Origin of the sequence: Myxococcus sp. AB025B, assembly GCF_006518215.1 — a bacterium.
GTDB classification, from domain to species: domain Bacteria; phylum Myxococcota; class Myxococcia; order Myxococcales; family Myxococcaceae; genus Myxococcus; species Myxococcus fulvus.
Genome location: NZ_SRLW01000031.1, coordinates 1 through 49,480 on the forward strand (window position 1 = coordinate 1; position 49,480 = coordinate 49,480).

The 49,480-nt window shown below is 70.6% G+C and carries 38 protein-coding genes and 2 pseudogenes; 24 read left to right on the forward strand and 16 right to left on the reverse strand.

Annotated features, from left to right (window positions below):
- On the forward strand, window positions 1–741 hold a 741-nt coding region (locus FL311_RS43970; RefSeq protein WP_194869100.1), incomplete at its 5' end, for a hypothetical protein.
- A gap of 97 nt (window positions 742–838) precedes the next feature.
- On the opposite strand, the gene FL311_RS07540 is transcribed toward FL311_RS43970, so the two are convergent.
- Window positions 839–1,537 carry an NTP transferase domain-containing protein gene (locus FL311_RS07540; RefSeq protein WP_141324256.1) on the reverse strand — a complete coding sequence of 233 codons (699 nt, stop codon included), beginning with the start codon at window positions 1,535–1,537 and terminating at the stop codon, window positions 839–841.
- A 257-nt stretch (window positions 1,538–1,794) separates the two neighbouring features.
- Complete coding sequence (locus tag FL311_RS07545; RefSeq protein WP_141324287.1) at window positions 1,795–2,106, reverse strand: hypothetical protein; 312 nt, start codon at window positions 2,104–2,106, stop codon at window positions 1,795–1,797.
- Window positions 2,107–2,283: 177 nt separating this feature from the next.
- On the opposite strand from FL311_RS07545, the gene FL311_RS07550 reads away from it, so the two are divergent.
- On the forward strand, window positions 2,284–4,278 hold the full coding sequence (locus FL311_RS07550; RefSeq protein WP_141324257.1) for a patatin-like phospholipase family protein: 1,995 nt from the start codon (window positions 2,284–2,286) through the stop codon (window positions 4,276–4,278).
- A gap of 131 nt (window positions 4,279–4,409) precedes the next feature.
- Window positions 4,410–5,225, forward strand: a complete 816-nt coding sequence (locus FL311_RS46075; RefSeq protein WP_141324258.1) for a flagellar motor protein MotB — start codon at window positions 4,410–4,412, stop codon at window positions 5,223–5,225.
- A 68-nt stretch (window positions 5,226–5,293) separates the two neighbouring features.
- Here FL311_RS46075 and FL311_RS07560 read toward each other — a convergent pair whose 3' ends face one another.
- Complete coding sequence (locus tag FL311_RS07560) at window positions 5,294–5,818, reverse strand: hypothetical protein (RefSeq protein ID WP_194869101.1); 525 nt, start codon at window positions 5,816–5,818, stop codon at window positions 5,294–5,296.
- A gap of 192 nt (window positions 5,819–6,010) precedes the next feature.
- Here FL311_RS07560 and FL311_RS07565 point away from each other — a divergent pair, with 192 nt between their 5' ends.
- Both FL311_RS07565 and FL311_RS07570 read left to right on the forward strand, forming a co-directional pair.
- Window positions 6,011–8,902, forward strand: coding sequence for a hypothetical protein (locus tag FL311_RS07565; protein ID WP_141324259.1), 2,892 nt, complete (start codon window positions 6,011–6,013; stop codon window positions 8,900–8,902).
- Between the two features lie 33 nt (window positions 8,903–8,935).
- A complete protein-coding gene (locus FL311_RS07570; RefSeq protein WP_141324260.1) occupies window positions 8,936–10,129 on the forward strand; it encodes an OmpP1/FadL family transporter in 1,194 nt (397 codons plus the stop codon).
- Window positions 10,130–10,234: 105 nt separating this feature from the next.
- On the opposite strand, the gene FL311_RS07575 is transcribed toward FL311_RS07570, so the two are convergent.
- Both FL311_RS07575 and FL311_RS07580 read right to left on the reverse strand, forming a co-directional pair.
- Window positions 10,235–11,413 (reverse strand): cyclic nucleotide-binding domain-containing protein, encoded by a 1,179-nt coding sequence (locus tag FL311_RS07575; protein ID WP_141324261.1) that lies wholly within the window; start codon window positions 11,411–11,413, stop codon window positions 10,235–10,237.
- A 27-nt stretch (window positions 11,414–11,440) separates the two neighbouring features.
- Window positions 11,441–12,592 (reverse strand): cyclic nucleotide-binding domain-containing protein, encoded by a 1,152-nt coding sequence (locus FL311_RS07580; RefSeq protein ID WP_228556731.1) that lies wholly within the window; start codon window positions 12,590–12,592, stop codon window positions 11,441–11,443.
- Between the two features lie 306 nt (window positions 12,593–12,898).
- Between FL311_RS07580 and FL311_RS07585 the strand changes: the two genes are divergently transcribed.
- The 10 genes from FL311_RS07585 to FL311_RS07630 all read left to right on the forward strand — a co-directional run bounded on the left by FL311_RS07585 (window position 12,899) and on the right by FL311_RS07630 (window position 23,663).
- Window positions 12,899–14,263 (forward strand): hypothetical protein, encoded by a 1,365-nt coding sequence (locus FL311_RS07585; RefSeq protein ID WP_141324263.1) that lies wholly within the window; start codon window positions 12,899–12,901, stop codon window positions 14,261–14,263.
- Complete coding sequence (locus FL311_RS07590) at window positions 14,260–14,886, forward strand: hypothetical protein (protein ID WP_141324264.1); 627 nt, start codon at window positions 14,260–14,262, stop codon at window positions 14,884–14,886. The genes FL311_RS07585 and FL311_RS07590 overlap by 4 nt, the downstream gene beginning before the upstream one ends.
- Window positions 14,883–16,136: a YncE family protein gene (locus FL311_RS07595; RefSeq protein ID WP_141324265.1), complete on the forward strand. Its 1,254-nt coding sequence runs from the start codon at window positions 14,883–14,885 to the stop codon at window positions 16,134–16,136. The genes FL311_RS07590 and FL311_RS07595 overlap by 4 nt, the downstream gene beginning before the upstream one ends.
- Window positions 16,133–16,858: a c-type cytochrome gene (locus tag FL311_RS07600; RefSeq protein WP_141324266.1), complete on the forward strand. Its 726-nt coding sequence runs from the start codon at window positions 16,133–16,135 to the stop codon at window positions 16,856–16,858. The genes FL311_RS07595 and FL311_RS07600 overlap by 4 nt, the downstream gene beginning before the upstream one ends.
- A gap of 12 nt (window positions 16,859–16,870) precedes the next feature.
- Entirely contained in the window at window positions 16,871–18,154 is a 1,284-nt protein-coding gene (locus tag FL311_RS07605) for a DUF1444 family protein (protein WP_141324267.1), read from the forward strand.
- 71 nt (window positions 18,155–18,225) lie between these two features.
- Window positions 18,226–18,720 carry an endonuclease V gene (locus FL311_RS07610; protein WP_141324268.1) on the forward strand — a complete coding sequence of 165 codons (495 nt, stop codon included), beginning with the start codon at window positions 18,226–18,228 and terminating at the stop codon, window positions 18,718–18,720.
- Window positions 18,721–18,836: 116 nt separating this feature from the next.
- A complete protein-coding gene (locus FL311_RS07615) occupies window positions 18,837–20,753 on the forward strand; it encodes a beta-propeller domain-containing protein (RefSeq protein ID WP_194869102.1) in 1,917 nt (638 codons plus the stop codon).
- 116 nt (window positions 20,754–20,869) lie between these two features.
- A complete protein-coding gene (locus FL311_RS07620) occupies window positions 20,870–22,048 on the forward strand; it encodes an alkaline phosphatase PhoX (RefSeq protein ID WP_228556732.1) in 1,179 nt (392 codons plus the stop codon).
- Between the two features lie 498 nt (window positions 22,049–22,546).
- Window positions 22,547–23,179: a hypothetical protein gene (locus tag FL311_RS44955; RefSeq protein WP_228556733.1), complete on the forward strand. Its 633-nt coding sequence runs from the start codon at window positions 22,547–22,549 to the stop codon at window positions 23,177–23,179.
- 10 nt (window positions 23,180–23,189) lie between these two features.
- On the forward strand, window positions 23,190–23,663 hold the full coding sequence (locus tag FL311_RS07630) for a DUF2203 domain-containing protein (protein WP_228556734.1): 474 nt from the start codon (window positions 23,190–23,192) through the stop codon (window positions 23,661–23,663).
- A 7-nt stretch (window positions 23,664–23,670) separates the two neighbouring features.
- Here FL311_RS07630 and FL311_RS07635 read toward each other — a convergent pair whose 3' ends face one another.
- Window positions 23,671–24,273 (reverse strand): hypothetical protein, encoded by a 603-nt coding sequence (locus FL311_RS07635; protein ID WP_141324271.1) that lies wholly within the window; start codon window positions 24,271–24,273, stop codon window positions 23,671–23,673.
- Between the two features lie 195 nt (window positions 24,274–24,468).
- On the opposite strand from FL311_RS07635, the pseudogene FL311_RS07640 reads away from it, so the two are divergent.
- Window positions 24,469–25,352 (forward strand): annotated as a pseudogene (locus FL311_RS07640) (NmrA/HSCARG family protein).
- Window positions 25,353–25,449: 97 nt separating this feature from the next.
- Window positions 25,450–26,145, forward strand: a complete 696-nt coding sequence (locus FL311_RS07645) for a hypothetical protein (protein WP_141324272.1) — start codon at window positions 25,450–25,452, stop codon at window positions 26,143–26,145.
- A 3-nt stretch (window positions 26,146–26,148) separates the two neighbouring features.
- Here FL311_RS07645 and FL311_RS07650 read toward each other — a convergent pair whose 3' ends face one another.
- Window positions 26,149–26,394 (reverse strand): hypothetical protein, encoded by a 246-nt coding sequence (locus FL311_RS07650; protein ID WP_228556735.1) that lies wholly within the window; start codon window positions 26,392–26,394, stop codon window positions 26,149–26,151.
- Between the two features lie 259 nt (window positions 26,395–26,653).
- Between FL311_RS07650 and FL311_RS07655 the strand changes: the two genes are divergently transcribed.
- The gene (locus FL311_RS07655) at window positions 26,654–26,896 is read left to right on the forward strand and encodes a hypothetical protein (protein ID WP_141324274.1); all 243 of its coding nucleotides are present in this window, start codon (window positions 26,654–26,656) and stop codon (window positions 26,894–26,896) included.
- A 54-nt stretch (window positions 26,897–26,950) separates the two neighbouring features.
- On the opposite strand, the gene FL311_RS07660 is transcribed toward FL311_RS07655, so the two are convergent.
- The 5 genes from FL311_RS07660 to FL311_RS07680 all read right to left on the reverse strand — a co-directional run bounded on the left by FL311_RS07660 (window position 26,951) and on the right by FL311_RS07680 (window position 33,130).
- The gene (locus FL311_RS07660) at window positions 26,951–27,709 is read right to left on the reverse strand and encodes an immunity 52 family protein (protein WP_141324275.1); all 759 of its coding nucleotides are present in this window, start codon (window positions 27,707–27,709) and stop codon (window positions 26,951–26,953) included.
- A gap of 10 nt (window positions 27,710–27,719) precedes the next feature.
- Window positions 27,720–29,018: a Tox-REase-5 domain-containing protein gene (locus FL311_RS07665; RefSeq protein ID WP_228556736.1), complete on the reverse strand. Its 1,299-nt coding sequence runs from the start codon at window positions 29,016–29,018 to the stop codon at window positions 27,720–27,722.
- A 256-nt stretch (window positions 29,019–29,274) separates the two neighbouring features.
- Window positions 29,275–30,606: a hypothetical protein gene (locus tag FL311_RS07670; RefSeq protein WP_194869103.1), complete on the reverse strand. Its 1,332-nt coding sequence runs from the start codon at window positions 30,604–30,606 to the stop codon at window positions 29,275–29,277.
- Between the two features lie 197 nt (window positions 30,607–30,803).
- Window positions 30,804–32,171, reverse strand: a complete 1,368-nt coding sequence (locus FL311_RS07675; protein WP_141324277.1) for an MFS transporter — start codon at window positions 32,169–32,171, stop codon at window positions 30,804–30,806.
- Entirely contained in the window at window positions 32,168–33,130 is a 963-nt protein-coding gene (locus FL311_RS07680) for an ornithine cyclodeaminase family protein (protein ID WP_141324278.1), read from the reverse strand. Before FL311_RS07680 ends, FL311_RS07675 begins: the two co-directional genes overlap by 4 nt.
- A gap of 243 nt (window positions 33,131–33,373) precedes the next feature.
- Here FL311_RS07680 and FL311_RS07685 point away from each other — a divergent pair, with 243 nt between their 5' ends.
- Window positions 33,374–34,981 (forward strand): ATP-binding protein, encoded by a 1,608-nt coding sequence (locus FL311_RS07685; RefSeq protein ID WP_228556737.1) that lies wholly within the window; start codon window positions 33,374–33,376, stop codon window positions 34,979–34,981.
- Between the two features lie 6 nt (window positions 34,982–34,987).
- On the opposite strand, the gene FL311_RS07690 is transcribed toward FL311_RS07685, so the two are convergent.
- Window positions 34,988–36,613: a Sapep family Mn(2+)-dependent dipeptidase gene (locus FL311_RS07690; protein WP_141324279.1), complete on the reverse strand. Its 1,626-nt coding sequence runs from the start codon at window positions 36,611–36,613 to the stop codon at window positions 34,988–34,990.
- 136 nt (window positions 36,614–36,749) lie between these two features.
- On the opposite strand from FL311_RS07690, the gene msrA reads away from it, so the two are divergent.
- A complete protein-coding gene (gene msrA, locus FL311_RS07695; RefSeq protein ID WP_141324280.1) occupies window positions 36,750–37,406 on the forward strand; it encodes a peptide-methionine (S)-S-oxide reductase MsrA in 657 nt (218 codons plus the stop codon).
- Between the two features lie 50 nt (window positions 37,407–37,456).
- Here the strand turns inward: msrA and FL311_RS07700 are convergent, their stop codons facing one another.
- On the reverse strand, window positions 37,457–37,939 hold the full coding sequence (locus tag FL311_RS07700; protein WP_141324281.1) for a hypothetical protein: 483 nt from the start codon (window positions 37,937–37,939) through the stop codon (window positions 37,457–37,459).
- Between the two features lie 299 nt (window positions 37,940–38,238).
- Here FL311_RS07700 and FL311_RS07705 point away from each other — a divergent pair, with 299 nt between their 5' ends.
- From FL311_RS07705 to FL311_RS07715, 3 genes are all read left to right on the forward strand, one after another.
- Window positions 38,239–41,619, forward strand: coding sequence for a peptidoglycan-binding protein (locus FL311_RS07705; RefSeq protein ID WP_228556738.1), 3,381 nt, complete (start codon window positions 38,239–38,241; stop codon window positions 41,617–41,619).
- 409 nt (window positions 41,620–42,028) lie between these two features.
- Window positions 42,029–46,495: a discoidin domain-containing protein gene (locus FL311_RS07710; RefSeq protein WP_141324283.1), complete on the forward strand. Its 4,467-nt coding sequence runs from the start codon at window positions 42,029–42,031 to the stop codon at window positions 46,493–46,495.
- A gap of 438 nt (window positions 46,496–46,933) precedes the next feature.
- A complete protein-coding gene (locus FL311_RS07715) occupies window positions 46,934–47,425 on the forward strand; it encodes a hypothetical protein (protein ID WP_141324284.1) in 492 nt (163 codons plus the stop codon).
- 72 nt (window positions 47,426–47,497) lie between these two features.
- Here FL311_RS07715 and FL311_RS07720 read toward each other — a convergent pair whose 3' ends face one another.
- Together FL311_RS07720 and FL311_RS07725 are read right to left on the reverse strand one after the other, a co-directional pair.
- Window positions 47,498–48,220, reverse strand: a complete 723-nt coding sequence (locus FL311_RS07720; RefSeq protein ID WP_141324285.1) for a YebC/PmpR family DNA-binding transcriptional regulator — start codon at window positions 48,218–48,220, stop codon at window positions 47,498–47,500.
- 244 nt (window positions 48,221–48,464) lie between these two features.
- Entirely contained in the window at window positions 48,465–48,875 is a 411-nt protein-coding gene (locus tag FL311_RS07725) for a DUF962 domain-containing protein (RefSeq protein WP_141324286.1), read from the reverse strand.
- 246 nt (window positions 48,876–49,121) lie between these two features.
- Here FL311_RS07725 and FL311_RS44960 point away from each other — a divergent pair.
- Window positions 49,122–49,316: pseudogene (locus tag FL311_RS44960) on the forward strand (hypothetical protein); the annotation flags it as partial.
- Window positions 49,317–49,480: the final 164 nt, after the last annotated feature.

A 49,480-nucleotide genomic window follows, 5' to 3' on the forward strand; every position in this document is an offset into this window, starting at 1 on the left:
CCCGCGGGACAGCCTCGCGACGGCGCGCCACAGGCCCACCCCGCGACGGCCATCGACACGAAGCCCCCGCGCGCGGACGACGACGATGACGCGCCCCGGAGGCGACGCCGGCGCGTGAGGGCCCCGGCGACGGGCGCGCTCGTGGGCGCGGGCGCCGCGGCGACGGGCACGTCCACGCTGCGCTCCAGCGCGAGCACCACGCGCCGGCGCGACGAGCCGGTGCCCCTGCTGGTGCGCATGGGCGCGCAGGCGGAGTGGCTCAAGGACGGCAGCGGCATGGGCGTGTTCATGGCCATGGAGGGGCGGCGGCTGGGCGTGGACACGCGCCTCACCGGCCTGTCGCTGAAGGCCGACGACGGCTCGGACACCCAGGACCGCATCACCCTGTTGAGCGCGCGGCTGACGGCGGCGCTGTGGGCCAGCGCCCGGGGCCGGATGCGCGTGGAGGCGGGCCTGTCGAGCGCGCACGCTCCCAGCATCATCTTCGTGGGGCCCAGCTTCGGCGCGTCCGTGGAGGCGTGCATCGGCGCGTCGCCCCTGGACGTGGAGGCACGACTCAACGCCACGCCCTTCCCGCATCGACAGGTGGACATCCAGGCGGGCCTGGCGGCGCACCTGGGCGGCTTCAACGTGCGCGGCGGCTGGCGCGCGCTGTACCTCAACGACGCCGGACACGTGGACGGCGTCGAGCATGAAGAGGGCTTCGGCGGACCCTACTTCGGCCTGGGCCTCACCTTCTGACCTCCCGCGCGCGATGGGCAAGCGCTCGCCGCCCAGCGCGCGACGACGACAGGCCGGAGCCACCTTCCACGAGGAAGGCTCCGACCCCCTGCTCCGACTACTCGTCCGACGCCGCGGCCATGGGCGCCGAAGCGCCCTCGCCGACGTCCGACACCGTGGTGAGCCCCGAGCCGCGCTTGCCGCTGCCCTTGCGCTTGGGCGGCGCCGGCGGGGGCGCGAGCGTCGGCGCCGAGCCGAACAGCCGCTCGTACGTCTCCGGCGCGTTGATGTTCACCAGCACCCCCGGGTCCTTCATGGGCACCCGGCGCACGCGCATGCCCTTGAGCACCGTCTCCAATTGCTCGCCGTCCGCCGCGCGCAGCCGCTCCGCCATCCCGCGCGACATCATCACCGGCCACCCCGGCGCGCCCTCGAACTCCGGACGCAGCATCTCGTCGGAGTCCCCCATCAGCTTGAGCATCGACTTCACCGTGTTGGTCCTGAGCGCCGGCATGTCCACCGGGTGCAGCACCACCACGTCCGCCCCCTCCGCCAGCGCCGCGTCCAGCCCGGTCTTCACCGAGGCCATCTGGCTGTCGCGCCACTGCTCGGACTCCCGGAGGTCCATCCCTGGATGCTGCTTGCGAATGGCCTCCGCGTCCTTCCCCACCACACCCAGCACCTGACAGCCCGCCTTGACGAAGGTCGACGCCAGCGACTGAAGGAAGCTCTTGTCGCCTTCGTGCAGGATGAGCGCCTTGGGGTGGGCCATCCGCCGGGCCTCGCCCGCTGCGAGGATGATCGCCACTGCCTTCATACCAAGCCTCCTCCGTCCCCCGGGGAATCGAGTGCCTCTTGGCCCGGGGCCACCGGGAACAGGCTGTGACCTCTCGGGGGGATTTTGAGCCCACCCCTCGGTGCGAGCCGTCAGCCGGCCCCCAGTCACTTCCCGCGCCGCGTCCGAGTGGCGGGAGCTGGAGCGTGCGCCCTCCGCGGACGCACGGCCCGCCTGCTCGTCCGCACCGCCCCGGAGGCTTGCTTCCCCTGCCCGGGGCCCGGAGGGCCTGGCGCGCTTCAATGCAGCCACCGGGGCGATGGCGCGTGGAGCAGCAGCGTCGTCGCGGGGGCCACCGTCTTTTCTTCCGTCCCCGCCAGCGCCTTGGCGGTCAGAATTTCAGCCAGCCGCGCCAGCGGCGCGAAGGCGGACAGCCGGCGCAGCTCGTCCTCGGACACCTCCCCCAGCCACGCTCCGTCACGGCCATCCACGACGGACAGCGCGTGCACCGCGTGGTGGTGCATCACCTGGAGCGCCGAGAGGACGGTGTCCTCCGGGAAGAGCGTCACGGCGCGGGAAACGAGCATCTCGAACTCAGGGCTGCGGCACATCGTCACGGAAGGCCTCCAGAAAGCAGGCGTCAGGCGCCTCTGATCCACCCCCGTAGCAAGTGGCTTGCCGGGCCTGGATGACGGTTCGCCAGTCGACACACAACCCGCGACGCCGGATGCGCGATAATCCCCCTTGCGACCGCAGCCACCCCTCGACGCGTCCGTGGAGTCACCGCGATGAGCATCAAGCCCCTTCCCTCCTCCACGTCGTCTGCCGCGGCGCGTCGTACTCCCGAGCCCGTGACCGCGCGCCCGGCGGAGGCGCCCAAGCCCAACCTGCTCGAGCGGATGGGCCAGGGGCTGCAGAACGTCGCGCGCGAGGCCAACCGGCTGGTGGACGGCTTCGAGGCGAAGCTGCCGGACCTGTCGCGCCTGGGTTTGCCGAAGCCGCCGGGCGCGGGGAACACGCCGTGGGCCGGCATCACCCTGACGGGCAAGCCGCTCCAGATTCCGCTCGACAAGCTGCTGCAGGTCGACCTGGGGGATTTGCGCAAGGTGCTCGAGCGCATCCTCCCGCCGAAGATCGACGACAAGCAGGGCAAGCAGCTCGTCGCGCAGACGAAGGACTTCCGCGACACGCTGGGCCAGGTGCGCTCGCTGGCGGCGCAGCTGGACATGCTGCCCTCCACGCACCCGCGCTATCCCCAAGTGAAGGCCGCGCTGGAGAAGGCGGAGGCGCAGCTCACGCAGACGACGGGCTACACGCGCGCCACCGCGCCGCGCCCCGGCTCGCTGTGGTTGGATCCGCAGTTCCTCGCCAAGGAGCTGCCCGGCGGGCAGGTCCACGCGAGCCGCTTCCCCACGGGCACGCCAGTGACGAAGCCGCCCTCCGCGCTGGACATCGTGGCCGGTGGCGACGCGAAGAAGGCCGCCGAGTACACGGCCTCCGTCGCGAAGAACCGCGCCGAGGCGGGGATGCCGGTGCAGGGCGGCGAGCCCATGGGCGTGCACCTGAGCCTGGAGGGCGGTGGAGGCAAGGGCAAGCGCTACGCGGCCATGTTCGCGGAGATGCGCGACCTGGGCGTGGTGCCGGTGAGCCTGACGGGCACGTCCGCGGGCTCCATCGCCGCCGCGTTCGCCGCCACGGGCGCCACGCCACAGCAGATTGAGGACGTGGCCAAGGACCCGCGCCTGGGCCAGCTGTATGACTTCGATTTCGACCTGAACGACGGGGGCCTCCTGGATGGCCAGGCCGCGTTCGACCTGTTCGACCAGAAGCTGCGCGAGCTGACCGGCATCACCGACCGGCCCGTCACCTTCGCGGACCTGAAGATTCCCCTGCAGCTGGTCGCCGCCAAGGCCTACGACAGCGCGGTGCCGGACGGCGGCTTCAAGAGCGCGCAGGACCGCATCTTCGTCTTCAGCCAGGAGACCACGCCGGACACGCCCGTGGCGCTCGCCATGCGCGCCTCCATGGCCATCCCCGGCGTGTTCGACCCGGTGCAGGTGGTGGACCCCGTCACCGGCCGCCAGATGCACCTGGTGGACGGCGGCACGCTGGACAACCTGCCCATGGGCTACGCGAAGAACGACTTGCCGCAGATTGGCGCGTCGCTGCAGACGCGCGGCGGCACGCACCCGTCCAACGGCACCGCGCAGCCCAAGCCGCTGCCCACCGGCCAGCTCGACACCGATGACGCCATCTGGAACGGCTTCAACGGCTACGCGATGCTCAAGGACAACGCCACCGAGGCCCAGGACTGGCGCGACAAGGCGAAGCCCGGCGCCAACCAGTTCATGCTCGCCGTGCCCACGTGGAACCTGGACGACCCCAAGCAGGGCAACAGCGTGCTCGGCTTCGGCTACGACGCCAAGGTGGACCCCAAGCTGGACACGCAGACGCGTCAGGTGACGCGCGACTTCCTGCGCGAGTTCATGGACGACATGAAGGTCCCCGGCGCGCGCGGCACCAACCTGGTCACCCAGGTCCCCAAGGACCTGAAGTTCAGCGAGGACGTTCAAATCTGGGGCGAGAAGTTCCAGGTGACATACAACGGCGGGGACACCGTCGTCGCCACCGCCGCCAATGGCAAACGTCACGAGGTCCGGCTCGGCCAGAAACAGATTGAGGCCCTCTGGTTGGATGGACAGACGTTCAAGGACTTCGACGCGCAGCTGTCCCACGTCCTCAGCGACGTGCGCAGCGTGCGGCCCTCCTGGCTCCCGTTCTGACGCGCGGTGCGGGGTTTGCGCCCCCGCTGCAACCTTGCACCTCCGGATACCTGGACCCACCCGGGGCGCCTTGCTGCGCACCCGGGTGTCGTCATTACGGTGTTTCAGGAACATCCCCTTGGAGGTCCTGAATGCAAGCGGAGCGAGGGCGGGCCTGGGTGCCCTGGCTGGTGACGGTGCTGGTGGTGCTGCTCGCGGGTGGCGTGCTGTACCTGGCGCACCGGGGCTCGGTGCAGGCCCAGGCGCAGGCGGAGCAGGCGCGCAAGGCGGCGGACGAGGCCACCGCGCGCGCGCGTGACGCGGACGCGGCCCGTCAACAGGCCGAGGAGAAGCTCGCGGCGCTGCAGACCGAGCACACGAAGCTGACGACGGAGAAGGAGCAGCTCAATACGGAGAAGGAGCAGCTCACCCAGACGGTGCAGGAGCAGGAGGCGGAGCTCGCCAAGCTCAAGGCCACCTACGACGACCTGCAGGACAAGATGAAGGCCGAAATCGCGGAGGGCGCCATCAAGCTGTCGCAGGCCCAGGGCCGCATCCAGGTGGACCTGGTGGACAAGGTGCTCTTCGACTCCGGCGACGCGAGCATCAGCAAGCGCGGCCAGGAGGTCCTCAAGCGGCTGGGCGGCGTCTTGGCCAAGGTGGATGACAAGGCCATCCAGGTGTCGGGCCACACGGACGACTCGCCGCCGTCGCAGAAGCTGCAGACGACCTTCCCCACCAACTGGGAGCTGTCCGTGGCGCGCGCCGTCAACGTGGTGCGCTTCCTCCAGGAGCACGGCAACGTGCCGGCGCGCCGGATGCTCGCCGCGGGCTATGGCGAGATGCGCCCCATCTCCGCCAACGCCACCCCGCAGGGTCGCGCGCGCAACCGCCGCATCGAGGTCCTGCTCATCCCCGACCTCGCGGCGAAGAAGGCCGGCGTGAGGACGGCGCGCGACACGCGCTGAAGCCCATACACGCGTGAGACATGTGACACGCCCTCGGGCCTGAAACATGTCTCACGCGAGCAGCCCCGCTACTTCTTCTTCACGGACTCGAGCAGCTTGCGGAAGGCCTTCTCAGACGCCGCCACGCTCTTCTCCGGCCCGGTGAGCTTGAAGAACAGCGCGCCCTCCGGCCCTTCCACGATGGCGCCCAACAGCCGGTAGCCGGGCTTGGGCGTGGACGGGCCCATCATCGGGCCGCCGCCCGCGTACGTGCCCTTCACGTCCACCGTCGTCACCTGCATGCCGTTGAGCTTCTCCGTCTTCGTCTTGGCCGCCTTGTCCACCGGCTTGCCGTCCGCCGTCTGGAACTGGCCCAGCCACCGCTTCACGTTGGCGTCCACCGCGCCGCCCTGGCCCTGGCCGAAGTAGAACACCGCCAGCTCACCCCCTTCCGCGTCGCCCTTCGCCGCCGGCAGCTTGTACGTCGCCGCTCGCATCGGCCGCTCACCCTGCGCCTCCCACTCCTTCGGCGCCGTCCACGTCAGCCCTCCGGCCTCCTGGGCCGACGCCACCATCGCCACGCACATCACCAGCACACTCAGCAGTCGGTTCATCCGCTGAGCGTACCGGTGTTCGAGCCCGGCGCAGTGTGTCAAAGACAGACGGTGCCACTCGGGCATACGGTCGTGCAGGACTGACACGACGCGTCAAGTCCCATCGCTTTCGGCCAACCCACTTACGTGGTACGCCACGCGACTGTCACCTAGTCCTGCAGTCCAATCCTGGACTCGGAGGGGGTTGTATCCATGAAAAAGGCGTTGTTCCTCGGGGCTCTGGCCCTGGGCACGGTAGCGTGTGATCCAGAGATCGCGCAGGACCCGGCGGTGAACCCGGCCGACGTCCAGGTCGCGGAGTTCGACCCCTCCGCGTCGCCGGCCGTCGTCCCCTCTCCGAATGACCTGGCCATGGGGGTGGATGCCAATGGCGACCCCATCGTCAACGCTCCCGTCAACCCGAACACGCCCGCCGCGGAGCAGGAGTTCACGCGGGACTACCTCAACACGCTCAACGGCTTCCCGACGACGGCCATCGCCACCACGGTGGTGAAGAACCTGAACCCGGAGACGGTGAACGCGTCGACGGTCAAGTTCATCAACCTGTCGGCGGCCGTGACCGGCCCGGTGACGCCGACCATCGGCTACCGCGAGGCGACGAATCAGATCACCGTCATCCCGCCGCAGCCCCAGGGCTGGCCCAAGGGCGGCAAGTACGCCGTCGTCATCGTGGGCGGCGACAAGGGCGTGAAGACCAAGGACGGCAAGTCCATCATCGGCACCGCCACCTGGTCGCTCGCCAGCTCCACGCTGCCGCTGGTCAACTGTCCCGACAACAACCTGGCCTCCGACCACTGCACGCTGGCCACGGAGCTCATCCCCTCCAGCAAGCGTGACCCGGCCGAGCGCCTGGCGGACCAGCTCAACAGCGCCAAGCGCCTGGAGCAGATGCGCCGCGGCTACGCGCCCCTGCTGGACCTGGTGTCCGCGCAGAACGGCCTGGACCGCAACGACCTGGTGCTGGCCTGGACGTTCAGCATCATGAACCAGCCGGAGATGACGTTCGACCCCACGAACAGCATCATCCCCTTCCCCAACGACCTCCTGCGCGTGCCGCGCACGGCCACCGCCCCCGCGCGCCTGAACCTGCCGGTCCCCCCGGGCACGGGCACGGTGCAGGACCTCATCAAGGGCCTGAACACCCTGGATGGCTGGTCCACCACGGCCCCCATCATCTCCGAGAACGGCCCCACCCGCGGCATCATTGAGGCGGACCTCAAGGTCGACCCGGCCACCGTCGCGCTGGGCAAGCAGGTGCTGTTCGTCAAGCTGACCCCGGGCGGCAGCCAGCCCAAGGTCAAGGTCTGCATCGACTGCGCGTCCAGCTCCAAGCGGGACGGCTCGGCCGCGGACCCCGCGCCCCAGCAGCTGCAGATCATCCCCGAGATTCCGCTCGACCCGGCCAGCCAGTACGCCGTGGTGGTGCTGCGCGGCGTGAAGGAGCAGGCCGCCGAGGGCGCCAAGGCCCGCGCCGTCGCGGTCCCCGCGGCCCAGGCCCTGATGAAGCTCTCCGCGCCGCTGTTCGTGGACGGCAAGAGCCAGGTTTCGGCCGTGCCGGACGCCACCGCCGCCGCGGTGGAGCCCGCGCGCGCCGCCATGAAGCCCCTGTTCGACGCGCTGGCCGCCAACGGCATCGCGCGCAAGGACATCCTGCTGGCGTGGGCCTTCACCACCCAGAGCACGCACACCGTGCTGGACTCGCTGCACAAGGTGCCCGCCTCGCCGCTGCCGGACTCCCCGGTGTCGCTGGTGGACCAGACGGCCAACATCATCGGCGCCATGGAGGCGCTCAGCCTGGAGCACCAGCACGTGGGCCGCGCGCTCGCGGGCACGTTCCTGTCGCCCTTCCTCCTGGATGACGTGAACGGCGCGCTCAACCCCGCGCGTCCCCAGCACCTGGACCACATCCCGTTCCTGCTCATCCTGCCGGCCACGCCCGCTCCCGCGGGCGGCTACAAGACGGTGGTCTTCGGCCACGGTCTGGGCGGCAACCGCACCGACGCGCTGGTCATCACCAACAAGCTCAACGAGGCCGGCTACGCGGTCGCCGCCATCGACACCGTGTTCCACGGCGAGCGCACCAGCTGCGCGGGCATCACCGCCGCCTCCGGCACGGGCCCCATCACCACGCCCGACATGGCCTGCTCCACCGGCACCTGCGACGTGACGCCCAACAGCGCCACCTTCGGCCGCTGCATCGCGCCGGACACGGCCATCGCCTGCAACCCGGTGGGTGGCGGCGACGCCACGTGCGCCGCGGCCGGCCAGGGCGTGTGCCTCAACACCGGCAAGTGCGAGGGTGGCGACTTCCGCCGCGCCTCCGCGGGCAGCCCCCCGGTCGTCTCCAGCTGGAACTTCCTCAACCTCACGAACCTGTTCGCCACGCGCGACAACTTCCGTCACCACGTGCTGGACATCTCCCAGTTCACGCGCGTGCTGGCGAGCGACGGCCTGCGCGGCATGCTCAACCAGATGTCCGAGGGCAACTACCTCAACGCCACCACGGTGGACTACGTGGGCCAGAGCCTGGGCGGCTTCCAGGGCACCCTGTCCGCGTCGGTCAACGAGCGCATGCGCCGCGTCGCCCTCAACGTCCCGGGCGGCGACCTGGTGGACACGCTGCTGACGTCCACCAACCCGACGTTCGCCGCGCGCCGCGAGGGCTTCCTGTCCTTCCTCGAGTCCGTGGGCCGCGTCTCCGGCACCCCCGGCTTCGACGAGTTCATCGTCCTGGCGCGCACCATCCTGGACCCGGCCGCGCCGCGCAACTACGGCTGGTACCTGGAGAACTTCGACAAGGCCCCGGCCGAGCGCGAGGCGTTCATCCAGTACATCCAGGGTGACGAGGTGATTCCGAACCCGGTGACGCAGGGCCTCATCGCCTCCGCCAACCGCGACCCGGAAGCCCCGCGCACGGTGCAGAGCTACATGGCGCAGGTCGACTTCCTGCCCACGTCCGCGCGCCACGCGTTCCTGCTCATCATCAACACACAGGACCCCGGCAACGCCATGCTCCGCGCCGTGCGCGACACGGCCCAGGCCCAGGTCATCCAGTTCCTCAACACGGGCACGGCGAACGAGTAGTCCTGACGGACAGGAAATAGGGGAATGACTCACATGAAGAAGACACTGTCCCTCGTCGCGCTCCTGGCCGCGGGTAGCTCCCAGGCGGCCGGCTTTCAGATCAACACCCAGAGCGCCCGCTCCTCGGGCATGGGCAACGCGGCGGCCGCGTGGCTGGACGACTCGTCGGCCATCTACTCGAACGCCGCGAACATCCTCGGTGTGAACAAGCTGGACGTGCAGATTGGTGACACCGGCATCCTGCCGGCCATCAAGTTCACGCCGGACAACGGCACCGAGCAGGGTCAGAAGACGACCCTGTCGCCTCCGCCGCACCTGTTCCTGGTCTACAAGCCGTTCGACCGGGCCGCGGTGGGTCTGGGCATCTACACGCCCTTCGGCGCGCGCAGCCGCTGGGAGGATGGGTTCGTGGGCCGCTTCCGCGCCCAGGAGTCCGCGCTGTCCGTCTACAACATCAACCCGACGGCGGCGTACCAGCTCCACGAGCGCTTCCGCGTGGGCGGCGGCATCAACATCTACCGCTCCACCCTGGAGCTCAAGCGCGCCCTGGGCTTCGTCGAGTCCGAGGGCCAGGTGCACCTGGGCGGCAGCGACTGGGGCTGGGGCTACAACATCGGCGTCCAGGCCGTGCTGTGGCCCAAGCTGGTGACGTTCGGCCTGCACTACCGCAGCGCCGCGGACCTGTCGTTCAAGGGCCAGGCGGACTTCCAGAACGTGCCGGTGGAGTTCCAGACGCGCCTGCCGGACACGCGCGTGCAGGGTGACGTCACGCTGCCGGCCACCATCGCCGCGGGCATCGCCGTCACGCCGCTGGACAACTTGAAGATCGCCTTCGACGCGAACTGGGTGGACTGGTCCTCGTTCCAGGAGCTCGCCATCGAGTTCCCGGACAACCCGGCCATCAACAACCCGCTGCCCAAGCAGTGGCGCGCGAAGTGGAACTACCACCTGGGCGCCGAGTACGGCGTGACGCAGGCCTTCCAGGTCCGCGCCGGCCTCATCTACGACCCGGCCCCCAGCCCGGGCAGCACGCTGACGCCGGACCTGCCGGACGCGAACCGCTTCGGCGTGTCCGGTGGCCTCGGCTACAACTGGAACGGGCTGCGCGCGGACTTCGCGTACCAGTTCGTCAGCCTCTCCGACAAGGAGAGCTCGGCCCCGGGCATGTCCGGCGTCTACAACGGCTCCGCGCACGTGTTCGGCCTGACGCTCGGCTACTCCATGTAGTCGGCTGACGCCGCGCCGGTCCGCTCCGTCGGGCCGGCCGCGTCGCGACACGCCCGGGTCTCCCTCATGGGGAGCCCGGGCGTCGTCGTTTCGGGGGCCCGCGCTTCAGACGCGCAGGTCACCGTCGTGCAGCACGCGGCCCGACGCCAGCACGCGCGCGGAGCGCTGCAGCCGCTCGGTGCCCATGCGCATGAGCTGTCCCTTCAGGCCCGGCTGGCTGAGCAGGTGCTTCTCGAACGCGGCGCGAGGCAGCCGCAGCACCACGCCCACGCCCTCCGCGCGCACCGTGGCGGACACCGGCTTGTCGAGCAGCAGGGAGATTTCGCCGAACACGTCCCCCTCGTGCAGCTCCGCCAGCGCCACGCGCCGGCCATCCGGATGCAGCAGCCACGGCGTGCACCGTCCGCGCAGGAGCACGTAGAAGGCGTCACCCGGCTGCCCCTGTGTCAGCAGCACCTCGCCCTCCGCGATGGGACGCAGGCTGAAGTCCAGGCTGAGCGCGGCCTTCTGCGCGGGCGTCAGCCGGCTGAGCAGCGGGTTGCTGCGCAAGAGGTTGTCCACCAGCCTGCGCCGGTAGAAGTCCTCCACCACCCGCGCCACGCGCGGCTGACGCGCGGACACGGACGTGAGCGCCTCGCGCGTCAGCTCCAGCAGCACCGCGCGCTCGGTGACGACGACGCTCGCCAGCCGCGGACCCTCGGACACCAGCGCCAGCTCGCCGAAGACGTCCCCGGGCGCCACCGTGCCCACCACGGCGCGCTCCCCGTTCTCCAGCGCGCGCGCGACGTCCGCGCGGCCCTCCACCAGCACGAACATGGACGCGCCCGCCTCGCCCTCTTGCACCACCGGCTGGCCGGGGAAGAAGGCGCGCGCCTGGAGCACGTCCACCAGCGCGACGAAGTCCTCGCGGCCCAGCCGGGAGAAGAGCCCCGAGACGCCGTCCCCGCACGCCTCCGAGCACAGCGCGAAGCGCTCGGCCAGCGCCGCCTGGGTGCGCGCCCTCACGGAGGCCGGCGCCCCCAGGCGCCCCAGGGCCACGCACGCGGCCACCGCGCGCAGGGGTTGCAACGCCTTGGCCCAGGCCAGCGCGGCGGCCTCGTGCGCGGCCGCGGCGTCGCTCGTACGGCCGAGCCACTCGAGCAGCTCCGCCACCTGCTGGCGCACCTCCGCGTCGTCGGGGGCGTGCTTCAGGAGCGCCTGGTACTCGGCGAGCGCCGCCTCCAGCTGGCCCTGCCGGGCGAGCTGGACCGCCCGCTCCCTCTCCTCGACACGCGTGTCCGCCATCCCGCCATCCTACCGTCCCCGCGCGTCCTACGTGCTGAGCACCCGCACCCGCTCCGCCAGGTTGTGGGTGAACAGCCGGTAGATGCGCAGGGCCGCCGCCTCATGGGTGGCCAGGTAGTGCTGGAAGTCCGCGCGCGTCACGCGCAGGGCCCTCACCGTGGAGCTGGAGCGCACGTGCGCGGACGTGGGCCCGTCCAGGATGAGGGAGATTTCCCCCAGCCACGCGCCGGGCCCCAGCGTGTTGAGCCGCCGGGCGTCCGGCCCCGGGCCGCTCGACACCTCCACCGTGCCCTCCAGCAGCACCAGCAGCCCCGTGCCCCGCGCGCCCTTCTCCAGCACCGTGGTGTCCTCGGGGATGACCACCTGCCGCGCCACGCGGTAGAGGTCCTTGAGGTCCTCCAGCGCCAGCTCCCCGAAGATGGGAATCGCCTTGAGGTACTCGTACCCGTCGGGCGTCGCGCCCGGCCGCTCGGCCACCGGCGACGAGGACTCCCCGGACGCGGGCGAGCCATCACTCAAGCCCAGGTGCCGGAGCAGCCGCAGGTGCTCGGCCTTGAGCACCTCGTCCTCGCGCGCGGCCGCGGACTCCTGCCGCGCATCCGCCAGCAGCACCAGCGCGCGCATGGACTCCCCCTGCTCGTCGAGCAGCGCGCACATGCGCAGCACCGCCTCGCGTCGGCGGGGGTGCTCGGACGGCACGCCGCGCAGCGCCTCCAGCTCCGCGTGCGCGTAGCCCAGCGCGTGGTACACCTCCGCGGCCTCCAGGGGACGCTGCAGCCGCGTCAGGCAGTGCGCCATGGACTCGCGCGCCTCCAGGGAGCGGTACAGCTCCAGCGCCCGCTCCAGCGCGCCGCCGCGCTCGAAGGCCGCCGCCGCTCTCGCGGGCTCTCCCGCGCGAAGCCACGCCTCCGCCGCCATCAGCAACGAGCCCGCCTGCTCATGCAGCGTCGCGGCCTCGGCGTCCGCGCCCTGGGCCTCCAGGAGCCGCGCCGCGCCCGCGAAGTCCCGGGCCCGCCGCAGCACGTCCACCAGCGCCGTGCGCGCCTGTGCGGGCACGTTCGCGGAGTCCACCAGCACGCGCTCGCGCTGCCCGGGGGACAGGTCCTCGTAGGCCCGCACCGCCACGTCCACCGCTCCCTGCATCACCGCCTCCCACACCGAACGTGCAGGGCCACCCATGGGCAGACGTCGCCCCCGGGCGCCCTCCTCGGGAATGAGGTCGGACCTCTCCGCGGCCCCCGCCATGTCGTGCTCCCCCCTGCCACAAGTCTGCGTCGTGCGTACCAGACCGGCCGCCACGAGGCGAGTCCCCCACGGGTCACCCGCACCCGTGAAGTGGTGGCTGCAAAACCTTCCACCCACACCATCGCCACGTGGGGTGGGGTGGCAAAGCGCCGCACCCGTCCGCACGAAACCCTCCGCTATATGTGGGAGGCCCAATCGTTAAGGTCCGGGATGGGCCGTCACCATCCCGGGAGCCCCGTCATGTCGCATCAGCACCCCCACCGTTGGAGCCAGGTCCTCTGCCTGCTGGCCGTGTGCGCCGGGACGACTGCGAGCGCCCACGCGGGCCTGCCCGAGACGTCCAACGTCACCCTCCGCCGAGGCCACCCGGAGGACTTCTTCCTGGGCGCGACGTTCGGCGCGGTGATTTCGCGCGACGCCGGCAAGACGTTCCGGTGGATATGCCCGGACGCGATGGGCTACGGCGGCTGGAACCCCACGGCCTACCTGTGGCGTGAGGCCGGCGACCTCATGGCGGCCACGGGCAGCGCCCTGCTGCGCTCCCCCGACGGCGGCTGCTCGTGGAACACGCACCCCTACTTCAAGGACACCTGGGTCTCCGGCCTCGCGGCGCACCCCACCGATGACCGCGTGCTGTACGTCGTCACCTCGCGGCACGGCAGGCCCAATGGCCTGTACCGCTCCCAGGACGGCGGCGAGACGTGGGCGCCCTCTCCCCTGCTGCGCCAGGGCCTGGTGCTCAACGCGGTGCGAGTGTCCCCGGCGAACCCCCAGCGCCTGTACGCGACGGGCAAGGAGGAGGGCCGGATGCTCTTCCTGCGCAGCGACGACGCGGGAGAGACGTGGCGCGAGGTGGTGCACACGCTGGCGCCGCTCTTGTTGCCGTACGACTTGATGGTGGAGGCGGCGGACCCGGTATCGGCGGACATCGTGTGGGCGCGCGTGTCATCGCAGGGCTCCACCTTCATGCTGCGCAGCGACGACGGCGGTGAGACGTTCGTCAACGTCTCCGAAATCCAGGACGTCTTCATCAACATGGAGCTGTCCGCCGACGGCAAGACGACGTGGGTCGGCACGCTCAACCACTTCTTCCGGGGCCCCTCCACGGGACCGCTGGACATGCTGACGCTGCCCACGGGCAACGCGTGTGTGCTGCGCCAGGGCGACACGCTCTACGGCTGCGGCTCCACGTGGCTGCACGACTGGGCGCTCGCGCGCAGCACGGACCAGGGCAGCACGTGGGAGCACCTGTTCGGCCTCTACGAAATCCAGGGCACGCACCACTGTCCGCGTGGCACGCCGGTGCGGGACCTCTGCCCCAGCCGCTGGCCCCAATTGGCCGAGCAACTCGGCGCGCCGCTGTATCCGGATGGCGGCGTCGAGGAGCCGACACCCGAGGACGCGGGCACACCCGACGCGGGAGCGCCCGACGCGGGAACCCCCGATGCAGGCTCCACTCCTGAACCCCCGCCTGGTCCCAAGGGGTCGGGAGGTTGCGGGGCGATGGGTGGGAACATGGCGCCGCTGTTGATGTTGCTGTCCCTCTTCACCCTGCTGCGCCGTGGTCGGCGGCGTGTGCACTCCACGACAGGTCCCCTCCCATGAAGCCCCTCTCGCGCAGCCTCCTCTGGACCACCTCCGCGGCCGCCCTGCTGGCCCTGACCTCCGCCTGCGGTGACGACGAGCCCACCGGCTCCCAGTGTGGCGAGCCGCTCTACGGAGGAGACGCCACGGACGAGGCCTGGCGAGCGCTCGTGGACGCACGGAACCTGGCGAAGGCGGACGCGGAGGCCACGGCGCTGTCCTCGCCCCAGAGCAACGCGCGCTACGCCTTCGACGCGGCGGCGCCGACGTGGACGTGGGACTCGTCGCTCGCCCAGGCACTGCCCCGCTCCAGGCCCGCGGGCCTCCTCGACACCGCGCGCACGATGCTGGCCACGGTGGGACAGTGGCTGCTGCCCACCGCGCACGCGCACCTGCCGCCGTTCACCGGGGACATCTACTGGGTGCAGGTGACGGTGCCCGGGCGCGAGTGCCCGGTGGAGATGCTCACCTCGAACCTGTCCTGGCAGCTCGACGCCGCGACGTGGGACACGCTCAAGGCCAACGCCGGCAAGGACCTGTCCGTGCAGGTGACGAGCGCGTACCTGCTCCAGAACCGCATCCAGGAGGGGCCGTACCTGTTGGCCCAGCCCGTCACCTTCCGCATCGAGCCGGAGGCGCCATGACGCGACGACTCGCGCGCGCGTGGGTGCCCGCGCTGGGACTGCTGCTCGGCGCCTGCTCCGAGGAGAAGAGCCCCTTCGACGGCGTGAAGCCCCCGGACGGCCTCCAGTACGAGCATGAAACGCCGTGGACCCAGGGCAGCACCGTGCCCCCTCCCGGTCCGGGCGGACGCGTCCTGGTGACCAACAGCCTGGATGACACCGTGAGTCTGTTGGAACTGGATGGCGCCACCGCGCCGGGCTGGAGGGAGCTGGCGCGCGTGCCGGTGGGGCTCAACCCGGTGGAGCTGGAGGGCCCCCACCACACGGCGGTGTCACCGGACGGCGCCTTCTATTACGTGGGCATCTCCAACTACGTGCCGGGCGGCGGCTCGGGTCCCCACGGCGCGCACGGCACGGGCTCGGATGACGGCTACTGCCTGAAGCTGGACGCGCGCGACAACCGGCGGGTCGGCGCGGTGCGCGTGGACCCCAACCCCGGCGACGTCATCGTCAGCAAGGACGGCAAGACGCTGTACCAGTCGCACTTCGACACGCTGAAGATTGTCGAGGTGGCGCGGCGCGGTGGCACCGAGGAGGAGATGCACGCGCGGCTGGCCATCATCGACGCGGAGACGATGACCCGGAAGGCCATGCTTGAGGTGTGCCCGGCGCCGCACGCCATCCGCCTGTCCCCGGACGAGCGCACCGCGTACATCGCCTGCTGGTCCGACGAGGTGGCCATCGTCGACCTCACCGCGCTCACCGAGAAGCCCCGGCGCGTGAAGGTGGCCCCCGGCGCGGGCACCGCCATCGCGCCCCGGCACCAGCCCTACGCGCTGACGATGTCACCCACCACGGGCGATGTCTGGGTCAGCTCCATGGCGAGCCGCGAGCTGCAGGTGCTGGAGTCCGCGACGAACACGATGAACGCCGCGCGCACGATTCGCCTCGCGGGCGCGCCCATGTTCGGGGACTTCAGCCAGGACGGGAAGACGCTCTACGTGCCGTACCAGGGCGTGGAGGCGCTGCTCGTCATCGACGCGGCCACAGGCAACATCCAACGCGAAATCGACCTGGCACCCGAGGGCTGTCTCAACGCGCATCAAGCGACGCTGACGCCGGATGGCAGCCACGCGCTCGTCGTCTGCGAGGGCGACCACGTGGGCCCCGGCACGTTGCACGCGGTGAACCTGGCCGACGGCGCGGTGGTGAATACCGTGCGCGTGGGCATCTTCCCGGACTCGGTGAGCATCCTCGGAGGTCGACGATGAGCGGCGCGTCCTGGAAGCTGTGGCCCTGCGTGGCGCTCGCGCTGTTCGCCTCCTCGTGTGGTGACGAGGCCGAGCCGCCCACCGCGGCGGAGTACGGCGAACTCTTGTTCCGCGACGCGCGCCTGTCGGAGAGCCAGTTCAACGCCTTCTCCTGCGCCACCTGTCACGCGACGACGCCCACGCCGCTCGATGGCCGCATGGACTCCGGCTACACGCTGCACAACGTGGTGTCGCGTCCGGACTGGTGGGGCGGCTACGAGACGAACCTGCTGGACGCGGTGAACTTCTGCTACGTCAGCTTCATGCGCGGCGTGCAGCCGCTGCCGGTGGACTCGCCCCAGAGCCGCGCGCTGTACGAGTACCTGGTGAGCATCAGCCCGGATGCCCAGGCGCCCGCCCTGCCCTACACCGTGGTGAAGGACATCGTGGAAGTGCCTCGCGGCAGCATGGAGCGCGGACAAACCGTGTATCGCGCGGCCTGCCAGGAATGCCACGGTGAACTCCACACAGGCGCGGGGCGCCTGACGGAGCTGGCCTCCATCCTGCCGGAGGTGACGCGGGATTACGACGAGCTCTTCCCGGGTATCCCCCACTCGCTCGTCGTCATCGAGAAGGTGAGACACGGCCAGTTCTTCCACATCGGCGGCAACATGCCCGCCTACAGCCTGGAGGCCCTCTCCGATGCGGACATGGGAGCGCTGCTGACGTACCTGGGGCTGTAGTAGGAAACCCGCATGGGTTTCTTCAAGAAGCTGTTCGGGTTCGGGAAGAAGGTCGAGGACACGCAGGCGGCGGTGGACCCTCGGGAGTACCTGCTGCGCGAGACGGAGTCGGTGTTGAACGCCGACCCCGCCGTGTCGCAGGTGACGCGACTGCCGGGCGAGTACGGGTTGAGCTTCCTGTACCACGGCAAGGAGATGCGCACGTACCTGGAGAACCTCTTCGCGGAGACGCGCGAGGTCTCCCCCGAGGAGCGCACGCGCATCATCGAGCGCTTCATCAGCGCCATCTCCAGCCCGAGCGGCAGCTCGCTCACCTGGGAGGAGGCTCGCGAGCGGCTGTTGCCCGTGCCGCGCGCGGCCTCGTTCGGCGGCCAGATGCCGACGGGCGCGCACGCCTCCAGCTTCATGGTGGAGCGGCGCACCATCCCCTTCCTGCGCGAGCTCTTGGTGGTCGACCTGCCGGAGACGAGCATGTACGTGCAGCCCGACCTGCTCGCGCAGTGGGGCGTCAGCGTGGACGAGGCCTTCCAGGCCGCGTACGCCCACCTGGACACCCTGCGCGACGTGGGCGTGGAGCTGCAGGAGGAGCGCCCCAGCCCGCTGTGGTCGGTGGACTCGAACGACACCTACGAGGCGTCACGGCTGCTCCTGCCGGGCTTCCTCGCGTCCTTCGCGGGCAAGGTGAAGGGGCGCCCCGTGGCCGCCATCCCCACGCGCTCCATGATGCTCATCACCGGGGACCAGGACCCGGTCATGCTGGAGCGCTTGTGCGACGTGGCAGAGCGGGAGCACGAGGCGAGCTCGCGCGGCATCTCCTTCGCGCTCTACACGGTGGATGACGCGGGCCGCGTGGTGCCGTACCGGCGCCCGGGCGACGACGCGCTCGCGCAGCGCATCCGCGGCAACCACGTGCGCTTCGCCATGGTCGAGTACGGCGAACAGAAGGCGCTGCTCGAGGCCCAGCACCAGTCGAGCGAGCTGGACGTGTTCGTCCCCAGCTTCAGCGTCATCGTGCGCGAGCGGGACAGCCGGCCCATCTCCTGGTGCAGCTGGGCCCGCGAGGTGGACTCGATGCTGCCGGAGACGGACGTGGTCATCGTCGAGGCGGCCCAGGAGGGCTCGGACGAGCTGTGCATGGTGCCCTTCGCCGACGTGCTCCGGTTGGCGGGCCACTGCCTGACGCCCGTGCCCGGGGCGTGGCCTCCGCGACACCGGACGCTGTCCTGGCCGGACGACGCCGTGCTCGAGAAGCTGCGCGCCGCGAAGGTCGACCCCGGCAGCATCGTCGACCCCTGAGTCGAGCGAGGTCAGCCGGCCTCCGGCCCGTGCGTCCGCGGCGGGCCGTTTCACACCAAGGAGATGACGAGATGCTCGCCTGCGTGGACGTGGACTACCGCGAAGACCTCACCGTGGCCGCGTGCGTCTTGTTTCGCGATTGGGTGGACGGTGTGGAGGCCGGGCACCACGTGGACCGCGGGCCTCGCGCGGCGGAGTACGAGCCCGGCCAGTTCTACCGCCGGGAGCTGCCCCACCTCTTGCGCGTGCTCGCCCTGGTGACCCAGCCGCTGGAGGCCATCGTCGTCGACGGCTACGTCTGGCTCGGCCAGGACAAGCCGGGGCTGGGAGCCCATCTGCATGAGGCGCTGGGGCGCGCCGTCCCCGTCATCGGCGTGGCCAAGACGTCCTTCCACTCCAGCGACGTCGCCCTGCCAGTGCTGCGCGGCCAGAGCCAGCGCCCGCTGTTCGTCAGCGCGGTGGGCCTGAGCACCACCGCCGCCGCCGAGTCCATCCAGCGCATGCACGGCGCCTCGCGCATGCCCACCCTGCTGGGCCGCGTGGACCGGCTGTGCCGCGAGTCGTGAGCACCCCTGACACGCGCGTCGCGCTCGTGCGCCCACGTCGTGTCCCCCACGTGTGACTGTCGCTCTGAGACCGAGGGCCCCACCCCTGGTATGGGCCTTGCTGGATGGGCGGACCCATGCGCCCATCGCGTCGTCCTCGGAGTCATCATCTGGTGACGGGGTTGCTGCTCGCCCTCGTCATCTCGGCGTGTCCCCCAGAGCGTCGCGCCCTCACGCGCGCGGAGGTGGAGTCCATCACCTTCACGCGGCTGGAGCGCTTCAGCTCGGAGGCGGAGCTCGATGCGCACCTGGCGCGGGTGGAGGCGATTCGCGCGAGTCTGGCCACGGGAGGTGGCCCCGTCCTCGGCTGCGGCGGTGAGCACGCGGACGGAGAGCCGTCACCGCAGACACCCGACGAGCCGGAGCCCTCCATCACCCACAACCAGGAGGCCGGCGTCGACGAGGGCGACATCGTCAAGGCGGTGGGGGACTGGTTCGTGGTGCTGCGGCGGGGACGGCTCTTCACGGTGCGCCAGGGGGAGGGCGCGCTGGAGCCGGTGACGCAGGTGGACGCGCACGCGCCGGGCTTCACCCGAGGCACCTGGTACGACGAGATGCTGGTGTACGGACGGCGCATCGTCGTCGTGGGCTACAGCGCTTCGGTGAACGCGACCGAGATTGGCCTGTTCCACCTGGACGACGCGGGCGGGTTGAGCCACCAGGCCACGCACTTCATCAGCTCGAGCGACTACTACTCCAGCCGCAACTACACGAGCCGGTTGGTGGGCGGCACGTTGGTGTTCTACCTGCCCTATCATCCCCTGTCGGGCGGCACGGTGTCCCTGCCGTCCACGCGCGCGTGGGTACGCGGCAACGAGACGACGGCCTGGCGCCCCATCCTCTCGCGACTGGAGGTGTTCAAGCCGGTGCAGACCACGTTGCAGCCGATGCTGCACACGGTGGTGCGGTGTGACCTGGACGCGGCGGAGTTCACGTGCACGGCCAGCGCGTTGATGGCGCCCGTCTCGCGGACCTTCTACGTGTCGCGGGACGCCGTGTACCTGTGGGTGTCTCCGGGCTTCGAGTGGTGGGCGGTGGAGGATGGGGCGCGGAGCACGGCTCGGGACTCGGTGGTGTATCGGCTGCCGTTGGATGGCGGCGAGCCTGGGGCGCTTCGTGCGCGGGGTGCGCCCATCGACCAGTTCTCGTTCCGGCAGAACGAGGATGGACATCTGGATGCGCTGCTCGTGGCCACGGGCCAGGGCGATTCGATGTGGGGGCCGGAGCTGACGCGGGGGGAGGGACGCTTCGCGCTCCTGCGTGCGCCGGTGGCGGCGTTCGACGCGGAGCTGCGCGGGCTGCGCGCGGAGCACTTCACGGTGCTGCCGGGACCGGTGACGGGCACGCTGCGCAATCGCTTCGTGGGGGACCAGGTGCTGTGGGGTTCGGGCGATGCGACGAATCAGGGTTCGAGTCGAGGTGAGCACGCGGTGTGGGTGACGGACGTGCGCGTGCCCTCGGACGTGCATCGGTTGGTGCTGGAGCACTCGGTGACTCGGCTGGAGCCGCTGGGGAGCACGGGCGCGCTCGTGGTGGGGCAGGACTTGTTCGGGTTGAGGTTGAGCACGCTGGCGCTCACGGAAGGTGGGCCCGTGAGGAGTGACTCGCTCTCACGCCCCGGGGCGACCCAGGGCGAGACGCGCAGTCACGGGTTCTTCTTCAAGCCGGATGGGACGGGGGGCGGCGTCATGGGCTTGCCCGTGCGGATGCAGGGGGGCTCGTGGAGTCACTTGAGATACGGCTCCGCGGAGGTGTCCTTCCTGCGGGTGGACGCGGGATTGCGATTGTCGAGCCTGGGCGCGCTGGAGGCGTCCACGGAGGCTCCTGATGACGGGTGCATCAAGTCGTGCACGGACTGGTACGGCAACGCGCGCCCCATCTTCTACCGGGACCGCGTCTTCGCGTTGATGGGCTATGAGTTCGTCGAGGCCCGCGTCACCGAGAGCGCCGTCGAGGAGTCGTCTCGCGTGAGCTACCTGCAGCCGGGGCGTTGAGACCACCCGGGAACGTGGGTCCGCACACGAAGGCAGCAGGCCGACGAGGTGCCTGCCTGCATGGCGGGAGCATCACCGACGTCCGCCACTCCGTGGCGCTTCCCCTCGCGGAGGACATGGGCGACAACAGGGGCATGCACCGTCGTCACTTCCTGCGATTCGGCGCCCTGGGGGGCGGCACGTTGGCCCTCGGCAGCCTGGGCTTCTGGCGCAACGTGTACGCCGCGCCGCCCACGCCGGGCATCGGCCCATATGGCGCCCTGGCGGACGTCGCGGACGCGAACGGGCTTCGCCTGCCACGTGGCTTCACCTCGCGAGTCATCGCGCGCAGCGGCGACGTGGTGCCGGGAACGAACTACGTGTGGCACCTGGCACCGGACGGAGGGGCCTGCTTCGCCCAGCCGGATGGCGGGTGGATCTACGCGAGCAACAGCGAGGTGTCCCCGGACGGTGGCGTGTCCTCGGTGCGCTTCGACGCGAAGGGGCAGGTCACGGGCGCGTGGCGCATCCTCTCGGGCACGCACCTCAACTGCGCGGGCGGCCCCACGCCCTGGGGGACGTGGCTGTCGTGCGAGGAGCACCGCCAGGGGCTCGTCTGGGAGTGCGACCCGACGAAGCCGGGACAGGGTGTGGCGAGGCCCATGCTGGGCGCCTTCGTGCACGAGGCCGCGGCCGTGGACGAGCTGGGCCGGCGCCTGTACCTCACGGAGGACACGCCCACCGGGCGCTTCTATCGCTTCACGTCGGCGAAGTGGCCGTCGCTCGAGGAGGGCACGCTGGAAGCCGCGCAGGTCATCAGCGATGCGCGCTCGGGCGCGCGGGTGCGCTGGGTGCCGGTCTCGCCGCTGACGTCCGCCGCGCAGCAGGCCAACGCGAAGGAGACGACGGTGTTCGCCGGCGGCGAGGGCTGCTGGAGTGAAGGCGGCATCGTGTACTTCACGACGAAGCACGACAACCGCGTCTGGGCGTACACGCCGCTGACCCACCGGCTCGAGGTGCTCTACGACGCGGCGACGTACCCGAGCGCGCCGCTGCGAGGCGTGGACAACCTCACCCTGTCCAAGGCCCGCGAGGTGTTCGTCTGCGAGGACGGCGATGACATGCAGCTGTGCCTGCTCACGCCGGACCGGAAGGTGACGCCATTCCTCCAAGTGGTGGGGCACCCCGGTTCGGAGCTGGCGGGCGCGGCCTTCAGCCCCGATGGCAAGCGGCTCTATCTCAGCTCGCAGCGCGGCACGGATGGGCGCGGCGTGACGTACGAGGTGTCGGGTCCGTTCAGGACGCGTCCCGCATAGCCTGTCGCATGGCGACCAGCCGGACGAGCATCCCGCTGGAAACCTCCCCCCTCTCGGGCATACCTTTTCGGAGCGATGGGAGCCCCGCCCCCCTCACAGCTCGGACTGTTCGACCCGGCCGGGCCCGCGCGCGAGGAGTCCCTTCCACGCGCCAGCACCCGCCCCGCCCGTGGGCCGCGAGCACCACGAACGGACAGCGAGCCGCTGACGCCAACCGCGTCATCCGACCGGGCCGCGCACCGTGCCGCCCGCGTGGTCGACGAACAGCAAAGCCCGCTGCCTCTGAAACGAGGTCATGAAGTCGAGCCGGCGTCGCCGCCCGCTGCGAGACCGCACGACGGACGCCGCCTTCCCCCGCTCCAAGACGGCCTCGATGTCGAGCCGGCATCACCTCCCCGCGCGGAGCCGCACGACGGGCGTCGTCTCCCGGAGCGCGAGGACGCCCTCCTGCAGGCCGCGAGCCTCGCGCGGCGGCTCTCGCAGCTCCTCGGCGCGCCCGTGCACCTGCGCCTCACCGACAACCGAGCCACGCTGGTGAGCTTCCGCCGCGTCCCCCAGGGCCTGCGGCTGCGCGTGCACCACCTCTTCCTCGAAGCCCCTGACGACGTCGTGCGCGCCATCGCGCTCTATGCCGCGCGCTCCGACGCCAGCGCGAGCGCGCTCCTCGAATCCTACGCACGCGAGCACCAGGACCTCGTGCGCCGCGAGCGCCGCCCCGGCAAGGCGCTGCGCTCACGCGGCCGCTGCTTCGACCTGCGCGCCGTCCAGTCGCGCCTCAACGCGGACTGGTTCGACGACAGGGTCCAGGTGGACATCGGCTGGGCGCGTCGCCCGTCGAAGGGCCGCAGGCGCTCCATCCACTTGGGCGGCTACGACGCGCGCCTGAGGGAAATCCGCATCCACCCCGCGCTGGACCGGCCCCACGTCCCCGCCTTCGTCGTGGACTACCTCGTCTTCCACTCCCTGCTCCACGCCGACCTCCACGAGGAGGACGGCGACGGCCTGGATGCCCAGGGCCGCTGCGCGCCGGGACACTCGCCCGCGTTCCTTCAACGGGAGGACACCTTCCCCCTGAAGGACGCCGCGCAACGCTGGCTTCAGGACAACCACACCTCCCTCTTGCGCGGCTGAGCGTCAGGCCGTGCGCAAACGCGCGCGCTCCGGCCACACCACGGATGGTCATGCGCCCGAGCGCCCTGCATGCTCCCCGGCCATGCGCTACTTCAGCGTCGACGAGGCCAATCGACTGGTGCCGCTCCTGAGCCGCACCTTCGAGCACATCCGCCCCTGGGTGGAGCGGGTGCAACAGCTCGTGGAGACGCTCGGCACGCCCGAGGGCAAGGCCCTGGCCAACCACGAGGCCCTGCGCGAGGAGCGCGACGCGCTGCTCGAGAAGGTCCGTGTCGAGCTGCGCCAGTTCCACGAGATGGGCCTGGAAATCAAAGGCGCGCAGGGGCTCGTCGACTTCCGGGCCCACCGCGGTGAAGAGCCCGTCTACCTGTGCTGGCGCATCGGCGAGCCCGCCGTCTCGCACTGGCACGGCATGTACGACGGCTTCTCGGGACGACGCCCCATCAACAGCCCGGACGAGTTCGCCCCCACCTACCTGAGCTGAGCGCCCCTCACCCGCCGAAGCTCTTCTGCAGGAGCGACAGCTTGTTGCGCGCGGACAACAGCTGCTGACGCAGCGACTCTGCCTGCCGCGAGATGTCGTTGAAGTCCTTCTCCTCCGCGGCCTGGCTCAGCGACTGGGCCTCGTCGGCCACCTCGCCCATGCGGTCCTGGAGCGACTGGAACGACGTGGCCAGCGCCGCGTTCTCCTCGGGCGTCTTCGCCTGCTGGCGCTGCGCGGCGAACTCCTGCATCCGCACGTTGAGCTCTCCGGCGCTCTGCCCCAACGAGCCGTAGCGCACGAGCAGGTCCTTGAAGATTTCGGTGCGCTGCTGCAGCTCCATCGCGCGCGCCTGCACGGCCTCCGCCTGGGTCTGCTGCCGGTCACGCACCTGGGAGATGGCGCCCACCAGTCCGGCGACGCGGGCGCGCAGCTCCTCGTCCATGTCCGCCAGCGCCTTGAGGGTGGCGGAGGCCTTCTCCAGGTGCTTCTCCGCCTGGAGGGGCGCGTCCTGGAGCTGCTGGGCCAGGGCCTCGAACCGCTCCAGTCCCTCGTCGAGGGAGCGGGCGGCCGTGACCAGCGTGGATTCCTGCGGTTTGTCTCGCTTGCTCATGAGCGGCGGCACCATCGCACGCACGCGGCCCGGCCGGGGGAGGACTTGGGAGGGAAAACGAGGGGGGCCTGCACGCCTTGCTGCCCGGCGGGCTCGGGCGAGGGCACAAGCGCCGCCTGCTCCACGCTCGTCAGAGGCCCTCATCGTCCCCACCTTCCCGACATCCCGCAGTCCAGGCTGTCGCGAGGTTCACACATGACCAGGGCCCACTCCTTCTCCGTGCTCGTCACCGGCGCCACCGGCCGGCAGGGCGGTGCCGTGGCGCGCCACCTGCTCCACCGCGGACACCGCGTCGTCGCCTATGTCCGCAACCCCGAAGCTCCCGGCGCGCGCGCGCTGGAGACGCTGGGCGCCGAGCTGGCCGTGGGCACCTTCGACGACGTGGACACGCTCGCCCGCGTGGCCGAGGGCGTGGACGCCTTCTACGCCATGGCATGAACCAGGTGAACGCCGCGCGGCTCGCCGAGGTGAAGCACTTCGTCTACACCTCCGTCGCCGGGGCCGACCGGCTCACGGGCATCCCCCACTTCGACAGCAAGCACCGCGTGGAGCTGCACCTGCGCCAGAGCGGCCTGCCCTTCACCATCCTGGGGCCCACGTTCTTCATGGAGAACCTCACCAGCCCCATGTTCGAGGAGGGCCTGCGCGCCGGCGTGTTCGCCATCGGCCTGCCGCCCACGCGCGGGCTGCAGATGGTGACCGTCGAGGACCTGGCCGCCTTCGCCGTGAAGGTGCTGGAGAACGGCGAGCGACACCTGGAGCAGCGCATCGACGTGGCCTCGGACGAGGTGACCGGACAGCAGGCGGCCGGGCTGCTCTCCATGGTGAGCGGGCACCGCATCCACTTCGAGCAACTGCCGCTGGAGTACATCCGCGAGCGCAGCGAGGACCTGGCCGCGATGTACGAGTGGCTGGACCGGGTGGGCTACCACGCGGACATCCTCACGCTGCGGCACGACTATCCGGACGTGCGCTGGCACACGTTCGAGGACTGGGCGCGGCAGCAGGACTGGAGCAGCCTGACGTCCCCCGCGTGGCCGCACGCGGCCGCGGAGCCCACGCCGCCCGCCAGTCAGTGAGGCCCCTCTGCGCTCGGCGGCGTTCCGGGGTGGCGCCGCTCTCTCGGGCGGCGTGAGGCACGCGAGGGTTACCTTTCCAGCAAAGGAGAGACATCCCATGCGCGCGCTCGTGCCGCTCGTCGCCCTGTTGGTGGTGGCGGGCTGTGCCTCGAATACCAACACGTTGAAGCCCACCACGCAGGCCCAGGTGCTGCCCGCGGACCAGGACTCGGCCGTCGCGGAGGGCGCGGGGGTGAGGTTGGTGGCGGACGCCTCCGCGTGGAAGGGCTCGCCGGCGAACCTGGAGCGCACGCTCACGCCCGTCTACATCCGGCTGGAGAACCAGAGCGGCAGGACGCTGCGCATCCGCTACGAGGACTTCTCGCTCGTGGGCACCGAGTCGCGCTTCCGCTACTCCGCGCTGGCGCCCTTCTCGCTCAGGCAGTCGGCCCTCTCGTCGATGGACGAGGGCACGGGGGGCTCGGGGCGCTCATGGGTGTACCTGGGCGGAGGGCTCCGGTGGGGCTCGCGCTTCGGTCCACGCTGGGGCAGCCCGTTCTATCCGTTCTATGGGCCGTACGGCCCGGGCCCCTACGCGTACCAGTGCGAGGAGCCGCTGCCCACGCAGGACATGCTCCGTCAGGCGCTGCCCGAGGGCACGCTGGGCGACGGCGGCACGGTGCAGGGCTTCATCTACTTCCAGGTGGTCACGGGCCGCGAGAGCGGCGTCGTGCTGGAGGCGCGGCCCGTCGACGCGAACAGCGGTGAGTCGCTGGGCACGCTCGACATCCCGTTCCAGGTGGGCAAGAGCTGAGGCTCAGTGCAGCAGCATCGCCGCGCGGGACGAGGCCGCGCGGCGGTGGCCGTTGAGCAGCGAGGCCTCTTCGTTCACGCCCAGCTCGCGGCGGATGTCCTCGCCGCGCAGGGGCAGACCGAACAGGGGCCCCATCAGCACCAGGTCCAGCGAGGCGGCGACCAGGGGGCCGAGCCCCAGCAGGGCCAGCCCCGCGCCCTTCGCCGTCCCCGCGCGCAGTCCTCCCAGCACCAGACAGGACCCGGTCACGATTCGAAGCCAACGTCCCGTCCGCGATGCCATGAAGCCGACGACCATGCGCACACCTCCCCGGGCCAAGATGGGCACGCTCCGGCGAGCGACCACGGGGTGATGCTGCGTATCCAGCCGGGAAGCAGGCCGCCGGGCGGGCGCACGGCGCGGCACCAGGAGACCGGGAGGTCTGTCATGACGTCCGGTGGTGCACGGTGCGGGGTGGCGCCCCAGCTTCACGTCGAGGGGTACTTCCCACGCCCCCCAGGGAGCTCCCATGTTCACCCGCGCCGAGATTCACAAGGGCATGAAGGTCCGAGGCAATGACGGCCACATCGTCGGCCGCATCGTCGACATCACGGAGAAGGAGCTCATCGTCGAGAAGGGCCTGCTGCGTCGTCACGACTTCGCGGTGTCGTTCGACGACGTGAGCGAAGTGCTCCACGGCGAGGTGGTGCTCCACCACGGCCGCGACAGCCTCTTCTCCGCGCCCCGCGAAGTGGCCCACGTGCAGCACTGAGCGCGGAGACCGTTCGCCCGCCGCGCCATCAATGGCAGCCTGACTCTTCCAGACTCAGGGAGTGACAGGCTGCAGGAGCCCAGCCGCGGTCAGCACCTCGCGCACGTGCCGCGCCAGCGCGACATGCTCCGGGTTCGTCGCCGTGAAGCGCTCTGGAGTCAGGATGACGAGTGTTCCTTTGCCTTCGAGCGGCTCGATGCGCACGGGAGCTGGCAGGGGTGGCACCCTCCCACGTCGCAGGGACAGGTATGTGACCCAACCGACGAAGGTCCCTGTCCTGGTTCCTTCAGGGAGCGTCTCGCGGTGCTCCCACGACGTAGCGAGCGCCCAGTCCGCATCCCAGGCCGAGGCCATGCTGCCCACCACTCGGGGCAGTACAGGAACCGAGAGCATCCGCTCCGCGCTCGGCCCGCGCTTGGGGAGCGTCAGCGTGCAATAGTTGGGGACGGCCTCCGAATAGGCGCCCGAGGTGATGCGCAGCGCTGCGCAATCTCCCGCTGACCCTCCATTGTCGAACCAGAAGCTGAAGCCCAGTTGCTCGATGACCGGGCCTCCTCGTTCGCGGTTGACGCCTCGCCGGAACTGCTCGGCAAGAGTCGGCATGTCTGGCGGCATCAACGAGACCATGGCCGCCAAGGCGCGGGACTTGGTTGGCTTGTACCAGTGCGCGAGAAGCGGGTCGCACTCCGCCAGGCGGTTGAGCAGGGTTGCCGTGTGCAAAGCACAATCTTCTGGGGACTCCTTCCGAGGCCCCCAGTAGGCGCCGGCGTAGTAGGCCTCGGGACGGGGAGCGGCCTCGGGTGTTCTGGCCATGGTGTTCTCCTCAGAGGGCGGGAGTGTGGAGGACCTTTATGCCTTCGATACCCGCACCCTCCAAGAGCCGTCGGAACGCGGCGGCGGCCTGAGCTTCGGCGACATGCCATTCAATCGGGATGCCCAGACCGCGGACCTTGTTGGTCTGCCGCTGTGCCTGGTCGACGAGCCCCTGTGCTCCGGAATATCGGAACCATTCCTTGGGCTCCATCTCATCGAAGAATTTCGCATACCCGGGGCCCTTGGCCTCCAACAGCACGCCCTTCTTGAATCCATCGAACTTCACACCTCCGGCCGGCGCACTCATCCCTCCGACCCAATAGGCATCGTCGGCGGAGTGACCCGTGATCTGCTCCTGGTAGCGCCGGGCAGGTGGCTTCATGGCCTCCTTCGCGGGCCCCCAGTGTCCTGGCTCCTGGGCTGGCGTACCGTCATTTACCGCCGTGGTTGCCCGTTGAAGGATGACGGCTGCCCCAGGCCCCCCTCCGAGTACTGCCGCCGCGCGCCCAACTGGAACCGCCACGCGCTCGAGGGTCAGCGCCCCCTGAACGGACAGCGACAACGCCGGCACCGTGGCTTCCGCTCCCGCCAGTGCTCCGGTCACCGTGCGCGTCGTCGCCCCAGCCGTCCCGGTCGCGACGAGGAGGTTCGTAGCCAGCTCCGCCACCGCCTCGATCTGCTCCCCCTGGGGCAGATGCCGGAAGCGCTCGAAGTACTCCGGGGACGCCTCGATGAGCGCGGCCACACCGGCGGGCAGGTGCTTGAGCGCGGCGATGCTGTCCAGCGGGTACGTGAAGAAATGGCCGATGCAGAGCGCCAGCTTCACGAGCGCCGATTCAGCTCCGTCCAGCGTGCGGCCCACGTAGTCCGCGTCGTCGTAGACCTCCGCCAGCGGGCGGCCATCCACTTCCCGCAACCCGTCATCCAGCAGGCGATAAACGCCGGTTTGCCCCGCATAGAAGCGCCCCAGCTCGAACTGATGTGCGCGAAACGCGCCGTCCTTCCATTCGACGAGAGCGACTCGCTGCTGTGTTCTCCCGGTGACGACCCAGGCCATGCATCCGTCAGGACGCAGCACCGCCAGATGCTTGAATCGCTCGACCTGTCGCACCAACTCGGCGCGCGACATCTCCCCGTGCGCCACCACACCGCGCAGGACATGGCCCACCGCGAGTCGCGACGGGAACTGGCCCAGGGACACGGGCTTGCCGAGCAGTGCACTCAGCAGTCGCACCGCCTGGGCAGGGGTGAGAGGGCCGCCTGGAATCGGCCGCTCGTCCCGCTCCTCAATCCCCGCGTTCGTCAGCAAGGCTTCCCACGCATCCACCTGCGACGCAGGGGGCACCACAGCGCTCCCCACGGTGGGGCTCACATCGTTCGACGTGCTGACACGAAACCCTCGACGGTGCCGGGTTCGGACGTCACCCGAGGGTCCAGCCGATGTGTGAAGCTGGGGCTCGCGAGGCCTCTCCCCGAGAGCCTCGCGCGTCATCCCCGGGTGCGCTGACACCTGCGTCAGCGAGGCGCAGCCGGTGGCAAGCAGCGCCACTGTCACGAGCAGGGCGTCAGCGCGCATTGTCCACCCCCAGGCCCACCGACGCGAATGCCCCTGGTCGCAGCGTTCCTGCTGACGTGGGGAACAGCAGCGTGCCGCCTGTCCCCATCGCGTAGAGCTTCCCGCCGAGAAACCTCCAGCGGACTTCCGCCGCTCCCAGATAGCGCGCCCCGGGCTTCCCAGCTCCGACGACGAGGCCCTTCAGCGACAGGTCCAGCGCACGTTCGAAGAGCTGCACCGCCACACGCCCATCGACGTCGACGCGCCCCCAGGAGAACGCCTCCGCCCCCAGCGACAGCTTCAGGTGTTTCCGAAGCCCTCCGTACTGGACGGCATCCCAGCCGACCTCCGCCTCGCCGAAGACCGAGTAGCCATGGGGGAAGGGCGCATCCGCGAGTGGACCCCCGTCCGGCCCCGCCGCCTGGAAGCGCGCCAGTTCGTAATCCACGCCGAAGAAACCTTGCCGGAAGCCGCCATGCTGGCGCCTTGCCTCCAGCCTCAACCACAGGTCCACCGTCTGCGTGATGGACTCCATGCCCAACCCGGCCACCACACCCCAAGCGTCAGAGTCTCCCGGCTTGCCTCCCCAGCCCGCGAAAGCGTGCGCCTCAAATGCCGGACGTACCCAGAACACGGCCACGGCATCCAGGTGCGCCAACGTCACCGGGGGCGCGCGCCCTCCAGCTCGCCCCCAGTCGTGCACGGCGGACACGCTCAACGTGTAGCGCGACCGCTGCTCGGGCTTGCCGAAGAGCACATGCTCGACATCCAGTTCAACCTCGGCCCCCATCAGCCGCGCCCCCAGCATGTCCGAGGAGAACGCCTCCACGTAGACAGGCCCCAGGGACCCTGTGACGACACCTGCGACGGGGTGGTAGTCCGGGTTCGCGCGGTGGGCGTAGCGCCGGACGAGGTGGCCCGTCAGCAGGGTGTAGCTCTCCAGTTCGCCGAACCACAGCGCCCAGGGCGCATTGTCCGAGCCCAGCTTGAGACTCCGCACCAGCTGTCCCCAATCGGAGAGGGAGTCCCAGTCCTCGCGCCGGAACACCCCGCCGCCATCTGGCCCACACAGGCGCAACCGCACGGGAGCCCCGAGGTTGACGCCAAACTCCGCGCCGTACTCGATGACGAAGGTGGGCTCTATCTGGAGAAATCCCTCCTCCGTCCCCGCGCCACCGCGAGGCATCAGCGCCCACGGCATGGCCTCGACGCGCAGCAGGTTCGTCCATCGCGCCTCTTCCCCCAGTTCTGCGGGTAGTGCCGGTGCCTCGACCTCGTCTGCCCGAGAGGCCCCCGACAGCAACAACAGCAGCGCAGCCAGACAGCTTCGCCTCTCGTGCATACACGCCTCCGCTGCGTGCCCCGCATGAGCCACGAAGAACACACGTCGACCGGGCGACTCGCGCCGCGCCGGTGGTGGGTCAGTGGTGGTGAGGGATTGCGGGGTTCACTTCAAGGTACCCCCAGCGCTCCCCCGACTTGAACGACGTGGCAGGTCCAGGCGTGATGAATCGCCATCCACTCCCATGGCACCCAGCGCTACTCCGCGCGCACCGCCTCGGCCGCCTCCGCCGTCAGCGGGGCCTGACTCCAGCCCGCGCGAGCCTCGGACTCGCGCGCCGCGCGCTTGCCCTCCGCGACATCCACGCGCCACAGCACCAGCGCGCCCGAGCCGAAGAAGACCAGCAGCGACAGCACCGCCTGCCGGCTGGAGCCCGTCAGCTCCACCGTCGCCGCGAACACCAGCGGCCCCGCCACCGCCGTCACCTTCTCGAACACGCTGAAGAGCCCGAACATCTCCGCCGCGCGGTGGCGCGGAATCATCTGCGCGAACATCGAACGGCTCAGCGCCTGGCTGCCGCCCTGCACCATGCCCACCAGCAGCGCCAGCGCGAAGAAGTGCACCGGCGAGCGCATGAAGTAGCCCAGGAACGTCACCACCACGTACACCGCCAGCGAGAACATCAGCGCCGGCTTCGGCCCCACCCGCGACGCCGCGCGGCCGAAGAGCACCGCGCACGGCACCCCCACCGCCTGCGTCATCAGGAGCGCTCCCATCAGCGCCCCCTGGCCGATGCCCAGCTCCGTCCCATACAGCGTCGACAACCGGATGATGGTGCCGATGCCGTCGCTGTAGAGCAGGTACGCCACGAGCAGCAGCAATGCCTCGCGGTACTGGCGCAGCGCGCGGAAGGTCTCCAACAACTGCGCGAACACCCCACCCAATGACAACCGCGGCACCTGCGCGTCCCCCGTGGGCCGGGGCTCGGGGATGCGCAGGAACAGCGGCACCGAGAACGCCGCCCACCACACCGCGACGGTGAGGAACGCCACGCGCGAGGCCGACGCCGCGTCCGCGAGCCCGAACCACGCGGGCTTCACCAGCATCACCAGCTGGACCGCCAGCAACACCCCGCCGCCCAGGTAGCCCAGCGCGTAGCCCGCGGTGGACACCCGGTCCAGCTCCTCGTCCCGGGCCACGTGGCGCAGCAGCGCATCGGAGAAGACGATGGACCCCGTCAGCCCCACGTTGCCGATGCCGAAGCACCCCAGCGCCCACTTCCAATCGCCGGGCCCCACCAGGGCCAGCCCCACCGTGGACGCCACGCCCAGCGTCAGGAACACCCCCAGGAGCGTCTTGAGCCGCCCCGCCCTGTCGCTCAGCGCGCCCAGCACGGGCGACAGCACCGCCACCGTGCCCAGCGCCAGCGCGGTGACGAGCGCGAAGCGACTGGAGGCCACGTCGCTCGGCAGGCCCTTGGCCGCCACGGACTTGTAATAGATGGGGAACACGACGGCGACGACCGTGGTGACGTAGGCGGAGTTGGCCCAGTCGTACCAGGCCCACGCGCGCAGCTCCGGACGCGTGAGCCCCATCCGCGACATCAGCGCGCCCCAGGCACTCATGCGCTGAAGTCCACCCCGCCGATGGCGTCATCCCCCGTCGCCGCCTGGTACACGTGCCACGCGGCGGCCAGGTCCTGGAACGGCAGCCCCACCGCGCCGAACACCGTCACGTCCTCCGCCGACACACGCCCGGGCTTCAAGCCCGCGAGCACCTCGCCCAGCTCCGCGCGGATGACCTCCTCGCCCAGGCCCACGTTGCCCACCGCGCCCTGCGAGACGGCCAGGCCCCGGTGGTCACAGAAGAAGCGCGCCTCGCGCAGGAGCTCCGCGGAGACCTCCGCCTTGCCCGGCTCGTCCGCGCCCAGCGTGGTGATGTGCGTGCCCGGCCGCACCATCCCGGAGCGCAAGAGGGGCTCGCGGCTCCACGTCGCGGCGACGACGATGTCCGCGTCCTCCACCGCCTCCGCCACCGACTCCGCCGGGCGCACCGGCAGGCTCAAGTCCTGGTACATGCGCGCGGCGAACGCGTTGGCCCTCGCGGCGTCCACGTCGAACACGCGCACGTGCGACAGCGAGCGCACCAGCCGCAGGGACTTGAGCTGGATGCCGCCCTGCACCCCCGCGCCGAGGATGGCCACCCGGCTCGCGTCCGGCCGCGCCAGCACATCCGCGGCGAGCGCGCCCACCACGCCCGTGCGCACCGCCGTCAGGTGGCCGGAGTCCATCACCGCCAGCAGCTCGCCCGTCACCAGGTCGTGCAGGTGCAGCACGCCCTGGATGGCCGGCGTCCTCGCCGGGAACTTCGAGTGCACCTTCACCGTGTACGCGGGCACGCCGGGCAGGCTGCCGGGCAACAGCGCCATCACCGTGCCCTCGGCGTGCAGGGGCGCGCGGATGCGCTGGGGGGCCACCGTGCGAGCCAGGGCATCGGTGCGGAAGGCCTCTCGCAGGTCCTCCAACAGGGAGAGCGCCTGGAGGTTTCGGGACACATCGGAGCGGGTGAGCAGGAGGGTGCGCATCTGTCATCCACCCTAACCGAGCCCGCGCGGCGCCACAGCCCTGGACCTCATCCTCCGGGGCGAAGCGATGAGCGGACGACGGACGAAGCCCTGGCCCCACGGGGCGCGGCGGCCGTCGGCAGCGAGCGCGCCCAGGCCCGGCGCGCCCCCGGGAGTCCAACACGGCGCTCGGGAAGCCGACGCCCGCCAGCCCCCCAGGGCGGACATACCCATGAAGACCTTCGTGCCCAGATTCGTGGCGGGATGACCGGATGGGGACTCGGGAGGTCGGTGATGCTGGGGCCGGAGACAGGCGCCGCGGAGCACGGTGGGGCCGAGCGCGAGTCGCCGCGCCGGGCCTCGGAGTTCCTGCGCGCGCACCACCACGAGGTGCTCTCGGACTGGCTGGAGGCCATGAGCGCGCTCCACGACCAGGCCCCCCAGCGCCCCTCGTGGCTCCTGGACCACATGCCCATGCTGCTCACCTCGCTCGCGGACGCGCTCGAGCACGGAGAGCAGGGGCAGGCGGACTCGCTGTCGGACGAGCACGCCGAGGAGCGACTGGAGCAGGGCTTCGACGCGGGCGAGGTGGCGGCCGAGTACGCGCTGCTGCGCAAGTGCATCCTGCGACGGCTGGAGACACAACCCCAGCCGCTCGACGTGGGGGAGCTGGAGCGGATGGAAGAGGCCCTGGACAACGCCGTGGTGCGCACGGTGCGGCGCTTCGCGGTGGAGCGTCAGCGCGACATCCAGGACCTGGAGCGCGAGGCGCGGGTGGAGGCCCAGCGCTCGCTGGCACTGCTGGACGCGCTCCTCGCGGCCGCGCCCCTGGGCATGGCGTTCCTGGACCTGGACCTGCGCTACCTGCGCATCAACCAGACGCTCGCGGACATCAACGGCGCGCCGCCCGAGGCGCACCTGGGGAGGACCTTCCGGCAGATGCAGCCCCCGGAGCTGGCGGACCTGATGGAGCCGCTGCTCCTGCGCGTGCTGCGCACGGGTGAGCCGCTGAACGGGTTCGAGTTCGCCACGCCCCCGTCACTGATTCCCCAGCGCGGCAAGCGCGTGTGGCAGGCGACGTTCTACCCGGTGCGCGCGCCCCAGGGCTCGCGGCTGTTGGGCCTGGGCTGCACCGTGGTGGACATCACCCAGCACAAGCAGACGGAGGCCGCGCTCCAGCGGGCGGTGGACTTCCGCGAGCAGCTGCTCGCCATCCTGGGCCATGACCTGCGCAACCCGCTCAACGCCATCAGCGCGTCCGCGTTCCAGCTCGCGCGCGCCGAGGAGCTGGAGGCGCCCGAGCGTCGGGCCGTGGAGCGCATCCGCAAGTCCGCCGGGCGCATGGGGCGGATGATTACGGACATCCTCGACTTCGCGCGCAGCAAGCTGGGCTCGGGCATCCCCGTCTCGCGTCAGTCGATGAACCTGGCGGACATCTGCCAGGCGACACTGGACGAGCTCCAGGTGAGCCACCCCGAGCGCAGGCTCCTGTTCGAGTCGTCCGGCGACACCTCGGGCCAGTGGGACCCGGACCGCGTGGCGCAGGTGCTGGGCAACCTGGTGGCCAACGCGCTCCAGCACGGCGGGCTCGACTCACCGGTGACCACGTCGGTGCGAGGCGGCGCGGACGTCGTGCTGATGGAGGTCCACAACCAGGGCGAGCCGATTCCGGCGGAGCTGCAGCCTCGCCTCTTCGACCCGTTCAAGCCGTCGGTGGGCGCCTCATCGTCGTACCAGAAGCAGCGCAGCCTGGGCCTGGGGCTCTACATCGTCCACCAGATCGCGCGCGCGCACGGAGGCCGCGTGGAGGTGCGCTCCTCGCGGGAGGAGGGCACCACGTTCCGGGTGTACTGGCCGCGCCGCGGCGCCTGACGGGCGTCACTTCCCCGGCGCGGAGACGGGCTCGGGGGCCACGGACAAAAGATAGACGGCCTCGGCGAGCATGCGCGTGGTGAGGTCCAGGTTCTCCAGGGAGATGGACTCATCGGGCGCGTGGCCGGTGTACTCGTCACCGGGGAAGCCGGGGCCGAAGTCCACGGCCTTGGGGAACAGGCGCGCGTAGGTGCCGCCGCGCACGGACGTGGGGACGGCGTCCGGGTCATCGCGGTGACGCTTGTAGATGGCCATCAGCGTGGTGACGAGCGGCCCGGTGGTGTCGGCCACGTGCGGGTCACCCACGTAGCGCTCGCCGGCCTCCGTCACGCGACCGTCCGAGTCCTGCCCCACGAGCAGCGCGGCCTGGTCCAGCGCGGCGTTGAACCGGGCGGCGTCCTGGCCGCGGGGGCGGCGCATGTTGACGCCCAGGCTCACCTTGCCGTCGGCCACGCGGAGCATCGTGGGCGCGACGAGCAGCGGCCCCATCAGCGCGGCGTCGGAGTACTCGACGGCCAGCTTCTGGCCGTGGTGGTCGCCCTCGAAGCGCAGGAACAGCACGCGCAGCATGGCGGCGATGCCGTTGTCCTCCAGGATGAGGCGCGAGGAGACGGCGGACAGGCCCCACAGCGCGTTGACGCCCTCGTTGGCGACGGAGGAGTGCACCGCCTTGCCGTGCACGGTGAGCAGCACCGCGCCGCCCTCCTCCTTCACGTCGGCCTTGAGCCAGGAGCGCGTGCGCTGCTCGTCGGCGACGGCGGCGCGCACGGTCTCCAGCGCGACGGGGAGCGAGCTGCCTTCGCCCGGGAGCAGCTTGAGCGTGGCGGTGCCGGGGACCTGCGTGAGGAACTCGCCGCCCTTGGCGTCCACGGGGCGCAGCGCGAACCTGGAGGACTTGCGCGCGGGGCCCACGGGCGCCGACAGGTTCCACGCGACGAAGCCCGACTGCGCGGCGACGACGGGGAAGCTCGAGTCGACGGAGATGACGTGCGGGGCCTTGGGCTCCATGGCCGCGTACTTCAGCATGCCCGTCCAGTCGCTCTCCTCGCCGTTGCCGATGATGACGAGCACCTTGCCCCGGGGCTCGATGCCGAGTTGCCGCGCGTAGTCGAGCGCCACCAGCGCGGAGGCCAGCGGCCCCTTGTCGTCCTCGACGCCTCGGCCGTACAGGCGGCCGTCCTGGACGTAGGGCTCGAAGGGCGGGCGCTTCCACTCGTGCGCGGGGGCGGGCACCACGTCGCCGTGGAAGACCAGGCCCAGGGCGGGTGCGCCCTTGCCCCAGGCAAGCTCGAACACCTCGTTGGCGCCCACGGCGCGCCAGGCCATGTCGTGGGCCTTGGCCCACTTCTGGAGGAAGCGGCCCATGGCGGCGATGCCGGGGTTCTTCGGCGCGGGGGCCTCGCTGCTGACGGTCTTGAAGCGCACCAGCTCCTGGGTGAGCGCGACGACGTCGTCCAGCGCGCAGGCCTGCACGTAGGCGGCGTGGCGGGCCTGGGGGCTCGAGCCCTTCATGGCGTCCTCGGAGAAGCGGGCGGCGCGGGCCTTGGGGGTGCCCTGGCAGCGGGGGTCCGGAGCCGCGAGCGCGGCGGAGGGGACCAGACAGCAGAGGGCGGCGGCGATGGGGAGGCGCATGGCGGTGGGAGACCCTATTTCAAGAGGGCAGGTCGTCCTACCTCGGCGGAAGGGTTGCTTCCCCAAGTGACGCCCGTCAGGCCGCCCGCTCCCCATGGGGGTGAAACCGGAGGGCGGGAGCGCTATTCCTCCAGGCATGTTCTTCGACACGACCAAGAAGCTGAGGATGCCGTCCCCGGCGGAGGCGCTGCCTGGCCGGACGGACGAGATGCCTGTTCCGCCCAAGCACGAGGTGCTGGGCACGCCGCTGAAGGGGCCGGTGCCGGAGGGGTATGAAGTCGCCATCCTCGGGCTCGGGTGCTTCTGGGGCGCGGAGCGGAAGTTCTGGCAGACGCCGGGCGTGTACAGCACGTCCGTGGGGTATGCGGGCGGGCTGACGCCCAACCCCACCTATCGCGAGGTGTGCAGCGGGCTCACCGGGCACAACGAGGTGGTCCGCGTGGTGTTCGACCCGAAGAAGCTCTCGTACGAGCAGTTGCTGCGGGTGTTCTGGGAGAACCACAATCCCACGCAGGGCATGCGTCAGGGCAACGACGAGGGGACGCAGTACCGCTCGGGCATCTACTACACCAGCGAGTCGCAGAAGCGCATCGCGGAGGCCAGCCGGGACGCCTATCAGAAGGCGCTCGCGGCGAAGGGCGTGGGGACCATCACCACGGAGATCCTCCCCGCGCCCGCGTACTACTACGCCGAGGACTACCACCAGCAGTACCTGGAGAAGAACCCCGGCGGGTACTGCGGCCTCGGCGGCACCGGCGTGAGCTGCCCCATCGGCGTGGGCGTCAGCGCCTGAGCCCGTGACGTGAAGCACCGGGAGGCACCTCGCGTGCCTCCCGCGCGGCGCTACTCCACCGCTTCCAGCCCGCCGTTGTCGGCGGCGATGGCGGTGAACGCGCCCCAGTGCGGCAAGGCGTTGCGCAGCGACTTGCCATCGTACTGGAACGACTCGAACCCGGAGACCACGAGCTCGCCGCGCGCCTCGACCGCCTGACGCAGCTCCGCTTGCGTGTCGCTCCAGCGCTCCTGGAGCGTGGCGAAGAACTCCGAGGGCACCTCCTCCTGCATGAAGCGGCGCATGCTCCGGGAGATGCGCACGCACTCATCGGGGTCGAACGGGTTGCCCGCCTCACCGAACCGGTCCATCGCCGGGAGCGCCTCCTCTTCCGCGGGCTCCTCGGCCACGACCCCGAGCATGCTCATCGCCTCGATGAGCATGTCCAGCTCGACGTACCGCAGGCGGTAGTCGACCGGATGCTCCGGGTCGAGCGGCGGGTACCCATCCGGCAGCGTGTCGGGCGGCTCGACGATTCTCAGGGTGATGGACATGGGACGCCTCCACGGGTGTCGTCCCTCCGGACGCTGGAACCCGCGGCAGAGCACGTCAACGCGCGGCGGCCCGGTGAGTCTCGCCCTCCCACACCGTGACGAATACACACGCTCTCATGAACCGAGATTCATTGGAGCCACACACGTGTCCGCAATGGCTTCATGATTCATCCGTATCGGCTTCGCATCCGGTATGTTCCGCCGGGACGGCGTGACCCGACGCAACATCGCGTCACGCCGGCGGATAATCCAGCCAGGGACACCACGTCCCGGTGATGTATCAGAGGGGGAGTCACCACATGCGTGTCGACGGCGCATCACGCCCGACGCAATCCGTCTCATCCGAAGGCGCGACTGAAACAGCCCGGACCGAGACCCGCACCGAGAACAACGTCGTCAAGGAGGAGTCCTCTCGCGCGGAGGGCTTCGATTCGACCTCCAGCTTCGAGGAGGACAACGGCGGCGCGGTCCACCGCGAGCGGCTCCAACCGCCGCCGCCTCCACCGCCACCTCCTGAAGAGAAGGAGGAGGAGCCCGCACCCCTCCCGCTCCGGGACCTGAAGCGCGGCGACACCGGCCCCGACGTGAAGGCGGTGCAGGACGCGCTGGTGAAGCTGGGCTACCTCACCGAGGAGCAGGTGGCCACGGGCCCCGGACAGTTCGGCCCGAAGACCGAGGCCGCGCTGGAGCGCTTCCAGGCCGAGCACGGCCTCACGGCCTCCGGTGACTATGCGGGCAGGACGCGCGAGGCGCTCGGCAAGGCCCTCACGGAAGCGAAGTCCTCCGGCGGCGCGCGCCGCCCCGCCATGTCCGCCGAGGACGCGTTCATCACCCAGTTCACCTCCGAGTACAACCCGACCGGTCCTCGCGGCAGCACCAACTGCGGCCCCGCGAGCCTCGCCATGTCGCTCGCGTACACGGGCCACATGCCCGCGGGACTCACCAAGGAGCAACAGGTCGACTACGCGCGCGCGTTGATGAGCCCGCGCCGCGAGAGCGAGTTCACCTACGTGAAGGCCTCCGACGGCACCCGCGTGCCGCAGCTCGACCGTGACCGCGAGCTCACCGGCGGCACCATGGTGAGCGACGGCGTCAAGGGCGCGGGGCTCGACGCGCGCTACGGCCAGGGCTGGGAGGAGCTGGACCGCCAGCTCGCCGCGGGCAACCCCGTGGTCGCCAACGGTCGGACGAACGCGGCCTGGCGCGAGCAGTTCCCCGAGCGCATGGGCTCCGGCGACATCGGCCACCTCAACGCGATTCTCGGCAAGACCTCGGATGGGAAGTACCTGGTCGCGGACCCGCTCCACACCGGCGGCCCGGTGGCCATGACGCGCGAGCAGCTGGGCGTCTTCTTCTCGCCCACGCGAGGACAGCCGTCCTTCACCGCGCTCCAGGGTGCCTCCACGAACCCGGCCGCGGACGCGGGTGCACGCGCGGGAGGCAGCGTGGGCGCGGCGGTGGCGAAGCGCCTGGAGGACGCCGCCCGCGACGTCCCCGCGCCGAAGCCCGAGCCCTTCCTCCCGAACCCCGGCGTGAGCACCGTCGGCGGCTCCGGCACGGACGTGAAGACCCGCGCGGCCCAGGACGCGAAGGCGCTGGAGGCCACCCTCCAGACGAGCCTGGAGCAGGGCGCGCGTCAGTTCGAGCGGCTCATCGCCAGCAACCCGGACCCCGTCTACCAGGAGGCCTTCGTCCGCGCGGCGGAGCCGTCCCTCGCGAAGATGGGCCAGCTCTTCGCCGGCGTGTCCCCGGAGACGAACCGCAAGCTCCATCCGCCCGGCTCGCAGAAGCCGCCGGACCTCAATGACCGCAAGGTGCTCGAGAAGCTCGCGAACGAGGAGACGCGCATCGAGCACGAGACGTACTACGCCCTCGCGCGCGCCACCGAGCACCTCAAGGACCCGACGGCCGGACGCGTGGGCAAGGCCTTAACGCGTGATTCGCCGCCCACGCTCGTCAACCTGTCGCTGACGAGCGCGGTGCGCACGTCCCTCAACTTCGGTCTCGGCTCACGGCTCGCGTTCGACATCGAGCGCTCCCTCAGTCGCGAAGAGGTCATCCCCCCGGGCAGCACCGCGCCCTCCTACGGCACGGCCCAGGCGGCGCTGCACCAGACGCTGTGGAGCACCCTCGACGGCATCCGCGGCCAGTTCACCGCCGCGGCGGACAAGGCGCAGCTGCACCAGCAGCGGCTCACCGAGCTGCTCAGCGGCCCCGCCGCCGTCCTCTCGCCCGAGCAGCAGAAGGCCTTCATCGACACGTACCTGCGCCAGGGCAGCGTCCAGCAGGACCTCGCGGAGCACGAGCGCCTGGGCAAGCTGCTCTCCACCGCCGCGCCGGATGGCGTGCCCGTGGGCTCGGACGATGCGCGCGTCAAGGCGCTCGCGCGCGAGCTCCCCCGACTGGCCGAGACGAAGGGCGGCGCCGAGTACCTCGCCGCGCAGCTCACCGCGAAGGCGGAGGACAAGCCGCTCTTCCTCGACGTGGTGGGCGCGCTGAAGGACGGCAAGGACTTCGACGAGAAGCTCGCGCTCGCGCTGGTGAAGAGCGCGGGCACGGTGGCCCTCATCTCCGCCGGCGACAAGTCGCCCGCTGAGGCGCGGAAGGTGTTCGACGGGCTCGCGCGCTACGCCGACGTGTTCGGGATGAAGTCGAGCGACATGAAGTCGTACTTCCGGCTGCTGCGCGACATCAAGCCCGGCTCCACCGACGCGCAGGTGCTCGAGACGACGAAGTCGCTCAAGGCGCTGCTCACGGACCAGGAGACGGGCCTGCCGTTCGCGCCGGACTCCCCTCGCGGGCAGGCGCTGCGGACCCTGGGCATGCTCGTCACCACCACCGCGTTCGTCGGAGACGCGACGGGCTGGAGCCAGGCGGACCTCGCGTCGAGGCTCAAGGTCGTCGGCGACGGCCTGAGCGTCACGGGAGACGGGGCCACGGTCATCACCAGCGTGCTCGGCAACACGGCGCGCTGGTCCTCGGCCGTCTCGGCCTTCGGCAAGGTGTCCGCCCTGGGCGCGGTGCTGGGCGCGGCCGGCGACGCGATGCAGAGCCTCCAGTTCCTGCGGAAGGGCGACGGGTGGAAGGCCGCCTCCTCGGGAGCCCAGGCGCTCGGCGGCGCGCTGATGGCGGGAGCCTCGCTGTTCGGCATGGCGCCGGGCTTCCAGATCCTGGGGGCGGCGCTGTTCCTCGGCGGGCTCGGGCTGAAGTACCTGGACCCCGCGGACGCGCGCCTGCGCGAAGAGCAGGTGAGGCTGCTCACCGCCAGCGGCATGGCGCCGGGACTCGCGAAGGGCCTCATCCACCTGGGCCCCGACCTCCTCGACAGCCGTCTGGTCCAGGGCGCGGGCATGTCACCCGAGCAGGTGCAGACCTTCCTCACCGCGCACCCGGACGTGGCGCAGGACGCCCTCCACCTGGACAGCCTCGCCCAGGCCGCCAGCGCGATGAAGATGAAGGGCGCGCACTTCCAGGAGTTCCTCGAGCGGCTCGCCAAAGCCCACGGCGTCGACATGGCGACGCTCGGCCGCGAGGTGCACACGCTGTTCTTCGGACACCCGCCCTCGGGCGGCGCGGGCGGTGGTGAGCAGTACCGCTCCCAGGGCGACGAGTTCCGCGCCTGGGTGCAGCAGCGCACGCCCGAAGTCGCCGCCTGGGCGAAGCAGCACGAGTCGCCCTGAGCAGGTCCGGGAGCGCGGCCCGCCTCGCCGCGCTCCCGCCCCGAGGCGAGCCCTCCACTCCACGTCTCGGGACAGCGATGAGCGCGGGTGCGCCGAGGGCTCGCCGCGGCCGCACCCTCGCGCCACGACGCTGCCGGTACCCGACAGACGCACGCGCCACGTCCGCGCCCCCTCGAGCTCACTGTCCGCGACGCGACGCGGCGGCCGCACACCCTGATGGAAATCCTGCATGGCCGCGGCGCGGGCATTTCCCGACTTAACGCGTCATCCGGCCCTGGTTTGACTTTCTTTTTCGTCCGAAGAAATAGAATCAGCCGTGAAAGGAAAGGACCGCTCGGACGCAGCCCCATCCCGGTATGCGTTTGTTCATCCCCTCCCTCACTTTCTCCAGCGGCCCGCTTTTCATTCCATGCGATTACCAACTCCTCTCTTGCAGGCACTGCACCGTGTCAGGAATGCGCTGACGCGAGCATGCGCCGTGGCGGTGGTGGTGGGTGTGGCGGGGTTCGCCTCGGACGCGAGCGCCCAGGCGGGCAACCTCGCCCTCAACCGGCCCACGGTGACGTCGTCCTCCGAGCCCGGGCTCGGGGGCACCTACGCCGTGGACGGAGACGGCGGCACGCGCTGGGGCAGCGCGTTCACCAACAACGAGTGGATCTACGTCGACCTCGGCGCGAGCACCTCCATCAACCGCGTCGTGCTCACGTGGGAGACCGCATACGCGCGCGCGTACACAGTGCAGACGTCCCCGGACGCGACGAACTGGACGAACATCCGCGCGGTGACGGACGGCGACGGCGGCACGGATGACCTGACGGTGACGGGCACGGGCCGCTACGTGCGCATCCTCTGCACGCAGCGAGGCGCCATCGACTACGGCTACTCGCTGTGGGAGCTGGCCATCTACGGCGGTGGTACGTCCACCACCGGAGACCTGGCGAAGAACCGCCCCGCCACGGCCTCCAGCGTGGAGGCCAACGCGGCGCACCTGGCGCCCGGCTACGCGGTGGACGGCAACACGACGACGCGCTGGTCCTCGTCGGAGGTGGAGGCGCAGCCGTGGATTCGCGTGGACCTGGGCAGCGCGCAGACCCTGGGCAAGGTGGTGCTCAACTGGGAGGGCGCCTTTGCGGCGACGTACGTCGTCGAGGGCTCGACGAACGACTCCACCTGGGCGCCCCTCGCGTCCAACATCACCGACGGCGCGCCGGGGCGACGGGAGGTCACGGTGTCGGGCTCGGCCCGCTACGTGCGTGTGCGCGCGCTCACCAAGGGCACCGGCTACGGCATCTCCCTCTGGGACTTCGAAATCTACGCGCCCGGCCAGGGCCCGCAGGAGCCGCAGCCGCAGACGACGAACCAGACCATCAAGCTGATGTTCCCGGAGCTGGCGTACGCGAAGATCAACGTCTCGCCCGCGCCGGTGAGCGTCACGCCGACGCCCGAGGAGGGCAACACCACGCCGTCGGTGCGCAACCCGCCCGGTCCCTTCACGTACGAAATCACCTTCGCGCCCAACACCACGGTGACGCTGTCGAAGAACCAGTTCTCCCCCACCGCGCCCAACACGGACATCCGGCTGGTCGTCACCGCGGCCAACGGCACGGTGCTGCGCGGACAGAGCGTCACCGCGCTCGCGGTGCAGGGCGCCGAGTGGAGGGTGGAGATCTATTCGACGGGCACCGGCCCCGACCGCGACCGCACCATCATCCCGGACCCGTACGTCGCGCCCGCGCCGCCGCCCGTGGCGGGAGCGTTCGCGCTGGTCGCCCCGGCCAACGCCGCCATGGTGACGAGCACGCGCCGTCCCACGCTCCAGTGGGCCGCCGTCTCCGGCGCGGCGAACTACAAGGTCTACCTGAACATCAGCCGTGACGACTACGACTGGATGGCGCCGGGCAGCCTGCTGGACCGCTACACGCTGATGACCACCACCACGGCGACGTCGTGGACGCTGGACCGCGACCTGCCCGACCGCTGGACGTACAAGTGGTACGTGGTGGCCACGCAAGCCAGCGGCGCCACCAGTCGCTCGGACCTGCGAACCTTCAGCCTGTACCTGCCCGTCGTGGAGACGGCGGACGACGGCGTCGCGCTCATCAACGGCATGCGCGACTTGAACAAGAACGGCGTCATCGACCCGTACGAGGACTGGCGCAACCCCATCGCCACGCGCGTCAATGACCTGATGGCGCGGATGACCACGCGCGAGAAGGCGCTGCAGATGTTCTACGAGGCGAAGACCTTCCCCGAGGCGGGCTTCACCATGGGGCCGCTGAGCCCCACGGACATCGTCGCCTTCCAGCGGGCCTCCGCGGCGACGCGGCTGGGAATCCCGAACATCGACGCGGGCGACTCCATCCACGGCTTCAAGACGAGCTGGCCCACACAGCCGGCGCTCGCGGCCTCGCGGGACCTGGACACCATCTACGAGCTGGGTGACATGCAGCGCCGCGAGCAGCTCGCGGTGGGCAGCCGGGGCACGCTGTCGCCGCTGGCGGAGGTGGGCACCAAGGTGCTCTATCCGCGCATCCAGGAGGGCAACGGCGAGGACGCGGACCTGGCGGCGGGCATCACCCGCGCGCTCATCGCGGGCCTGCAGGGTGGCCCCGAGGTGAACCCGCACTCCATCTGGGTCACCACCAAGCACTGGCCCGGCCAGGGCGCGGGCGGTGAGGCCGGCATCACCTACGACGGCACCACCATCCACTACCACATGCGTCCGTGGCACGCGGCGCTGGAGGCCGGCACCAGCGGCATCATGCCCGGCTATGCGGGAAGCTGGCTGCTCGGCCCGGAGGGCTACGGCGCGGGCGACAGCGTGGGCATCCTCAACTACCTGCGCGTGAAGCTGGGCTACCAGGGCGTCATCTGCTCGGACTGGCTGCCGTCGGGGGCGTGGGTGCGCTCGGCGAAGGCGGGCTCGGACGTCATGGGTGGCGCGAACCCCGCGCAGATGGGCGACTTCGAGACGGCGGTGCCGATTGCCCGCATCAACGAGTCGGTGCGCCGCATCCTGGACCTGAAGTTCCGCCTGGGCATCTTCGAGGACCCGTACCGCCGGGGGCCCGCCGGCACGTCCGAGTGGCACACGGCGGACCACAAGGCGCTGGTGCGCCGCGCGGCGCAGAACGCGATGACGCTGCTGAAGAACGATGGTGCCTTGCCGATTCGGCTCGGCGCGGGCTCGAGCATCGTCATCGCGGGGCCGTGCGCGGACGCGGGACCGTGCATGGTGACGTGGCGCTCGGACTTCCACGGCACGGAGTTCGGGGACCTGACCATCTACCAGGCCATCAAGCAGCGCGCGGAGGCGGCCGGAATCACGGTGTACAAGGACAACGCGCCCGCGGGTGTGACGCCCAGCGCCGCCATCGTCGTGGTGGGCGAGAGCTACTTCACGCACGGCACCGAGTGGGACAAGGAGAAGCCCTACCTGCCCGGAGACCCCATCGGCCCCGCGCACGACGCCAAGTGGGGCAACCAGTACGGCCTCATCACGGGCTTCCGCGCGCGCAACATCCCCACGACGACGGTGCTCATCCTGCCGCGTCCGTACATCCTCACCAACGTGGTGCCGCAGACCAACGCGTTGCTCGTGGCGTATCGGCCCGGAGACTCGGGCGGCCCGGCGGTGGCGGACGTGCTCTTCGGTGACGTGTTCCCGCGAGGCAAGCTGCCCTGGCAGCTGCCGCGCTCGCTGGACCAGATTGGCACCGACGTGGAGAACAACCAACTGGAGCAGTGGGACCTCCCGTTCGACCTGGGGGCCACGGCGGCGCAGCGCGCGGAGATTCGCTCGCGCATCGCGCAGGGCCTGCCGGTGCTGCCCATCTACGGCAACCCGCTGTTCCAGTACGGCGCGGGCATCGAGGGCTTCGGGCTGTCGGACTCGACGCCGCCCACGGCCTTCACGTTGCTGACGCCGGCGCCGGGCTCCACCCTCACCACGCGGCCGAACTTCACGTGGACGGCGAGCAGCGACCCGCAGACGGGCATCCACCGCTACGAGGTGTTCCTCGACGGCAGCCCGTTCCCCGTGGCCACGACGCGCACGAACTCCGCGCCGGTCATCAACGCGGCGCTGGGCAACGGACAGCACACCTGGTTCGTGCGCGCGTACAACTGGGCGGGCGGCGTCACGCAGTCGGCGACGGCGACCTTCACGCTCAACGACACGGCGCCCCCGGCGGCCTTCGCGGCGCTGGTGCCCTCGGCGGGAACGGCGGTACCGGGGGGCCCCACCACTTTCATCTGGGAGCAGACGACGGACGTGGGCGCGGGCGTGTCGAAGTACGTGCTGGTGGTGGACGGCGTGGACAGGACGCCGGACGTGACGCCCAAGGCGTACGTGGGCACGACGACGAACCTGGCGCTCGGGAAGAACGTCTCCGCGACGTCGTCGGAGTTCGGCAGCCCCAACGACGCGGTGGACGGCAACGCCACGACGACACGCTGGGCCAGTCGCACGGACGTGCCCTCTCCCAACACCGAGTCCATCACCGTGGACCTGGGCGCGGTGTACTCGCTCAAGCGGGTGAACCTGCGCTGGGAGGCGGCGTACGGGAAGCAGTACGCCATCGACGCGTCGGTGGACGGGGCCACGTGGCGCACGGTGTACACGGAGACCAACGGCAACGGCGGGCAGGATGACCTGACGGGGCTGAGCGGCGTGGGGAGATACGTCCGCATGCGCGGCATCGAGCGCGGCACGGGCTACGGGTACTCGCTGTGGGAGCTCGAGGTGTACGGCGTGGGCACGGAGCAGACGACGCTCACGGGCCTCGCCACGGGCAGCCACACCTGGCGGGTGCGCGCGGTGGACGGGGCGAACAACGCCACGTTGTCCAGTGGTCCCATCACGTTCACCAAGTAGCCCCAGGCCCAGGGGATGGCCGGGCCCACACCTCCGGCCATCCTCGCCGACCGCCCGATTTCGATGACCTCCGGCGCCTTCTGGTACGTGCCGTAACGCGACTCCCGAAGCCAGCGTCCGTTCTCCGCGGGGAGCGGACGCGCAGGCGTGGGGAGTCATGGCGAAACTTCGACAAGGGTCGAGCGCTCTGTTCCAAGCGCTCATGACGGTGGTGGGTCGTCGCGCACCGTGACCTCTCGGACCTGAGGGCCCTGCGGCGCGGGTGACAAGCTGTCACGACAGGCTGTCATCGTGCGGGCGAGGAGGGCTGACAGGACAGGCTGGCGTGGAGGTGCGTCGTCGCCTCTGCCGGCACGGTCCTCGGAGTGAAGACGTACCCTGGCATCGTGATTGCTCTTGTCCTGCTCACCCCCGCGATGGGGAAGGAGGCAGGACACGATGAGTTGCTCATTCCGGAAGCAGATGTGTCAGTGGGGCAGTGCCATCATCCTGGCGAGCGCGCCGTTCGTCTCGTTGGCGAGTCCGCCGGTGGATGTTCCCCAGGCGGCGCCGAACTTCCTCCAGGCGCTCTCGCATCAACCCGAGAACCTGGAGGTGAAGGTGACGGGGGAGAACACGTACTCGGTGCGGCGCAACCCGCAGGCGGAGCACGAGAAGACGTGCACGCAGAGCGGGGACGCGCGGTTCGTGCCTTCGTTCAAGGACGGCAAGGCGGTGGGGTTCAAGCTCTTCGCCGTGCGGCCCGGTTCCATCTACGCGAAGCTCGGGTTCCAGGAGCGGGACGTGGTGCAGAGCATCAACGGAATCACCCTGGAGACGCCGGAGAAGGCGCTGGAGGCCTACGCCCAGCTCGACACGGCGAAGCGTGTGGTGGTGTCCATCGACCGCGGCGGCACGGTCATCCGCAAGACCTACGACGTGGCGCGGTGAGGACAGCCGAAGGCCCGGAGACGGGGGCGCTCATGACGAGCGCCCGCTCGCGTCCCGGGCCGCGACGACGGCTCAGCCCAGGTTGTGGAACACGCGCTGGACGTCGTCGTCCTGCTCCAGGGCGTCGACGAGCTCCAGCACCTCGGTGGCCTTGTCCTCGGGCAGCTCGATGAGGTTCTCCGCGATGTACTCGGAGTCGGCGGAGATGGGCGCCAGCCCCTTCGCCTCGATGGCCGCCTGGAGCTTGCCGAAGTCCGCGAAGTCACACCGGATGATGAGCTGCTTCTCACCCTTCTCGCCCGTGCCCTCGCCCATCTCCTGCAACCCGTGGTCGATGAGCTCCAGCTCCAGCTCCTCCTGGTTGAGGCCCTCCGGGTTCAACCGGAACACGCCCATGCGCTTGAACATGAACCCCACGCTGCCCGTGGTGCCCATGTTCCCGCCGTTCTGGTTGAAGTGCATCCGCACGTTCGCCACCGTGCGCACCACGTTGTCCGTGGCCGTCTCCACCAGCAGCGCGATGCCGTGCGGCCCATAACCCTCGTAGAGGACGATTTCGTACTGCGTCGCCGTCTGACCGCTGGCGCGCTTGATGGCCGCCTCGACCTTGTCCTTCGGCATGTTCGCCGCGCGCGCGTTCTGCAACACCCGCCGCAGCGTGGAGTTCGAGTCCGGGTTGGGCCCGCCGGCCTTCACCGCGATCGCAATGTCCTTGCTGATGCGCGTGAAGACCTTCGCCATCTTGTTCCAGCGGGCCATCATCGTGGCCTTGCGTGTCTCGAAAATGCGTCCCATGGGTCGAGCGACTCGCGAAGAGAGGGGGCGCCAGGCGCGCCCCAGGTGAAGAAAGGGGGTTGCTGTAAAGGGCCCGGCCAATCTAGCGCAACTCGGCTGGAGCGCCCGCGCTTCGTGTGCGGGGCGGCGTCCTCCCGACGTTCGACCCGGGGACGACACGCGCGGGCACAAGCCCCCAGGGCCCACGCCCCCGCCGTCATCCACCCGGGTGACACGGGCCCGTCGACGACGGACCCGTGGGACTTCAGCGGACCTGCTGCGCCGCCGCCTGGGGCGCCGGCCGGGACGCGGGGGCCATGCTGTTGGCGCCCGTGCCCTGCTCACCGTTGGCGAAGGCGCGCTCCATGTGCGCGTCGAGCTGCCCCACGGCCATCAGCCCCGCCATCCGGAAGTCCGAGATGAACGACCACAGCGGGTACTTGAAGCTCGCCGGCTTGTTCTTCTCGATGAAGAAGTGGCTGAACCACGCGAAGCCGTAGGCCGAGACCAGCGCCGCCGGAATCAGCGCCGCGCGCCCCATGGCGATGGCCGCGATGCCCGTGGCCACGCCCAGGCTGGTGCCCACGAAGTGGAACCGGCGCGTCACCGGCAGCGAGTGCTCGCGCAGGTAGAACGGCCAGAACTCGGCATAGGTCTGGAGGGTGGGCTTGGACATGAAGTGAAGTTGTGTCCAGGCAGGGGCTCGGCGTCAACCCGCCGCGCGTCAGGAAGTGCCCTCCCGCGCCCGCTCCGGCCCCCGAGGGCAGGGCCGCCAGGCAACCAGGCGGGCTCGGGGAGGCTTGAACGGAATCGGACGTCCCGCGGCCGTCGACCCCGCAGTTTTCCGCCCGTCGCGCACCGGAGCACGTCGAGGACAGCGGCCCCTCCACCTCATCCACGGGTCGTGGGAGACTCGGGAGCAATGACGGATTGGATTCCCAAGCCGAACCCGACGGTGGACCTGCGCACGCTGGTGCTCAGCCCGGAGGAGGGCTTCGTGCTCTCGCGGCTCGACGGCGCCACGGCGGCCAGGAACCTCCCCGCGCTCACCGGGCTGCCTCCCGAGCGACTCCAGGGCATCCTCACCCGGCTCGTCTCCCAGGGCGCCCTGCTCCCCGTCGCCCAGGCCCCTGGGATCAACCCTCCCGGCATGCCACGGGCACGGGCAAGACGCTCGCCTACCTGGTGCCCGCGCTCTTGTCGGGCCGGCGCGTCGTCGTGTCCACTGCGACGAAGACCCTGCAGGACCAGATCTTCTTCAAGGACCTGCCGCTGTTGCGC

Excerpts from the sequence above, each read along its gene's own strand:
- FL311_RS07720 (WP_141324285.1), bottom strand. The coding sequence starts at position 48,220 with ATGGGACGCATTTTCGAGACACGCAAGGCCACGATGATGGCCCGCTGG.
- FL311_RS46075 (WP_141324258.1), top strand. The coding sequence starts at position 4,410 with ATGCAAGCGGAGCGAGGGCGGGCCTGGGTGCCCTGGCTGGTGACGGTG.
- msrA (WP_141324280.1), top strand. The coding sequence starts at position 36,750 with ATGTTCTTCGACACGACCAAGAAGCTGAGGATGCCGTCCCCGGCGGAG.
- FL311_RS07615 (WP_194869102.1), top strand. The coding sequence starts at position 18,837 with ATGCGCCCATCGCGTCGTCCTCGGAGTCATCATCTGGTGACGGGGTTG.
- FL311_RS07610 (WP_141324268.1), top strand. The coding sequence starts at position 18,226 with ATGCTCGCCTGCGTGGACGTGGACTACCGCGAAGACCTCACCGTGGCC.
- FL311_RS07595 (WP_141324265.1), top strand. The coding sequence starts at position 14,883 with ATGACGCGACGACTCGCGCGCGCGTGGGTGCCCGCGCTGGGACTGCTG.
- FL311_RS07660 (WP_141324275.1), bottom strand. The coding sequence starts at position 27,709 with ATGGCCAGAACACCCGAGGCCGCTCCCCGTCCCGAGGCCTACTACGCC.
- FL311_RS07600 (WP_141324266.1), top strand. The coding sequence starts at position 16,133 with ATGAGCGGCGCGTCCTGGAAGCTGTGGCCCTGCGTGGCGCTCGCGCTG.
- FL311_RS07565 (WP_141324259.1), top strand. The coding sequence starts at position 6,011 with ATGAAAAAGGCGTTGTTCCTCGGGGCTCTGGCCCTGGGCACGGTAGCG.
- FL311_RS07725 (WP_141324286.1), bottom strand. The coding sequence starts at position 48,875 with ATGTCCAAGCCCACCCTCCAGACCTATGCCGAGTTCTGGCCGTTCTAC.
- FL311_RS07590 (WP_141324264.1), top strand. The coding sequence starts at position 14,260 with ATGAAGCCCCTCTCGCGCAGCCTCCTCTGGACCACCTCCGCGGCCGCC.
- FL311_RS07545 (WP_141324287.1), bottom strand. The coding sequence starts at position 2,106 with ATGTGCCGCAGCCCTGAGTTCGAGATGCTCGTTTCCCGCGCCGTGACG.
- FL311_RS07570 (WP_141324260.1), top strand. The coding sequence starts at position 8,936 with ATGAAGAAGACACTGTCCCTCGTCGCGCTCCTGGCCGCGGGTAGCTCC.
- FL311_RS07710 (WP_141324283.1), top strand. The coding sequence starts at position 42,029 with ATGCGATTACCAACTCCTCTCTTGCAGGCACTGCACCGTGTCAGGAAT.
- FL311_RS07715 (WP_141324284.1), top strand. The coding sequence starts at position 46,934 with ATGAGTTGCTCATTCCGGAAGCAGATGTGTCAGTGGGGCAGTGCCATC.
- FL311_RS07655 (WP_141324274.1), top strand. The coding sequence starts at position 26,654 with ATGTTCACCCGCGCCGAGATTCACAAGGGCATGAAGGTCCGAGGCAAT.
- FL311_RS07585 (WP_141324263.1), top strand. The coding sequence starts at position 12,899 with ATGTCGCATCAGCACCCCCACCGTTGGAGCCAGGTCCTCTGCCTGCTG.
- FL311_RS07670 (WP_194869103.1), bottom strand. The coding sequence starts at position 30,606 with ATGCACGAGAGGCGAAGCTGTCTGGCTGCGCTGCTGTTGTTGCTGTCG.
- FL311_RS07685 (WP_228556737.1), top strand. The coding sequence starts at position 33,374 with ATGACCGGATGGGGACTCGGGAGGTCGGTGATGCTGGGGCCGGAGACA.
- FL311_RS07540 (WP_141324256.1), bottom strand. The coding sequence starts at position 1,537 with ATGAAGGCAGTGGCGATCATCCTCGCAGCGGGCGAGGCCCGGCGGATG.
- FL311_RS07705 (WP_228556738.1), top strand. The coding sequence starts at position 38,239 with ATGCGTGTCGACGGCGCATCACGCCCGACGCAATCCGTCTCATCCGAA.
- FL311_RS07700 (WP_141324281.1), bottom strand. The coding sequence starts at position 37,939 with ATGTCCATCACCCTGAGAATCGTCGAGCCGCCCGACACGCTGCCGGAT.
- FL311_RS07635 (WP_141324271.1), bottom strand. The coding sequence starts at position 24,273 with ATGAGCAAGCGAGACAAACCGCAGGAATCCACGCTGGTCACGGCCGCC.
- FL311_RS07690 (WP_141324279.1), bottom strand. The coding sequence starts at position 36,613 with ATGCGCCTCCCCATCGCCGCCGCCCTCTGCTGTCTGGTCCCCTCCGCC.
- FL311_RS07675 (WP_141324277.1), bottom strand. The coding sequence starts at position 32,171 with ATGAGTGCCTGGGGCGCGCTGATGTCGCGGATGGGGCTCACGCGTCCG.
- FL311_RS07560 (WP_194869101.1), bottom strand. The coding sequence starts at position 5,818 with ATGAACCGACTGCTGAGTGTGCTGGTGATGTGCGTGGCGATGGTGGCG.
- FL311_RS07645 (WP_141324272.1), top strand. The coding sequence starts at position 25,450 with ATGCGCGCGCTCGTGCCGCTCGTCGCCCTGTTGGTGGTGGCGGGCTGT.
- FL311_RS07620 (WP_228556732.1), top strand. The coding sequence starts at position 20,870 with ATGGGCGACAACAGGGGCATGCACCGTCGTCACTTCCTGCGATTCGGC.
- FL311_RS07575 (WP_141324261.1), bottom strand. The coding sequence starts at position 11,413 with ATGGCGGACACGCGTGTCGAGGAGAGGGAGCGGGCGGTCCAGCTCGCC.
- FL311_RS07580 (WP_228556731.1), bottom strand. The coding sequence starts at position 12,592 with ATGGGTGGCCCTGCACGTTCGGTGTGGGAGGCGGTGATGCAGGGAGCG.
- FL311_RS07605 (WP_141324267.1), top strand. The coding sequence starts at position 16,871 with ATGGGTTTCTTCAAGAAGCTGTTCGGGTTCGGGAAGAAGGTCGAGGAC.
- FL311_RS07550 (WP_141324257.1), top strand. The coding sequence starts at position 2,284 with ATGAGCATCAAGCCCCTTCCCTCCTCCACGTCGTCTGCCGCGGCGCGT.
- FL311_RS07680 (WP_141324278.1), bottom strand. The coding sequence starts at position 33,130 with ATGCGCACCCTCCTGCTCACCCGCTCCGATGTGTCCCGAAACCTCCAG.